At 36.4% G+C, this 57,671-nt stretch carries 37 protein-coding genes and 1 pseudogene (1 of these 38 running past the window's edge); 18 read left to right on the plus strand and 20 right to left on the minus strand.

Annotated elements, in window-relative coordinates; all coding sequences use genetic code 11:
- The first annotated feature begins 3 nt into the window (after window positions 1–3).
- Window positions 4–585: a DUF4382 domain-containing protein gene (locus tag A3EM_RS43245; protein ID WP_425402068.1), complete on the plus strand. Its 582-nt coding sequence runs from the start codon at window positions 4–6 to the stop codon at window positions 583–585.
- Window positions 586–857: 272 nt separating this feature from the next.
- Here A3EM_RS43245 and A3EM_RS0121460 read toward each other — a convergent pair whose 3' ends face one another.
- From A3EM_RS0121460 to A3EM_RS0121505, 8 genes are all read right to left on the minus strand, one after another.
- Window positions 858–1,700, minus strand: a complete 843-nt coding sequence (locus A3EM_RS0121460; protein WP_020530309.1) for a hypothetical protein — start codon at window positions 1,698–1,700, stop codon at window positions 858–860.
- A gap of 344 nt (window positions 1,701–2,044) precedes the next feature.
- Window positions 2,045–2,362: a hypothetical protein gene (locus A3EM_RS0121465; protein WP_020530310.1), complete on the minus strand. Its 318-nt coding sequence runs from the start codon at window positions 2,360–2,362 to the stop codon at window positions 2,045–2,047.
- 197 nt (window positions 2,363–2,559) lie between these two features.
- Complete coding sequence (locus tag A3EM_RS0121470; protein WP_020530311.1) at window positions 2,560–3,873, minus strand: TolC family protein; 1,314 nt, start codon at window positions 3,871–3,873, stop codon at window positions 2,560–2,562.
- Window positions 3,854–6,931: an efflux RND transporter permease subunit gene (locus tag A3EM_RS0121475; protein ID WP_020530312.1), complete on the minus strand. Its 3,078-nt coding sequence runs from the start codon at window positions 6,929–6,931 to the stop codon at window positions 3,854–3,856. Before A3EM_RS0121475 ends, A3EM_RS0121470 begins: the two co-directional genes overlap by 20 nt.
- Window positions 6,928–7,962, minus strand: a complete 1,035-nt coding sequence (locus A3EM_RS43250) for an efflux RND transporter periplasmic adaptor subunit (protein ID WP_020530313.1) — start codon at window positions 7,960–7,962, stop codon at window positions 6,928–6,930. Before A3EM_RS43250 ends, A3EM_RS0121475 begins: the two co-directional genes overlap by 4 nt.
- The gene (locus A3EM_RS46100) at window positions 7,963–8,427 is read right to left on the minus strand and encodes a MarR family winged helix-turn-helix transcriptional regulator (protein WP_020530314.1); all 465 of its coding nucleotides are present in this window, start codon (window positions 8,425–8,427) and stop codon (window positions 7,963–7,965) included.
- A gap of 913 nt (window positions 8,428–9,340) precedes the next feature.
- Window positions 9,341–11,929 (minus strand): ABC transporter permease, encoded by a 2,589-nt coding sequence (locus A3EM_RS0121500; RefSeq protein WP_245576530.1) that lies wholly within the window; start codon window positions 11,927–11,929, stop codon window positions 9,341–9,343.
- Between the two features lie 6 nt (window positions 11,930–11,935).
- Window positions 11,936–12,268 carry a PadR family transcriptional regulator gene (locus A3EM_RS0121505; protein ID WP_020530317.1) on the minus strand — a complete coding sequence of 111 codons (333 nt, stop codon included), beginning with the start codon at window positions 12,266–12,268 and terminating at the stop codon, window positions 11,936–11,938.
- A gap of 529 nt (window positions 12,269–12,797) precedes the next feature.
- On the opposite strand from A3EM_RS0121505, the gene A3EM_RS0121510 reads away from it, so the two are divergent.
- From A3EM_RS0121510 to A3EM_RS0121540, 6 genes are all read left to right on the plus strand, one after another.
- On the plus strand, window positions 12,798–13,499 hold the full coding sequence (locus A3EM_RS0121510) for an ATP-binding cassette domain-containing protein (protein ID WP_020530318.1): 702 nt from the start codon (window positions 12,798–12,800) through the stop codon (window positions 13,497–13,499).
- Window positions 13,500–13,501: 2 nt separating this feature from the next.
- Window positions 13,502–15,997 carry a TonB-dependent siderophore receptor gene (locus A3EM_RS0121515; RefSeq protein WP_026210492.1) on the plus strand — a complete coding sequence of 832 codons (2,496 nt, stop codon included), beginning with the start codon at window positions 13,502–13,504 and terminating at the stop codon, window positions 15,995–15,997.
- A 5-nt stretch (window positions 15,998–16,002) separates the two neighbouring features.
- Entirely contained in the window at window positions 16,003–17,442 is a 1,440-nt protein-coding gene (locus A3EM_RS0121520; protein ID WP_020530320.1) for an ABC transporter permease, read from the plus strand.
- 4 nt (window positions 17,443–17,446) lie between these two features.
- The gene (locus tag A3EM_RS0121525) at window positions 17,447–18,790 is read left to right on the plus strand and encodes a DUF3526 domain-containing protein (RefSeq protein ID WP_020530321.1); all 1,344 of its coding nucleotides are present in this window, start codon (window positions 17,447–17,449) and stop codon (window positions 18,788–18,790) included.
- A gap of 647 nt (window positions 18,791–19,437) precedes the next feature.
- Window positions 19,438–21,669 (plus strand): alpha-L-fucosidase, encoded by a 2,232-nt coding sequence (locus A3EM_RS0121535; protein ID WP_026210493.1) that lies wholly within the window; start codon window positions 19,438–19,440, stop codon window positions 21,667–21,669.
- A gap of 93 nt (window positions 21,670–21,762) precedes the next feature.
- Window positions 21,763–23,568: an arylsulfatase gene (locus tag A3EM_RS0121540; protein ID WP_020530324.1), complete on the plus strand. Its 1,806-nt coding sequence runs from the start codon at window positions 21,763–21,765 to the stop codon at window positions 23,566–23,568.
- Window positions 23,569–24,508: 940 nt separating this feature from the next.
- Here A3EM_RS0121540 and A3EM_RS0121550 read toward each other — a convergent pair.
- From A3EM_RS0121550 to A3EM_RS0121575, 5 genes are all read right to left on the minus strand, one after another.
- Window positions 24,509–25,594 carry an AI-2E family transporter gene (locus tag A3EM_RS0121550; protein ID WP_020530326.1) on the minus strand — a complete coding sequence of 362 codons (1,086 nt, stop codon included), beginning with the start codon at window positions 25,592–25,594 and terminating at the stop codon, window positions 24,509–24,511.
- 550 nt (window positions 25,595–26,144) lie between these two features.
- Window positions 26,145–26,726 (minus strand): DapH/DapD/GlmU-related protein, encoded by a 582-nt coding sequence (locus tag A3EM_RS0121560; RefSeq protein ID WP_020530328.1) that lies wholly within the window; start codon window positions 26,724–26,726, stop codon window positions 26,145–26,147.
- Window positions 26,727–26,737: 11 nt separating this feature from the next.
- On the minus strand, window positions 26,738–27,169 hold the full coding sequence (locus A3EM_RS43260) for a putative quinol monooxygenase (RefSeq protein ID WP_044239373.1): 432 nt from the start codon (window positions 27,167–27,169) through the stop codon (window positions 26,738–26,740).
- A gap of 53 nt (window positions 27,170–27,222) precedes the next feature.
- Complete coding sequence (locus A3EM_RS0121570) at window positions 27,223–29,457, minus strand: xanthine dehydrogenase family protein molybdopterin-binding subunit (RefSeq protein WP_020530330.1); 2,235 nt, start codon at window positions 29,455–29,457, stop codon at window positions 27,223–27,225.
- Window positions 29,458–29,514: 57 nt separating this feature from the next.
- Window positions 29,515–29,979: a (2Fe-2S)-binding protein gene (locus A3EM_RS0121575; protein ID WP_020530331.1), complete on the minus strand. Its 465-nt coding sequence runs from the start codon at window positions 29,977–29,979 to the stop codon at window positions 29,515–29,517.
- Window positions 29,980–30,305: 326 nt separating this feature from the next.
- Between A3EM_RS0121575 and A3EM_RS0121585 the strand changes: the two genes are divergently transcribed.
- The 3 genes from A3EM_RS0121585 (at window position 30,306) to A3EM_RS0121600 (ending at window position 37,461) form a co-directional block, all read left to right on the plus strand.
- Window positions 30,306–31,403 (plus strand): Fic family protein, encoded by a 1,098-nt coding sequence (locus tag A3EM_RS0121585; RefSeq protein WP_020530333.1) that lies wholly within the window; start codon window positions 30,306–30,308, stop codon window positions 31,401–31,403.
- Window positions 31,404–31,832: 429 nt separating this feature from the next.
- Window positions 31,833–35,900: a family 10 glycosylhydrolase gene (locus A3EM_RS46945; protein ID WP_020530335.1), complete on the plus strand. Its 4,068-nt coding sequence runs from the start codon at window positions 31,833–31,835 to the stop codon at window positions 35,898–35,900.
- Between the two features lie 493 nt (window positions 35,901–36,393).
- Entirely contained in the window at window positions 36,394–37,461 is a 1,068-nt protein-coding gene (locus A3EM_RS0121600; protein WP_020530336.1) for an ArsO family NAD(P)H-dependent flavin-containing monooxygenase, read from the plus strand.
- Between the two features lie 425 nt (window positions 37,462–37,886).
- On the opposite strand, the gene A3EM_RS0121615 is transcribed toward A3EM_RS0121600, so the two are convergent.
- The 3 genes from A3EM_RS0121615 to A3EM_RS0121625 all read right to left on the minus strand — a co-directional run bounded on the left by A3EM_RS0121615 (window position 37,887) and on the right by A3EM_RS0121625 (window position 39,979).
- Window positions 37,887–38,441, minus strand: coding sequence for a sugar O-acetyltransferase (locus A3EM_RS0121615; protein WP_245576531.1), 555 nt, complete (start codon window positions 38,439–38,441; stop codon window positions 37,887–37,889).
- A 76-nt stretch (window positions 38,442–38,517) separates the two neighbouring features.
- The gene (locus A3EM_RS0121620) at window positions 38,518–39,015 is read right to left on the minus strand and encodes a Crp/Fnr family transcriptional regulator (RefSeq protein ID WP_020530340.1); all 498 of its coding nucleotides are present in this window, start codon (window positions 39,013–39,015) and stop codon (window positions 38,518–38,520) included.
- A gap of 334 nt (window positions 39,016–39,349) precedes the next feature.
- Window positions 39,350–39,979: an NADPH-dependent F420 reductase gene (locus A3EM_RS0121625; protein ID WP_020530341.1), complete on the minus strand. Its 630-nt coding sequence runs from the start codon at window positions 39,977–39,979 to the stop codon at window positions 39,350–39,352.
- A gap of 670 nt (window positions 39,980–40,649) precedes the next feature.
- Between A3EM_RS0121625 and A3EM_RS0121635 the strand changes: the two genes are divergently transcribed.
- The 8 genes and pseudogenes from A3EM_RS0121635 (at window position 40,650) to A3EM_RS0121670 (ending at window position 48,336) form a co-directional block, all read left to right on the plus strand.
- Window positions 40,650–41,516, plus strand: a complete 867-nt coding sequence (locus tag A3EM_RS0121635) for a helix-turn-helix domain-containing protein (protein WP_020530343.1) — start codon at window positions 40,650–40,652, stop codon at window positions 41,514–41,516.
- 77 nt (window positions 41,517–41,593) lie between these two features.
- A complete protein-coding gene (locus A3EM_RS0121640) occupies window positions 41,594–42,157 on the plus strand; it encodes a sugar O-acetyltransferase (protein WP_020530344.1) in 564 nt (187 codons plus the stop codon).
- Window positions 42,158–42,293: 136 nt separating this feature from the next.
- Window positions 42,294–42,608, plus strand: a pseudogene (locus A3EM_RS43275) (cyclophilin-like fold protein); the annotation flags it as partial.
- Window positions 42,609–42,623: 15 nt separating this feature from the next.
- A complete protein-coding gene (locus A3EM_RS0121650) occupies window positions 42,624–43,124 on the plus strand; it encodes a cupin domain-containing protein (RefSeq protein WP_026210498.1) in 501 nt (166 codons plus the stop codon).
- Between the two features lie 3 nt (window positions 43,125–43,127).
- On the plus strand, window positions 43,128–44,306 hold the full coding sequence (locus tag A3EM_RS0121655) for an NAD(P)-dependent alcohol dehydrogenase (protein WP_020530348.1): 1,179 nt from the start codon (window positions 43,128–43,130) through the stop codon (window positions 44,304–44,306).
- A gap of 20 nt (window positions 44,307–44,326) precedes the next feature.
- Window positions 44,327–45,070: an SDR family oxidoreductase gene (locus A3EM_RS0121660; RefSeq protein WP_020530349.1), complete on the plus strand. Its 744-nt coding sequence runs from the start codon at window positions 44,327–44,329 to the stop codon at window positions 45,068–45,070.
- Window positions 45,071–45,285: 215 nt separating this feature from the next.
- The gene (locus A3EM_RS0121665) at window positions 45,286–45,636 is read left to right on the plus strand and encodes a PadR family transcriptional regulator (protein WP_020530350.1); all 351 of its coding nucleotides are present in this window, start codon (window positions 45,286–45,288) and stop codon (window positions 45,634–45,636) included.
- 84 nt (window positions 45,637–45,720) lie between these two features.
- Window positions 45,721–48,336, plus strand: a complete 2,616-nt coding sequence (locus A3EM_RS0121670) for an ABC transporter permease (protein WP_245576532.1) — start codon at window positions 45,721–45,723, stop codon at window positions 48,334–48,336.
- A gap of 319 nt (window positions 48,337–48,655) precedes the next feature.
- Here A3EM_RS0121670 and A3EM_RS0121680 read toward each other — a convergent pair whose 3' ends face one another.
- The 4 genes from A3EM_RS0121680 to A3EM_RS43280 all read right to left on the minus strand — a co-directional run.
- Window positions 48,656–52,129 (minus strand): two-component regulator propeller domain-containing protein, encoded by a 3,474-nt coding sequence (locus tag A3EM_RS0121680; RefSeq protein ID WP_020530353.1) that lies wholly within the window; start codon window positions 52,127–52,129, stop codon window positions 48,656–48,658.
- 571 nt (window positions 52,130–52,700) lie between these two features.
- On the minus strand, window positions 52,701–54,278 hold the full coding sequence (locus A3EM_RS0121685) for an FG-GAP repeat domain-containing protein (protein ID WP_020530354.1): 1,578 nt from the start codon (window positions 54,276–54,278) through the stop codon (window positions 52,701–52,703).
- A 225-nt stretch (window positions 54,279–54,503) separates the two neighbouring features.
- Window positions 54,504–56,144: a RagB/SusD family nutrient uptake outer membrane protein gene (locus A3EM_RS0121690; RefSeq protein WP_020530355.1), complete on the minus strand. Its 1,641-nt coding sequence runs from the start codon at window positions 56,142–56,144 to the stop codon at window positions 54,504–54,506.
- A gap of 34 nt (window positions 56,145–56,178) precedes the next feature.
- A protein-coding gene (locus A3EM_RS43280; RefSeq protein WP_020530356.1) for a TonB-dependent receptor crosses the window boundary here: on the minus strand, window positions 56,179–57,671 show its 3' portion. 2,002 nt of this gene lie beyond the right edge of the window; only the last 1,493 of its 3,495 coding nucleotides appear in the window; the start codon falls outside the window, past its right edge — the gene reads right to left on this strand; the stop codon is at window positions 56,179–56,181.

Here is a 57,671-nt window from a genome sequence, read left to right on the forward strand (position 1 = left end):
GATATTTTAAAATTAACCAATGGTGAAGAGGCTTTTTTAGGAGAAATAGAACTTCCTGCAGGAAATCTTTCCCAAATTAGATTAGTACTTGGAGATCAAAATTCATTAACCATTGATGGAGAATCAACTGATTTGAAAGTGCCATCCGGATCCCAAAGNGGACTAAAAGTTAANGTNAATACTTCAATTGAAGCTGGTGTAACTTATAAGTTAGTCTTGGATTTTGATGCCAGCAAATCAATTGTAAAAGCAGGAAATTCAGGTAAATATAATTTAAAACCTGTTATCAGAGCCAAAATGGAAGCTCAAACTGGAGCTATCAAAGGAATTGTGGCTTCAGAATTAGATGGTGTGATTTCAACAGATTCTATTAAAGCGGTTGTCTATGCGATATCTGGTTCGGATAGTATTTCCACCTATCCTGGAAATGATGGTCAATTTTTAATTCGAGCACTTGAGGCTGGAACCTACCAGGTTGTGGCTGTTCCAGATTCCGCTAGTAATCTTACTCCGGTAATTGAAAATAATGTGGAAGTAAAAACAGGTGAAATAACTTCATTGGACACGCTTAAATTTTTAAATTAAAAAGTCCTTTTTTATTCGAACATTCATTTTCAGCACAACAGAATTTTGGTAAAAACGGTTTTAGCTTAAAAAAAGCAGTTCTGGAATCTGCTTGATTATGAGCCTAATTTAAATGCTGTATTGATGTTAATAATAAGCATATGCTAAAATGTAGATAGTTACTACATTTAATGGGCTAAAATATTCTCTCTATCAAAATTTTGATAGAGAGAATATACTTTTTGGTTTAACTGTTAAAACAATTGGTTTTGAGAAAATCAATTTATCCACTTCTACCTTTTGTTATACACTAACATAGGGAGCCTGGAAGTAACCATGGTACCGTTGCTCAGGGTTTTTCCCAGCATAAATTTGAGCAGAAATTCCTGAAATACAACCATACCGGCTTTTCTGTCTTCTGCCACATCCTGTATGGTTTGAAAATGATGTTTGCTGACTATCGCCTCGTAAGTAAAATTAATGGCACTTTCTTCCATCAAATAACTTACTTTGTCTTTAAGTTGCCTCAATCTGCCCTGAACCAAATCATTTTTCTTTTCGGTCACATGAATGATGTGAATTCGTGCATTGATAGGTAAGGCAAGTTTGTTTATGAATTCCAGGGCTTCAATATCTTTGTTATTAAAGTTGGTCACAAATATTATGGACTGAAATAACTGAAAGTGAAAGTTATTTGGAACTATTAAGGTTGGAATGCGAACCTCTTCCAGAATATCAAAATTCTCAAACTTATTTAACTTTTTAAAGGCAACAGATTCATCTACTTCCGGCACAATTACAAAGGTTTCTTGTCTGTATGCTAAATTTTGAATAGTCTCAAAGAGTGGCCCTGTTTCTATTTCCAGGTTTTCCTTTAATTGGGTCTTTCCCCAACAACTGGATTCTTCAATAAATTTATTTACTTTTTGTTTAATCTGATTTCTATCATCAAGAACAATACTTTCAATTGGTTCTCCCGGGTACATTTCTGCCGTTTGGAAAGGCTGAATTGCATAATCATTAATATTGTACACTAGATGAACATCCAAAGGAATAAATCTTCTTAAATGCATTACAAATTCCAAAATTGTCTTAGACCTTTTTGAAAGGTCAATATATACAATGGCTGTTTTCATTTTGATTGAATTTTAAGGATTAGAAAGAAACTCCCCGGATCGTACTTTTAAAAAGTGAGTAGGGGAGTGGGTTAGTCCTAAGTTTGGGTATGTTGTAGAAGATAATTTCCAGCTCTATAGGGCAGGTTTGTTTATGGTAGAATAACCTGTAGAAAAGATGTTTATCAAAACCCTATTGCTGTCTGTTAAAGGCTGGCGTGATGTGGAAACTCAACCTGAAAAGGATAATAAGACTCCATTCAGGTTGAGTAAGAGCCTGTTCAAATTTTAACTATCTCGCTGAAAACTTAAATATTTGAACAAGCTCTAAGGATACTAGATCAAATCAATAAGATGTTTCGCTCCTATTGGTTTTCTTCCGGGTCAAGCATGATTCCCTCTTCATCATAAAAAATAATGGCTTCTTCTTCCCCATTTTTTAAATGAAGCTCATAATAAATGAAGTCTTCCTCAATTTTATACCCTTCTACAAACTCGTAATCTTTGTATTCACCTTCACTCAAAGCTGTTAAGACTTTTTCAGGTAAATCATTTTTTGCAATTTTTTCCTTAAGAAACTGAATGGTTACCTTTTCGGAAGCAGAATACTGAACGGCAAAAGCAGCGGTTCCCACCAATCCAATTGACAGGAAGAAGGCTAAAATTAATTTTAGTTTTTTCATTTTAATACATTTTTGGTTAGCTAATAATTAGATTCAATTGATTAACACTTATTAGAATTCTGTGCCAATTGAGGATAACCCCTTTTTTCAGAAGAAAAGATGGATTTTGATAAGCGAACTGTAGATTAATTTCTATGAAAATGATGAATTAATCCGCAGGTTGAGGATTTGGAAGTGGGAAAACTGAGTAGAAAGTCTTACAGGTAAACTTCAAGTATTTTACCTGACAATCTGTTTAGATTAATTTCAATGGTTTTAAGTGTAAATTGTAATTGGGTCAATTTAAGTTGATTTTCTAATAAAATTAATTGAGTTAATCTAAAGTCGTATCCGTTGATAGCCCCTCTTTTAAATTGTTCCTGGGCAGTTGCATTTATTTTATTCATTTGGGCTACGTTATTTTGCGCCAGACTAATTTGGTTTGTTACGGATTGGTATTGGTAATAGGAGCTCAGTACATTAGCATCTACATCATTAGTGATTTGATTTTTGGTAAGTGTGCTATTTTCAGCAAATAACATATTGTTTTTAATTTCTCTTTTGGTATTGCCTCCATTAAACAAATTAAAGCTCACATTAACCCCTATTGTTGGTCCGAAGGTTTGATTCGAGTTCGAAAAGCCTACTTCTGCGGTATTTTTATTATATTGAAAACCTGCAAATAGATTTACACTAGGATATCTATTGGCCTGGGTAATTCTTAATTCTGTTTCCGCAATAAGTTCTTGCAATCGTTGTTGGGCAAGTTGATTGTTGTTTTCAGAAATAAGGTATTTTAATGAATCTATGCTGGGAAGTATTTTAGCTTCAAAAGTTTTATTTTGGATTTTTATGGGTTGTTCCAAAGGGTTGTTTGCAATTCGATTTAACTCAATGATTAATGATTGAATGGTATTTTGTTGTGCCAGGATACGAATGCTGTCAGTTTGATAATCTACCATGGCTTGCCCATAATCTATAATCGTTGCACTACCGATTTCTTGTTTTTTCCGGGCAATTTTTAACCGAAAAGCAGAAATTTCCAGTGATTGTTCGAAGTTTTCCAATATCTTTTTTTCATAAACCAGTTGGTAGTAAGCCGTTGTGATATCCGCAACAGTTTGTTCAATGTAAAATTTTGAGTTGAGTTCACCTAAGGTTTGCAAATAACCTAATTGATCCTGCTTTGCAAAGACCCTAAAGCCATTAAAAACAGTCCAATTCATTAATGCTGACATATTTAAGTTGGTATTTTTGGCACCTGATCCTTCTCTTATTGTTCCATCGGCAAAAACCTGTTTGGTATTATTAAACGAATTAGAATAACCTCCAGCAATATCTAAACTGGGTAAAAAGCCAGCATTACCCAAAGTGTTATTGTTTTCCGCAATAATACTTTCGTTTTTTACAATCTTAATCTGGTAATTATTTTGAATAGCCGTATTGATAAACTCCTGGAGAGTTTGTGCCGATCCATTTGATACTATAAAAATAGCTGCTAATACAAATATTTTATTCAAAATCCGCTTCATCTATAATTTTATTCTCTTTACTGGCAATGTAGGTGTATAATGCCGGAATTACGTATAATGTTAAAACCAATGCTAATATTAGTCCGCCTATAATGGTTAATCCCATGGGTACTCTGCTTGAGGAAGAATCTCCCAGGGCCAGGGCAATTGGTAATGCCCCTAAAACAGTGGATAAACTGGTCATTAAAATTGGACGGAAACGCTGTGATGCAGCCTCATAAGCAGCTTCTTTTAAGTTTAATCCTCCGTCCCGTTTTTGGTTGGCAAATTCAACAATTAAAATACCGTTTTTAGTAACTATTCCTACTAAAACAACCATACCGATCTGACTAAATATATTCAAAGTTTGCCCAAAGGCCCACAGGGTAAGTAATGCCCCTGCCAATGCTAAGGGGACCGTTAACATGATGGTTAAAGGATCTCTAAAACTTTCGAATTGAGCTGCTAAAGTGAGGTAAACTAATATTAAAGCAAATAAAAATATAAGATTGGTACTGGTTGAACTTTCGGCAAAATCAGATGCACTTCCTCCCAATGCAGTACTAAATGATTCGTCCAAAACCTCCCCGGCAATTTTTTGCATTTCGGCAATTCCATCCCCCAGAGTATAGCCGGGAGCAATGTCAGCTTCAACAGTGGCAGAAGTATATCGATTGTATCGCAACAAAGATGGTGGACGACTTTTGAAATTAATGTCCACTAAATTATAGAGGGTAACCATCGAACCATTTTTATTTCTTACACTGAGGTTGTTTAAATCTAAAGGCTCATCGCGTTTCGTTTTTAAGGCCTCTGCCAATACATAGTATTGTTTGCCATCTTTAATAAAATACCCCAGGCGTTGTTCACTTAAAAAAGTCTGCAGGGTTTTGGCCACATCAGAAATGCTAACTCCCATTAAAAGGGCTTTACTCCGATTAATGTTTACATTAATTTCGGGCTTGTTAAATTTCAGGTCCACTTGGGAAACGCTAAAAACCGGACTTTCCTGAACTTTATCCATAAAACCAGGGAGGGCTTCTTTCAGTCTTCCCAAATCAGTAGCCTGTAAAATAAATTGTATTGGGAGTTTTCCTCCACTGCTTGCCGAAGTTTTAATAGTAGGCTCCTGCACTACATAAGATTTAGCAAAATTTAATTGCTGAAGTTGCTTGTTAATTTCATTTGCAATATCATTTTGAGATCGATTTCTTTCCCCAGGAGGAACTAAAGTAGTTCGGATAAAAGAACTGTTAACTGATGTGGATGCTCTAAAGGTCGGAGAGGTAACTCCTAATAAAAACGCTTTTTCAGGAAGCGTGTCCATAAGATGCATCAGGTCCAGCTGATAGGCATCCATAGCCTCATAAGAGGTTCCTTCCGGAGCTGTAGAAATAATTCTAATCTGACTTTTATCCTCTAACGGGGCTAATTCTGATTGCAATTGGGAGCCCACTATGAAAATGGTGGCCAACATCACCACAAAAAGTGGAAAGGCTAACCAGCGCTTATTCATAAATTTCTTTAGGGATATGGAATAATATTTTGTAGAAACAATTACTATTTTATTGAAAACCCGCATCAATGCAAATTCCCGACTGCTCTTTTTTAGCATTCTGGAACTCATCATGGGGGTTAAGGATAAAGTAATGAATGTGGATATGGCGATTGCACCAACTACCACCATGGCAAATTCCCTGAATAACTGGCCTGTTAAACCAGGCATAAAAAAGATAGGAATAAATACACAAACCAGGGTAATGGAAGTGGCTATCACCGCAAAGTAGACCTCTCTTGCTCCCTGAAAGGCAGCTTTTACAGGATGCATACCCTCTTCAATTTTACTGTAAATATTTTCCATTACCACAATGGCATCATCTACTACCAACCCTGTGGCTAATACTAATCCTAATAAAGAAAGGATATTTATGGAAAATCCGGCAGCATATAATACTGCAAAGCTTCCGATTAAAGCAATGGGAATTAACACTATAGGAATTAGTGTAGTTCGCCAATTTCTTAAGAAGAAAAAGATGACCATTAATACAAGAAAAAATGCCAATAAAATGGTGGATTTAACTTCACTAATAGCTTTGCGTATTGATTCTGTTTTGTCTAAGGCCACATCCAACTGAATGTCTTCAGGTAAGTCCTTTTTCATCATTTCTAAGCGATGAAAAGCCTCATCCACAATTTCAATATAATTAGAACCAGGCTGAGGTTGAAGTGCAATTCCTACCATGGGAATAACTCCATTTCCCCGTAATAATGTTCTTTCTGCTTCCGCACCTAACCTGGCCTTACCTATATCTTTTAACCGAATTAAAGTTTTATTCTCTTCTTTGATAATTAAATTATTGAATTCCTCCGGGGTATATAATCTACCAATTGTCCTTACAGTTAATTCTGTGGCAGTTCCTTCTACTCTTCCGGATGGCAATTCTACATTTTGTACACCCAGGGCATATTGTAAGTCGATAGGAGTGATGTTAAGCTCACGCATTTTGGTTGGGTCAAGCTCTAAACGCATGGCATATTTTTTCTCTCCCCAAATACGAATACTACTCACTCCTGGAATAGTTTGTAGCCGCTCTTTGAAAATGTTATTTCCTATTTGTGAAAGTTCCAATAACCCTCTTTTATCACTTTGCACCGTAATGGATAAAATAGTTTCAGCATTTGCATCAGCTTTACTTACCGTTGGCGGATCTGCATCAGGCGGTAAATTTTTAATGGCTTTAGCTACTTTATCTCTAACATCATTCGCAGCATTATTTAAATCTATCTGAGGTAAAAATTCCACCGTTATTGTACTTCTTCCATCCGTACTGTTAGAACTTAATATTTTTACCCCATCAATACTGTTTATTTGTTCTTCTAAAGGTTCGGTAATTTGTGACTCTATAATTTCGGCATTAGCTCCAACATAGTTTGTTTGCACCGTAACTATGGGTGGATCAACACTTGGGTATTCTCTAACCCCCAAAGAGATGTAACCAACTGCTCCGAGAAGAACAATGATAATAGCAAATACAGTGGCTAATACAGGTCTTTTTATACTAATGTCAGATAAACTCATTCTTGAATTGGATGTTTTAAGGAAATAGACATTCCGTCTTTAACTGTCAATAATCCGGTAGTTAACACAGAATCTCCCTCTTTAAGACCTGTTAAAATATGGACTTTATCCGCAGTTCTATTGCCAAGGGTTACTACTCTGCGTTCGGCTTTTCCATTGTTGTAAACATAAACCGTTTGTTCGGTAATAGAGGGCACAACTGCTTCAGTTGGAACTAGTAAAGCATCATCTATTGCATTGGTTGGTAAAATGATTTCTGCAAAGGTTCCCGGTAAAATATTGTTTTTAGGATTTTGCTTCAACATAGCCCTTACTGTAATCATCCTGGTTTGTTCATCTACAGCAGGACTAATCGCATAAATGGTGGCAGTAAGGCTATCTCCTTCCACCAGAACAGTTATTTTTTTATTTATTTTAATACTTTTTTTGTACGCCTGGGCAATGCTAAAATCAACTTTTAATTGTTGGTTGGCTGTTAATGATGTAATTAGATCTCCCTGTCTTAAGAAGGCTCCTTCACTAAAATTTCTCAATCCCAATTGCCCAAAAAATGGAGCTGTAACATTGGCTAAATTTATATTGACCTGTAATTGTTGTTGTTTGGATTGTAAACTCAAAACTTTAGCTAAGGCAAGATCAACTTCCTCCTGACTACTGCCCTCAAAGCTGAGCAATTCTTTTTTTCGGTCGTAATCCTTTTGTGCAGAGGTTAGTTCTGCATTAATGCCAACCAATTCTGCTTTCCAGGTTCTATCATCCAACCGAATTATGGTTTGGCCTTTATTGACTTTTTGCCCCTCTTTAAAATAAATGTCAAGGACCTGGCCAGCAATTGGAGCCATTAAATTTACCTGCTCTTGTGCCAATAAATTAGCAGTGGTAACAATCTCATTACTAAATGTTTGTTTCTTAACTTTATAGACCTCTACTGTCAGATCGCTTGTATTACTACTTGGTTTTTGTTCTGAGCTGCATGAAAAAATTGTGGAAGCAATTGTTGCGAACACCAGGTTTTTAAGTGCTTTATTCATTTATTTTCTTTTGAATGCCTTAACAATAAATTTTGGTTCCGGTAATAGCTTGATGGTTTCAAAAAGTTTATCCATACTCACCTTAAAATTATCTTTTTCCTCCTGTGAAAAGTTGTGAAATAACAACTCATCAGTTTGCGCTATTCCTTTCTTGATCAATGGAACAAGGGTTTTACCTTTATCGGTAATTTCAAGTATCTGACACCTTCTGTCATTAGCATTTTGTTTTCTTACAATAAGATCCCTGTCGCAAAAATAGTCCACTATTCTCATCGTGTGGACCTTATCCCTTCTTATGGCTTCAGCTAAATCTGTTTGGGTAATTTTACCACTATTTTCATTTAAATAGATTAAAGGAAAAAAGTAGCGTTCAATCCCCAGAGGAGTCATTATTGATGATAAAGTACTAAGATAAACCTCTGAAATCCTGGACATTTCAAAGCCATAAATTTTCACCTCTTCCATGGAATAAATTAGTTACATTTGAAATCGTTACAAATGTAACTAATTTATCCTTTAAAAATCAGCTTAAACTAAAAACTTCATTTTCAATGTTGGTGGATGGGGAATTGTGATGATGGAATTAGCTATTGCAGCAGCAATTCCAATGGCAAAGTCTAAGGGGAAAAATTTTCTTCAATCAATATTACTGTTTAATTGAAAACAAACAAAGGAAATTGGCAGATAGGTAAGCAATTTCCCTAAATTACTGTCTAATTTTCCTTTATCCAATCCCATTTTGGCCGATTGCTAGCTTTTATATTTTTATTGGAAATAAATGGTTAATCCCACAAGGACTAAATAGATCATTTCATCAGCAAAAAGGCCTTATTCAAGAAGATAATAGTTGTTTCTGTCCAAAAATAAAGGCATTTTTAAAGTGTTAATTGAAAATGGTACAATTTTAAGTAAATTAAAACATTAATAATAATGAAATAAAAAGGGTTTTGGTTTTACTTGAGACTTTTTGTAGTAAATATTTCATTTCATATTTTTGATTCTAAGGTCCCTGCTGTTTGGCTTGGACCTTTTTGATTTAAAAGGGGAGCAGATATTTTTTTTACAAGCTAAACAAAGATCCTTTGAAGGTAAATAAAAAGAAAGTTGGAAGGGTAATTCAGTAAGGATGCTTGAAATTAGATCAATTGATTTCTTTACATAAAATTTAGAATTTTAGGAGTAACAATAAACCAGGATTGTTACTCCTTTTTTTCTCCTCTATGGCTATTCCAAAATAGGCTTAAAAGCTAACCTGTTTGGGCTTCCGATTCACCTAAATAGTCTAAGCTATTAAAGGTTTTGAAATAATGTGAATGGTAAAAAAGTAAAAGTTCCGAATATGGACTGGATAGCCAAAGTCCACATAGAAGATGGCTTTTCATTCATCTTTAAGCAATAATATTGGGTCAAAAAGTGATGCTTTAAGTGCCTGGAAACCGACTGTCAATATGGCTATTAGAAAGGTCAAAAAGCCTGCAGCAAAGAAAAACCACCATTCCATATCTATTTTATATGCAAAATTTTCAAGCCAATTATTCAACATAAAATAACTTAACGGCAAGCCTATAATAATTGAAATTAAAACTGATTTCGTTAGGTCATTGGTGAGTTTTACGGTTAAGTCCATTGAGGAAGAACCAAAAATTTTCCGAATTCCAATTTCCTTCCCTTTCCGTTCTAAAGTAAATGCGGCAAGACCAAAAAGCCCAAGACAAGAAATGATGATGGCAATGGCAGCAAAATAACCTGCTAAGATGGATACCCTATTTTCAGCTTCATACATTTTTTGATATTCATCGTCTAAAAATTTATAGGTTAAATTCACTCCAGGATTAAAAGTCTCATGTAACTCACTTATGGTTTGAATACCCTCCTGCAATTTACCCGCTTCCAGTTTCACCATGATATTTCGGGTATGGTTATTTCGCAAAATAAAAAAGATAGGCTTCACCGCTTCATGAAAAGAGTCGAAATGAAAATCTTTTACTATACCAATGATTTCTACCTGATTACCCCATAATTCAACTTTTTTTCCTAAAGGATTTTCCAGGCCCATAAATGCGATGGCAGCTTCATTAAAAATGATTTTGTCCGACTCGGATTGACTGTCCGGCATAAAATTTCTGCCTTCTTTGAATTCAATATCCATGGTTTTAATGAAATTGGGCGTAACCTGCATATTTTCAAATTCCGTCCGATCATTGGGGTCTTTTCCCGGCCATTGTATACCATAAGTACCGCCATTATGCCCGGTCATATTATGGTTAGAGCCTGCGGCATTTTTTAAGTTAGGTTTGGTGGATAACTCACTTAAAAATGTTTGAAATCTGGAACTGTCCCTCAAAGCTCCTTCTACATTCATGATCAATACGTTATCATTATTATAACCCAGGTTTTTTGTCTGAGTATAAGAGATTTGCTCATAAACTACAATCACTGAAGCGATCAATACCACAGACAATGTAAACTGAAAAGTGACCAATCCTTTTCTAGCCCATGATTCACCTGTTGATTTATGATTACCCCCTTTTAAAACTTGTATGGGTTTAAACTTGGATAAATAGAAAGCAGGGTAAATTCCTGAAAGTAAAGCAGTAATACAAATGATTAATATAGTCCCTGTTATTAGTTGATAATCCGGATTTAATGATAAGTTTTTATCGACTATTAGATTGAAAGAAGGCAGGATTAACCAGACTAAAAGGTATGCCATGACCATTGCAATAATGACTAGCATGAATGAATCCACCAAATACTGAAATACAAGAATCCCTTTATTTACACCGATTGTCTTTTTTACTCCGACCTCTTTTAATCTACGCGAGGCTCTGGCGGTGGATAGGTTCATAAAATTAATGCAGGCAATAACCAGGATGAAAAGAGCTATGGTACTAAACATTTTTACATATTCGATCCTACCACCTGCAACTTTTCCATTCTCATATTTTCCATTTAAATACCTATCGGAGAATTTAGCGATAAATGGACTGCGGTGTTTCGCATTTCCTTCAGTTTTATCTCTCACTAAATCATATATTTTTTTATTGAAAGCATCAATATCTGCTCCTTCTTTCATGAGCAGGTAAGTTCGTGGGGCTGTGTTGTACCAGTTCTGGACCCATTCATTATTATCCCAAAAATGTTCAAAGGTCAGCATAAAATCATATTGTACTGAAGAAGTTGCAGGCAGTTTTTTAAAAATCCCGGCCACTTGAAAAAGTGTATTTCTATCCACCTCAATCATTTTTCCGGTTATATTTTGGGTATCACCAAAGAAGCGTAATGCCAGTTCGTCCGAGATGATGATGTTATTTTTGTCTTCTAATAATTTGTATTTATCCCCTTCTATAATATCTAAACTAAATAAATCAAAATAATTTTTACTCACATAAATACCATCAGCTTTAGTGTTATTGTCCTCCCAGGAAAGATTGTAATTAGTAACCCAGGTAGTGGTTACGGCTTTTTCTACTTCAGGATATTCTTCCTCCAAAGCTTTTGCGGTAGGACCCGCTGAGGTAATTCTGGTAATCATCCCATTGCCCTGATCAACATTTTCCATGTATTGGTATAACCTGTCTTTATTTGTATGGTATTGGTCTATGGAAATTTCATCATTTACCCACAGATAGATGAAAAGCACACAAGCCAATCCACTTGTTAACCCAAGCAGATTGATCAGGAAAAAACTTTTGTTTTTTAAATGATTACGGAATGATATTAAAAGATTATGTTTAAAGATTTCCATGCGATTAGGAGTTTTTAAAAGTACAAATGATCGAATAATGCCGGGTCGAAAAAGCAGTAATACATCTTTGCAAAAAAGAAGGTCGGCTTTCTTCTTTCCGCTCTCTTCCATTCTTCTGGTATAGAGTTGAAATAAATCACCTTCAATATCCGGCAGGTAATCCAGCTTACAAAACCACCTTAAAAAGGCAATGGCTAAGCGTGGGGGCATAGATTTCATAAAGCATTATTTTAAGTTTAATACAATTCTGGGAAGTGCGCTCCAAAGTTTCTCTCTTGATTCTTTTGTATCCGCCAATGTATTTCTGCCATAAGCTGTAATGGTAAAGAATAGCTTAGGCCGACCTCCTCTGGAAGCTTCAGTTTCCCCGTGATGACTGGTTAAAAGTCCTTTTTTTTCTAACCTCCTAAGGGTAGTCTGTAAAGCACCCACACTTACTTTCCTTTCTAGTCTGCTTTCAATTTCATCTTTAATGGTTATGCCATAAGCATTTCCATGAAGGATACCTACAGTTAATAAAACTATTTCTTCAAACTCACCTATCTTAGGATATTTCATAAGCAATACTATTTTGTAGTATTGCGAATAAAGCTATTGATTAATCATAAAGCAAATGAATATCATTAAAGGCGTCTTTCCATTACAGGAACGGTGGTAACAGGATGTTTTGTGGTAAAACCTTTACTCGTACCGTTAATACAGAATTTGCTACCGGGATTTAGAAGAAATGATTTTTGAAAGCGGGATCTAAGTAGATCGTACTAGTTTTTTCAAAGGTAAAAAAATAGGTTACTGAATTACAAAAATGCTATGGGTAGTCACAGAAAGTATAATTATTATGATTCCTGAGCGTGGCTGAAACTAATGTCAGGGATAAAGGAAAGGGGAAATCATATGCTAAATAAGGCTAAACTGAAAAGTAATCCACCACTATAAGCTTTACACATTTACTTCTGATTTAAAAGAAAAATTTCCTTTTTTTTCATGGCTGTCAGGGCAAAAAAGGTATTTTCTAAATTATTTTTGCAACAACATTGCAGTTACGCTATTTCCCATTATGTTTGCAACAATGTTGCATTAAAGTTTCATGGAAAATATGCTAGAAGCCATCAATCTATCCAAAAAATATGACGAACAGCTTGCACTTGCAGATTTGAGTCTAACAGTTGCCCCGGGTGAAGTTTATTGTCTCTTGGGACAAAATGGGGCAGGTAAGACCACTACAATCAACTTATTCCTTGGTCTCATCAAGCCGACAGGTGGGAAAGCCTTAATTAATGGGGTTGAGGTAAATTCCGCAGGCAATACCCGATCAATGATTGCTTATATCCCTGAAGTAGTACAGCTCTATGGTAATATGAACGGGATCGAAAATCTGGAGTTTTTCAGCAAGCTTGCAGGGTTTAACCATACTAAAAAGGAACTCGTTTCTCTACTTCATAAGGTTGGATTGAAAGCAGAAGCCCATACGAAAAGACTTTCATCCTATTCAAAAGGAATGCGCCAAAAGGTCGGAATTGCCATTGCACTTTCTAAAAATGCACAAGTCATTTTTATGGATGAGCCTACATCCGGGCTAGACCCAAAAGCGACAGATGAGTTTACTACTATTTGTAAGGAACTTGCCCAAGAGGAAAAATCTATTTTTATGGCAACACACGACATCTTCAATGCGGTGAATGTGGGGACTACCATAGGGATAATGAAGGAAGGGAGACTGGTTTATTCCACTGGAACTTCCAATGTAAGTGCAAACGAATTACAAGAATTATATCTAAAATCGATTTAGTAATGAAGACCAAATTATTACTTTCCATCGTATTTTTTAGTGTTGTTTTACAATCCTATTCTCAGATGAGAGTAACTGGTAATGTGACAGATCAACAAGGAGAAGCTTTGCCAGGGGTTTCTGTTTCGCTTACGAAAAATAATCAGGTAGAGGGAGGGATAACCGATGTGAATGGGGATTTTAATATTTCTCTTGAAAGTAAAGGAACTTATACCTTAGAATTAAGATATATAGGCTTTAAATCACACTCACAGACGCTTGTAGTTGAAGAAAACAAAATTTATAATTTAGGGGAAATCAAACTCGCTGAGGATGCGATTCAATTGCAGTCAGTGGAGATAATTGGTCGTGCAAGAGAGGATTATAATAGTGATTATTCATTTTCAGCTTCAAAAGTTGCGATTAAAAACCGGGAAATGCCACAGGCCATTTCAACGGTCACTAAAGAGTTTATCAACGATCGTCAGGCATTTCAATTGGCGGATGCAGTGAAGGCAGTAAGTAGTGTGACTTCTACCGGAAATTATAATCACTTTAACATTCGAGGGATAACTCAGGCAGAAGATGGGCAGGTTATCAATGGAATGCGAACGAGGCAGTATTATTTCCTTCAGCCCATTACTGCACACATCGAGCGGGTGGAGGTTATTAAAGGACCTTCCTCGGTTACATTTTCCAGTGTCGATCCAGGTGGTACGGTAAATATGGTGACCAAGAAGCCATTGACTGAGACCAGAAACGAGGTGTCTTTTTCAGCTGGGAGTTTTGGAACAATAAGAGGTGCTGCAGATTTTACAGGATCCCTTAACGAAAATGAAACGCTGCTTTATCGATTCAATACAGCTTTTCAGGAGGCTCGGTCCTTTCGGGACTTAGTTCAAAATAATGCTTTTTTAATTACTCCTTCGATTAGTTTCTTACCAAATAGCTCAACGGCTTTAAATGCAGAAGTAATTTACAGCAGTGGTGTGGGTAATTTGGACAGAGGTCAACCCATTTTTGGGAGAATCAATGGTGCGTATGATTTAAATAGTACTGATATTTCTGCGAATGTTGGAGCTTCAAACGATTACTATAAGTCTAAGGAATTGACCGTAATGGCAAACTTCACCAAGTCTTTTACTGAGAAATTTGGTTTTAATGCTTCTTACATGAAGCAGACATGGAAAGAAGATCTAACTGAACACAGAACAGAAAACACTGCTGCAGTGGATATTGATGGGAATGCTATACCAACTTTGGCAGCAATGCGATATGTAGAGCGCCAACAGTTTTGGGATACCGACAATTTCAATGCATTTTTTAATGTCGATTTGAAAAGTAATAACGTCACCAATAAATTACTGCTTGGATATGATGGCAGTAGATGGGAGCGTTCGATTGGTGGTGGGCAAAACTCGGCTCGAAGGTATTTAAAAAATGATGGAACAGCAGCTTCATACGATCCGTCTAACGCGGATGATTTCCAGATGATGGAAGTGGACGGAGTCACAATGCCAGTCCCAAATGTACCTCATTTTGATCTGATCAATCAGTCAAACGGCATCAGGGTGACAAAAGATTACGTGATTGGTGAATTTGAAATACCAGCTAATTTGACAACTACCCACGGGGTTTACATCCAAAATCAATTTAAAATAGGTAAATTTTCTGCCCTGTTAAATCTTAGATATGAATGGTTTACTGATATTTTTGATTATAAAGGAGATGAGGAAAAGTTTGACAATAAGGCCTTTATTCCAAGGATTGGGTTAACCTATGAAATAACAAATGGATTAAGTGCTTATGCCACTTATCTTGAAGGTTTTCAACCTCAGACAAATACTGTTACCTTATCTCCAGCCACAGAAGGTTTTTTCTGGGCCGCTTCTCCGGGAAATTTTGATCCATTATTAAGTGATTTGAAAGAGGTTGGGTTGAAAGGGGAGTTTTTTAAGGGTAAAGTTCAATCAAATTTAGCTGTGTTTCAGATAACTCAGAAAAATTTGTTGCTTGGAGATACATACGATTTGGAAAACTTAACTACCAGAGGTGAACAAAGAAGCCGAGGTTTTGAATGGGACTTTTCGGGATACATTTTGCAAAATTTTCAAGTAGTTGCTTCATATGCCTTTACCGATGCAGTAATCATTGAGGACAATGAAGAGGCCCTTATCGGAGAACGCGTTGGGGGGGCTCCTAAACACAGTGCTAATTTTTGGGGGAGATATGATCTTGTAAACGGGGCTTTAAAAGGGTTAGGTATTGGTTTCGGTGTAGAGTACAGGGGAGATAAATATTCCTGGTATTCCTATTCTACAAATGACCGATTGTTATTGCCTGAATACACAGTTTTAGATGGAGCATTGTATTACAGACCAGTAAATTCGGATATCCAGCTTATCCTGAAGGTGAACAATATCACCGATAAAACCTATTGGTCCGGGGCATTGAATCAATTTAGGCTGGCTCCCGGAACACCCCGAAACTTATTAATGACTGTTACCTATAAGTTCTGATTCACATGAGAGGAAAAGTACTTCTATTGATCGCCAGGCAGTTTTGGACTGGTGTATTTAAATCAAAAGCAATCTATATGTTGCTGGGATTGATGGTTTTGCTTCTATTCTATGCTGCTTTTGGTGGTATACGATATCACAATCAAAACCACTTTCGGGAGAGCAACCAGCAAATAGCCAGAGATAGTTGGGAGGCAAATCCGGATAAGCATCCGCATCGGATGGCGCATTTTGGAACCTTTGCTTTCCGTTTGAAACATCCGCTTAGCATCTTCGATTTTGGTATTGAAAGCTTTACTGGAAATGCCGTATTTCTTGAAGCTCATAAACAAAATATGGTCAATTTTTCAGAAGCGAGTTTTTCCACCAGCCTTATTCGCTTTGGAGAACTAAGTATGGCAATGATTCTACAAATCATTTTACCATTGATAATTTTCTTTATAGGTTATGCAGCCATTGTAGCAGATCGGGAAAATGGAACTTTAAAGATTTTATTGACTCAGGGGGCTACCTGGAAAGAAGTACTTTTTGGTAAAGCGATTGGATTGTTTAGTATTTCCTCCTTGTTCTACTTACCATTTGTTTTACTTATGGTTTTTATTCTAATTTCTGAGAATCATACCATTGCTGATGATTGGATTCGGCTATTCATTCTATTGAGTTCGTATTTGCTTTACATAGCAATACTTGCTATGTTCACAATGATTGTTTCTGTTAGCAGTCAGACCTCAAAAAATGCCTTAGTTAAGTTATTAGGGTTGTGGCTTTTGTTCGTAGTGGTGCTACCCAGGACTTCCCAGGCAATTGGAGCCTATTTGCATCCAACACCAACTAAGTTGGAATTTAAAGGTAATATTGAAGAAGAAGTCATCCAGTTTGGTGATAGCCACGACCCCGATGATCCCTATTTTACATCCATACGCGATTCAGTTCTAAGTGTTCACAATGTACAATCGACCAACGAGTTGCCATTCAATTATGCTGGCTTTCAGATGTTTGTAGGTGAAAAAATCAGCGCGGAAATTTATAAAAGGCACCACAGTAAACTTCTGGATCAGTACAGAAATCAAAATCAATTAACCAAATGGTTAGCAATGATCAACCCCTATTTAGGAGTGAAAAATTTATCAATGGCACTTTGCGGAACGGATTTGGAATCGTATGTGGGCTTTCAGAATGAAGCAGAGATGTATCGCTATAATTTGGCTCAAACGATGAATGAACTACAGATAAAACATATCAAGGCCAATGTGTCCAGTTCTGAGGGGGCGGTGAATGTGATAGATAGAAATGAATGGAAGGCAATTCCTGATTTTTCTTACGAATACCCTACTGTCGGACCAGCACTAAGGAATGAAATGATTGCTATCCTCTCAATATTGTTTTGGGCTCTGATTTCTGTGGGGTTGATGAATTATTGGTCTAAAAAAGCAAGTGCAATTTAATATTATGTATAGATTACTTTTTCGGCAATTTTTAAGAACAAAAACCTGTCAATTAGGCTTAGTAATAGTCCTTTTTTTAGGCAGTATTAGCATAATCACAGGAAAGAAATTTCTGATCGATCAGGACAAGGTTGCTGGGCAGGTGGCAGAAAAGCAGCTTACACATATCAAGCGTAACCTGGAATTGCATGGGGATAATCTACCTCTTTTGCTGTATTACCTGAAATTTACCCTGGTTCATGAGACCCATCCATTGGCAGGTTTTTCTATTGGGCAAAGGGATTTAAACCCAAGTGTTCAAATGGTTACCATTTTGACTTTAGAGGGACAGAAATATGATACTGATCTGGTGAACCCAACAAAGCTATTGTATGGTAATCTTGACTTAAGTTTTATAATCGTTTATGTATTTCCTCTTCTGATTATTGCATTTACATATAATCTGTTTTCCGAGGAGGAAGAATCCGGCACCTGGAAACTGGTAAATGTAATGGCGAAGTCAAAGCTTGCTTTTTTAATGGGGAAGCTTGTTGTGCGTTTAACCTTACTGGTTGGAGTGTTGTTGCTTTTGCTTGGGGTAGGGGCTGTTGTTTTGGGAATTTCATTCGATAGTACTTTTCTGATTTTTGTCCTGACTGGGCTATTGTATCTTATTTTTTGGTTTGCCCTTTGCTTTTGGATTGTTTGCCTAAAACGCAATTCAAACTTCAATGCGTTGGCTCTTCTTTCCATCTGGTTAATTTTGGTGGTGCTGCTACCGGCCTTTATTAACAACTACATTACTACCAAACATCCTGTTCCAGAAGCTTTGAGTACTATAATAAAGCAGCGTGATGGTTACCATAAAAAGTGGGATACCAACAAAAAGGAAACAATGGAAACATTTTATAAAGATTATCCTCAGTTTGCGAGTTATGGTTTTCCTCCAGAGGAAGGTTTTAATTGGAGTTGGTACTATGCCATGCAGCACCTGGGGGATGTAGAATCAAGGGAAGAAAGCCAAGCCATGCAACAAAAGGTGCGTTTGCGTGAGGAATTAAGTAGAAGATGGGCAGTGGCAATTCCCTCTATGCATACACAGTTGGCACTGAATGATATTGCCGGTACAGGGCTGCTCAATCACATGAATTTTCTGAAACACACAAATGGATTTCATGAAAAGACCCGCTTATATTTTTATCCTAAAATCTTTTCAAACCATAATTCAGAAGGCATCGATTGGGATAGGTTTCAGCCAGAATACTTTCAGTTAAATGGGGAATTTGAAGGGATTGCCGTACTTTCACCTTTATTGCTTTCGATTTTATTTTTGATGGGCATATCCATTATTCCCATGCGAAAACTTTAAAATTCAGGTAAATGGCCTGGTAAATTTTGGTCTCTCAATTATATGATCCCTGGCTGAAAAACAGTCGATTTCTTGTAAAAAATTACCCATCCAAAAACCATGAGGTAGCACGCCTGATAAGGATTCTTATCCCATGGTCTGGATTAGTTGGGTAGTTTCCCGCCCTTTAAGTAGCAATTCAACATTAATCGTGTATTATTTTGCCATAAAAGACTGATAGAGAGATGAGATTTCTCTGAAATAATATTACCCGGTGTGGAGCACTAGGGCTTAATTTCCGTCTGGATTTTAGCACTTAATTCTTCAATTGACAGGAGACATCTTGATTTGGTTTTAGTACTTTTTCAGGATAATCCTATTTTTGCGATTTTCCAGCCTATTTTTATCGCTGGGAATTTTGACTTATACCCCAAAAAAGCCTTCCCATGTAGAATGGAGATGTTATCATCCCAGATAGAATGGAACGTCCCTTTGTTTATGTGGAAAATGGATTGGTAAAAACACTCTGCATGGCTGTGAAAAAAGGAAATGAATACTATACCGTATTTGTTCCGGTCAAAACGGAATAGCAATGAACCAGGGTTTTTGGTCAGGAAAATGGAAAATAATGATTTACATATAAAAGATTAATAATAACACAAACGCGAATGAGATCAATTTTAATTAATACTTTGCTAATGATGGCTATGTCATTTGTTAGAACCAATGCACAAACAATCGATACAAAAAACACAATCAGGATATTATCCACTGATTCAAAAGAATCAATAATTTCAAAAGCGGCACATGTTGTCCCAACTACTAATCAATACAATGCCCTAAAAAATGAATTCATTGCCTTCATTCATTTTGGCCCCAATACATTTACCCGGATGGAGTGGGGGAATGGAATGGAAGATCCGTCAGTTTTTGCCTTACAAAATTTAGATACCGACCAGTGGTGTGAAGCCATGGTAGCTGCCGGAATGAAAATGGTAATTTTTACCGCAAAGCACCACGATGGTTTTTGCTTGTGGCAAAGCCGCTACACTAAACATGGGATTATGTCCTCTCCCTTCGAAAATGGGCAGGGTGATATTTTGAAAAGCCTCTCCGCATCATGTGAAAAATACGGGTTGAAGCTGGGTGTATATCTTTCACCTGCCGATTTATATCAGATTGAAAATGAAGAGGGGCTCTATGGAAACCTGAGCAAGTACACGGAGCGTACAATCCCACGTCCGGTAGATAGTCGTCCGTTTGAAAACAAAACCACCTTCTCCTTTGTGGTTGACGATTACAACGAATATATGCTAAACCAGCTATTTGAATTATTGACAGAATATGGGACAATTCATGAGGTCTGGTTTGATGGTGCTCACCCCAAGCGCAAAGGTGGACAAACGTATAATTATGCCGCCTGGAAAGAATTGATTCAGACTTTGGCACCAGAAGCTGTCATTTTCGGGCGTCAGGATGTACGTTGGTGTGGCAATGAATCCGGAGGAACGCGTAAAAGTGAATGGAATATTATTCCTTATAAGGAGGATCCCAATAAGATGAACAGGTTTGATGACATTACTGGAGATCCCATTGCCGAAAGAGCGCAACTGTATAAAGCCAATTTTTTACATTATCAACCAGCGGAAACAAATACCTCTATTCGTGAGGGATGGTTTTATAGGGATGACCACGACCAAAAAGTAAGAAATGCGGATGATGTTTTTGATATCTACGAACGTGCAGTAGGCGGAAATTCTATTTTTCTATTAAATATCCCTCCCAATCGAAACGGACGTTTTTCGGATGAAGATGTGGCAGTTTTAACAGAAACCGGGAAACGAATTAAAGAAACCTATGGACAAAACTTGTTTGCCAAGGCAACGGGTGTCCAGGAAGTACTTGATGATGACAATTCAACCTTCAAATTAATTGACGAGAAAGGTCAATCATTAGAAATTAATTGTCCGCAGGCTGTTACTATAAATCGTCTTGTGTTACAGGAGGCTATCAGGACCCATAGCGAACGAATTGAAAAATTTTCCATTGAAGCCTGGATCAATAATGGTTGGACTGAGGTGGCACAAAGTACAAATGTGGGCTACAAACGAATTGTTAGATTTCCTGAAACCACCAGTAGCAAGTTTCGCATTAATATACTTGAGTTTCGAGACTTTCCAGCCATTTCAAATATTTCAGCTCATTATTATTCAAGCAGGCCACCACAGTTGACCATTAAAAGAGATATTGGAGGAATGGTGACGATCGATATCAGGGAACACGCCTTTAATTGGAAATCACATGGAGAGAATACAGCTAAAAATTTAAACATGGATATGAAAATTCGGTATACTACAGATGGAAGTGCGCCAACAGAAAATTCTGAAATATATGGGGATGCTTTTTTCTTTCCGGGAGGAGAAGTTAAAGCCTGTGTATTTTTAAGTAATGAAAAAGGTAGTGTGGCATCAGCTCAGTTTGGGATAGTAAAAGAAAACTGGGATGTACTCGGGAGTTCTGGAGATCAGGAAAAACATGCTGCTCAAATGGCTGTGGATGGGGATAAAGATAGTTACTGGCATTCTAAGGCCAACAGTCATGGAAATCACTTTATCGAGATTGATCTGGGTAAAAAGTATCAGCTTAACGGACTTATTTATACTCCACAAACCGAACATTCAAATGGAATGATTCAAAAAGGACAGGTGATGGTAAGTAAAAACGGCAAAACCTGGAAATTGCATGAGGATTTCATATTTGGTAACCTGATAAATGACCCGACTAGTCGCAAACACCACTTCAATAAATCCGTGAGTACAAGATTTATCAAAATTGTCTCTTTAGAGATTGCCAACAATGAGAAAACAGCGACCATTGCGGAATTAGATTTTATCCAATAGGTAAGTTTCAACCTGGTATGTATCTTTAGTGGTTCCTATTCAACTGAACAACTAACATAAATACTATTTACTTATATCCAGACTCAAAAAGTAATGAATTTGAAAAAATTGACCGGGCAGGCCATTGCATTTGAAACGGCATTTATTTTGGTTTTGATCATACTATCACCATTAATATGTGCTTCGCAAGCTCCTAATATTGTATTGATTATCACTGATGATCAGGGTTATGGTGATTTGAGTTGTCATGGAAATCCTGTGATAAAAACACCGAATATTGATGAATTATACACCCAGTCAGTTCGGTTTACCAACTTTCATGTTGATCCTACTTGCGCCCCTTCTCGTGCTGCATTAATGACTGGTAAATATGCACATCGTGTTGGGGTTTGGCATACGGTGTTAGGAGGTAACCACTTAAGAGTTAGCGAACCTACAATGGCTGAAATTTTTAAAGAAAATGGTTATCGAACTGGCCTATTTGGGAAGTGGCATTTAGGTGCTAATTACCCTTATAGACCTATGGATCGTGGTTTTGATGAATGGCTTGGACAAGGTGATGGAGGCACAGGTACTACCGATGATTGGTTTGATAATGACAGGGTCAATGATTATTATTGGCACAATGGCGAGAGAGTTTACAGGGAAGGTTTTGCCCCCGATGTCTTTTTTGATGCTGCCATAGACTTTATTGAAAAAGATGATGATGAGCCATTTTTTGTTTACTTATCTACTTACCTGCCACATCACCCACATACAGTTCCCGATACAACACTTATTGAACAATACCCAAAATCTATAACCGATTATGTGTCTTATTTTTTTGCAGGACTCAATCGGATTGATCAGAACATTGGCAAATTAAGAAATGCTCTTGAAAAATCGGGGAAAGCCTCAAATACCATTTTCATATTTATGAGCGATAATGGCGGTACTGCTGGTGTAAAATTATTTAATGCAGGTATGCGTGGACATAAAGGTCAGGTTTATGAAGGTGGGCATAGAGTGCCTTTTTTCATTCACTGGCCATCAGGAGAGCTAGCGCAAGGCATGGATGTAGAGGCCTTAACTGCTCATTTTGATGTTTTGCCCACACTAATTGATTTATGTGGGGTATCAAATAAAACTGATTTTGATGGACGTAGTTTTAAGCCGCAACTGTTTAATCCAGACAAAGAACTCAATGAACGAATATTATTTGTAGAGAATCAAAGGACACTTCAATCTATTGCGTGGCATCAAACGGCTGGGATGTTCAAAAGCTGGCGACTGATAGACAATAAGGAGCTTTACGACTTGTCTAATGATCCAGGGCAAAACAATAATATTATTGATCATCATCCTGATATAGTTAATAAGCTACGCTTAGCCCATCAAAAGTACTGGACACATGTTACACCAAATGACAGAGAGCGGCCTCAACCCACAGTAGGGAATCCTGCTGATCCTGAAACATTTCTTACTACATCTGAATGGTACTTACCTAAGGGGCTTTGGAATCATGCACAGGTGGCAAAAGGCAGCCCATTTGTAGGCTCCTGGGATATTAGTATTTACGAGAGTGGGATATATCGTTTTGAATTAAGAAGGTGGCCACGTGAAGCTAATGCCCCCATACAGGGAATTCCAGTTTTTAACAAAAAAATTGATTCCTGGACAATGGATGGTGGAGTTGATCAACTGATTTATGGAAATGAAATGAAGGCATTGCCTGTTGAATCGATCAAGCTGGAAGTAGGAAAATATGCACAGGTAAAAAAGGTAAGTGGGAATGATACCCATATCACTTTTGATGTAGAGCTGGAAAAAGGAGAGGGGAGTGTGAGTGGTACTATGTTAAATAAAAAAGAGGAAGTGCTATCGGGAGCATATTATATTTATGTAACCCGGCAAAATTGAGTTTGCTAAGCAAGATGGAGAATGGCTTATCAAGCATAGAAAGTCAAATTTTATGTGGAGGGAAGTGGAAGAAGTAAAATAAAAAATATAATGGAAAAAATAGGTAAAGGCCTGACTGATGGACGTAGGGGACAACAATAGCTTTACATTGAAAAAAAACAAAAAAAAGAATTTTATTCGGTTAGTTTTATACTTTTCAAGCGGGAAATTCCACTATAGTTTTTCCAGGAAATGATATTGCATCATTAGGTTTGAAGATCTCGTTTGTATAAATAAAAATCGACATTTGTGACACAAAAGTCCTTCTTGCTTCTCCGTAAAATCGTCAAAAAATGGGGTAAAAATAGCAACTCACTTTTCTTATTATAATCAGTCGTATAAGGAAACTAAATTAGACAAAAATCCCGGTCACCTTTACGTTTATATTATTTCGGAAAAAAACGAAATAAAAGAATAATATTCTATACATTTTAGCTGATAACATATGCAAAAAGGAACTAGTCTATTTCAGTAGGAAGTTCTTCACAACCATATTATTTAATTCTTTCTGAAAATCCTCCATGTATTGATCTTTGATACCCTGAACCACTCTTTTCCTGTATTCTCATAGATAATCTTTATACGGTACAGACTTTAACCTATAGCGGTGAAAAGGTAAATTCAATGAATTTCTTGGGGCGGATATTGAAGTCAGTTTTGCCAGAGGTAAGTTGGTTACAATTAGGAAGAGAAAGTGGGGAGGAAGTTGTAAGTGAAATAAAATCTTTGTAAATCCAAAACATCTAAATAACTGGATAACCCACCACCATACCAAATTCAGGACAACCATACTGCTTCCTCAGCAGCGTTCACCTTGGCTCTTCGAAATAATCAGGCTATTTTAAGATCTCTGTTATTATCCAATGCTTGCCAAACAAATAAAAATAAACCAATTTACCGATCAGGATTCAGCAGTTACTTCTGTTGTGGTTTCATCACTATTAAGCCATGCGAGGAGTAATTTATATCCCAATGATAAAACAATCGCACCAGTAAAAAGCCCGATAAATCCTGATAGCATAAATCCTCCTAATACGCCTAGAAATATAACCAGCATCGGCACTGGAGCACCTTTCCCCAATAACATGGGTTTTAGAATATTATCAGAAGCTCCAGCCAAAAATAAATAAACTGTCCAGAGTGAAGCAGAAATGGTAGAGTTAACCGAGAACAGATATATTATGGCAGGAAATATTATTATTATTGGTGGCAACTGTAATATTGCCAGAATCATCACCACCAGGGTCCAGATTCCTGAATAGGGAACCCCAGCCAGCAAAAACCCAATTCCAACTAAGGCTGCCTGAATTATTGCCACTCCTAATACCCCTTTAGTCACATTTCCTACTGTTTTTGCTGCGATATCAGTAAACTCATTTCCCTTCGATCCCACTATTTTGCTGAAAAGTTTTCTGGTAAAGTCATCAGTACCTTTTGTTGCCAGAAGAATGCCTGCAATTATCGTAGCCAAGATAAACTGTAGTATACTACTTCCAATTCCCAAAAAACCATCAAGAAATAGCTTTCCTATTTCCTTAATTTGTTCCTGGTATTTTGAAATAAATACTTCAAGATTTAAAGATGCCTGATTCCATATATCATATATTTTTTCACCAATTACCGGCCATTCGGCCACTTTTTCAGTTGGTGCTGGAATGGTAAGTGTACCGTTATCCAGCCTAAATCTAAATTCTTTAATCCCATGAATGGTAGAATCGAGGAATAACCCACTGGGAATAATGATCATCAATAAACCACATATTATTATAATGGTAGAAGCCATTTTAGGTTTGTTCCCCAACTTTGTGTTCAAGGAATTATAAACTGGATCTAAGGCGGTTGCCAGTATTATTCCCCACATTATTACTCCTGAAAATGGCAACACCAATTGGAGACACCATGCCACTAGCAATATTAAAAATCCTATTTTGATAAAAATATCTACGGCAGTTTCAATTGGAGTTTTAATTTTCGGATCAGTTTTCATGTTTTATTTCCTTGTTGAAAAATTTAATTAGCAATATTCCAATTTGTGGTTAATATTTTATTTGGGTGAATATAAAAAATATGTGTTAAATAGAATCAGATTGATTAAATTGATGATAAGGTAATTTATTGTAATACCAATTCAGTGTCTCACAACTTAACTGCGCTCCCTGATTCCCATTACCATCAAATTAATTTTCAAAAACCTTCCATATTAACTTTTACCCTGTTTTTCAATTCTTCAATTTCTCCCTCGCCCAGAGGTAATGAAATATTGGAAAAGTTATCGATTAAAGCTCCTATATTCATCGTTATCTAATTGACCATTACTGCTTAAAAATAGGGAATTATCTTTATAATTGATGGAGCTGATTTAAACAATATTCTAGGGGAATATTGGAATAAGCTTATTTGTGATATTAATTTTAATGGATGTATGAAGGTTGAATTTAAAAAAGTAGTTCAGGCAGTTTTCAAACTGTAAAATTACTTTTTATACCTAAGCCTCTACAGGAGATCACAACCTATTTATCCATTCAACAGATCTTTCTTTAACTTTTTGGAGTGGTAATATTTTTTATAAATTTTGCTGGGATTCCCCCAAAAATTGTATTGGGGGGAACATCTTTATTTACAACAGCCCCTGCCGCAATAATTGAGTTTTCCCCAACAGTTACTCCAGGTAAAATAGTGACTCCAGCACCAATCCAGGCATTTTTCTTTATGGTAATAGCATTCAGTTGAAGATATTTTCGCTTGGTAGGTTCAATAGGATGATTTTCTGTAATTAAGTTGGTTTTAGGACCAATCTGTACCTCGTCCTCTATAGTAATTCCCCCTAAATCCAGAAATGAACAGGCATGATTTATAAACACATTTTTTCCAAGCTTAATATGATGACCAAAATTTGTATAGAAGGGGACAAATATAGTGGTAGAATCATCTATTTTATTATTTATAATTTCACTTAGTCTTTCACGCATTTCCCGGATGTGAGTAGAATTATTCAAAGCTGGCAAAAGTTTTTGTGTCCTAAATACAATTTCCCAGGCTTTTGACATGACTGGCGCATCATTTTTTATGGTTCCCCCTTTGAGCATTTGAGAAAATATGTCAGTATCTTCCTGATTCATAAACTTCTTATTTAAAAGTGATCAATTTTGCTGAAAATTTCTGGCATTGTTTCTTTATCAATGGCGTCCATTTCAACAAGATTTAGGGATTTAACCATTTTGAGGGTTTCGTTTTTGTACTTTAAAAAATGTGGGGTTTGTAAATGTGCCTCGTAAGCAGCTTTATTGGCATAAATCTCCAGAAGTTTTATGGAAGTGGGACGATCTTTTTGAAACATGGGATAAATACAGATAACTCCAGGTTCTAATTGAACAGAAGCTTTGGATTCCTCTTTAAGAATAGAAATATATTCATCAAAGTAAGCAGCATCTATTTCAATTTCTGCTATTCTGATCATCATTTCTTCACTAATAATTTTCTCCCCTTTTTGGCTTATGTTTCCACATGAACTACTCACAAGGATTAATAAAAGAAGTAAAAGCTCTACTTTTAATTTTTTCATTTTATGCATATCTGTTTTCCTCCAACCTCCCTTTGTTTGAGCCAAAATGACTTTTAACTTTTAAGGAAAGGCTGATGATAATGGCGTTTTCCGGTTGCCTGATAAAGAGCATTGGCCACTGCGGCAAAAGTAGGAGGGAAGGTAGGTTCTCCCAAGCCGGTAGGATCAATGTTACTTTCTACAAAATAGACATCAATTTCCTTGGGAGCTTCCTTCATCCTGATCATCCTGTATTTATCAAAGTTATTTTTTTCAGGTACACCATCTTTAAAAGTTAGCTCCCCAAAAAATGCATTTCCAATACCATCCACGATACCTCCTTCTGCCATATTTTTAGCCCCATCCGGGTTCACCACAATCCCGCAATCAATGGCACATGTTACTTTTTGCACTTTAGGTGTACCGTTTTCCATTTTCATATCAAGTACCTGAGCCGCATAGGAGTTGTGGCAAAAATATGCCGATACTCCACGATAAATATCAGTACTTTCTTTTCCCCAACCGGATTTTTCCCTTACCATTTTAAGTACTCCTGCATATCTGTTGGCATCATAATCATTATTTTCCCCCACTGGATTTTTACTGGCTTTTTCCAATAGTTCTAACCTGAAATCTATAGGATCTTTTCCGGCAGCCTCGGCCACTTCATCTAAAAATGATTGTTCGGCACTGGCCATAAAGTTAGACCTTGGTGCCCTGAAAGATCCCACTGTTAGATTGGTATCGATCGTCCATTCTTCAGCCAGGTAATGATCCACTGCACCAGCTGGAAAACGGTCTTTAGCTAAAGGACTTTCCGGAATTCCTCCTGCCTTTACATGAAAAGCATTTAGGTTGTTACTGCCATCTAATCCTGCCCTAAATTTAATGTGATAAGCCGGTCGGTAAATGCCATCAGTCATGTCATCCTCACGGGTATAAATCAGTTTAACAGGTGCATTCATCTTTTGAGAAATGAGCGCAGCTTCTATTAACCAGTGGGCGTATGATCTGCGGCCATATCCCCCGCCCAAACGGGTCATTTGAATATCGATTTTTTCCAGAGGCATACCTAATCTAGCTGAAAGTGCCTTTTCGGTAAATTCAGGTTTTTGAAGTGGCCCGATTAGAGTAGCTTTTTCAGAGGTTACATCGGCAAAAAAATTCATGGGTTCCATACAATTGTGAGCCAAATAAGGGGCTGTAAATGTACGTTCTATAATTTTTGCAGCTTTTTTAAAGGCCATATCCGGATTTCCATCTTTTCTCACGATTTCGGCTGGTTTTGCGGCCATCGCTTCCATTTGGGCCTTATGATCGGTAGTGCTTTCCAGACCGGCCGGGGTATGTTGGGTGTATTTGCTCCCAAATCGGCTTCTATTTTCGGTAGAACTCGTAATGGGTTCACAGGAAATTTTTAAAGCTTTTTTGGCATTCATCACTTCCCATGTAGAATTTCCAACAATTACAGCTATTTCTGTAAAAGTACATGTATCGAAAAATTCCTTTTCATAGTCTTCATTAAATACTTTTATGGTGAAGATATCTTTTATACCAGGCATATTTCTGGCGGCAGAGTCATCCACCGATTTCAATTTTAATCCGAAAGCAGGAGGATGAACAATCATGGCTGTCAGCATGCCTTCCCGATAAGTATCGATGCCAAATAATGGCTGACCGGTTACAATTTTTTGTCCATCAACATTCTTACGGGAAGTTCCTATAATTTTAAAATCCTTTATTTCTTTTAATTCTACCGTTTCAGGAACAGGAAGTGTGGCGGCAGCCGAAGCCATTTCCCCATATCCTGCTGAATGGCCTGTTTTCTCATGCTGAATTACCCCTGAAGCAGTAGTGAGCTCTTCCAAAGGAACTTGCCAGGCCTGAGCAGCAGCCTGTTTGAGCATATGTCTTGCACAAGCTCCTGTCATTCGCAAACTTTCCCATCCTCTCCTGATGGCTTGACTGCCACCAATAAATTGTCGGGTAAAATTAGCTGTATCCAAAGGAGCCTGTTCTACTATTACATCATTCCAGTTTACATCCAGCTCTTCTGCCACAATCATTGGCATTGATGTTTTTACATTTTGCCCTCCTTCCGGGTTTGGTGACATGATCGTTACCAGGCCATTGTCACTAATTTTTAAAAAACCATTGATTTTGAACCATTCTTTTGGCACGCTACTCAGTTCCTTTTTTGGCATCTGGCATGAAGCCAACCAATTAAACCCAAGCATAATTCCTCCTCCTGCCAAAGTGGAACTTTTTATAAAGAAGCGTCTGCCTATTTTTGTGCTTACAGTACTCATTTTATATATTTTTTCTGATTTTATGAATCGGTAATCAATTACAGGATTTTAAAATAATTATCCCTGCTGGTTACTGGCTGCTGTTTGTATGGCTTTTCTTATCCGGATGTAAGTGCCACACCTGCATATATTGCCATTCATGGTAGCTTCAATGGTTTCTTCAGTAGGATTGGGATTAGCTTTCAATAAAGCTGCTGCTGTCATAATTTGCCCTGCCTGACAATAGCCACATTGCGGCACATCATGTGCTACCCAGGCTTTTTGTAAAGGATGATCTCCATTTTCAGATAATCCCTCTATGGTGGTAATGGCCTGATTGCCTACCGCTGAAACAGGTAACTGGCAGGACCGAATTGCAGTGTCATCTAAATGAATGGTACAGGCACCACATTGAGCAATTCCACAGCCATATTTTGTACCGACCAGTTTCAGATGGTCCCGCAAAACCCAAAGTACCGGAGTGGAAGGGTCAACATCTACCTCTTTCTGGTTTCCATTGATGATAAGGTTAAATTTTGCCATTGTTCTATGTTGGATTAGTCTGTTACTAAAGTTAAGGAAAAATTGGATGGATAAATAGTACAAATCTTTTAATTTAAAGGGTTTCTGTACTTCTGAGGAGGACATGCCCACATGTTGCTAAAGTATGCTGGTAAAATCTTGGAGATATTGGGATCCCAAGCCACAAGGCAATTCAGATTAGGATTTATTTGATCAAAAATTTTTTCCCTGGTTATGTTCATTAATCTAAGGTGAAAAATGGTTTGAACTAAAATTAAGTGGAAGGTTGTAATTATCATTTGCGGTGAAAAAAGTATATATTTACCGCAAAATTTGCGGATATTACAATGTATATTTATCTACATCAAAAGTGGCCACAATTCCACTGGGATCATAAAACTTTGTTACCCTTACTGGGACGGGTAAGCCATTTACAAGGTAAAATTCTTGGTAAAATGGAATTATTGGGATTTGACCTCAGAAATGAGGCAAGTCTGGAAACGCTGACCCAGGACGTTGTAAAATCCTCAGAAATAGAAGGGGAAATACTAGATCCCAGTCAGGTAAGGTCCTCCATAGCTAAAAGATTAGGGCTGGATCAATATGGTTTGGTACCTTCTGATAGAAATGTAGATGGGGTAGTGGATATGATGTTGGATGCTACCCAACATTATCAAAAACCTTTGACAAAGGAGCGATTATATTCCTGGCACTTTGCCTTGTTTCCCACCGGAAGAAGTGGATTAAACAAAATTATTGTTGGTCAATGGCGGGATGATTCCACAGGTCCGATGCAGGTCGTTTCCGGAACAATAGGGAGGGAACGAGTGCACTTTCAAGCACCAGCAGCAAGCACATTGGAGGAAGAAATGAAAGAATTTTTAGATTGGTTTGAGAAAAATGAGGAGGAGGATGCTATTATCAAAGCAGGTATAGTACACTTATGGTTTGTTACACTACACCCATTTGAGGATGGAAACGGACGAATAGCCAGAGCGTTAACCGATTTGCAATTGGCCAGAGCAGATGGAATTTCTCAAAGATTTTACAGTATGTCCTCTCAAATAAGAAATCAGCGTAAAGCGTATTATGAGCAGTTGGAAAAAACGCAAAAAGGAGGCCTTGATATTACCCATTGGTTAAAATGGTTCCTCACTTGTTTGGAAAATGCACTGTTAGCCTCAGAAACGGTTTTGGAAAAGGTGGTATTCAAGCATCGTTTTTGGGCCAGGCATTCCGGTCTGGTTTTAAATGACCGGCAGGTAAAAATACTGATGATGCTTATGGAAGAATTTAAAGGTAACTTAACCAGTGGTAAGTGGGCAAAAATAGCCAAATGTTCTTCTGATACAGCCTTACGCGATATTCAGGATTTGATTAGAAAAGGCATCCTTCAAAAAAGACAGGAAGGTGGAAGAAGCACCAATTATGAGTTGATCAAATAAGATTTGCCTACAGTTCCCCATTTTCCCTTTCTTCTTTAATTTTAACTCTAGCCACTATTGGTGAAATAAATGGAAAGGGAAGGCTAAAAATGATAAGCCTAATTTTTAGGGATTGTATTCCCGTAAACTCGGGGAACAGACTGAACTTTTCCTGGTTTTGAACCAACCTGATGGAGTCAGCTTGGTTATGCCGATTTATCAAGTTATGGTTCATTGTGGAACCAAACTTTGAAAAAGACTTAATGGCTTTTATCGACAGTCCCCTTTCCGCCTGGAGTTAAATATGGCGATGTCTGGTTTTTTATTATACCTTTGAAAAAAATGCTCAATTTGGAAGCTAAACTTAGGATTGTATGACTTTCCTAAGTTTCTCATCTTGAGCATTTTTTACTTTAAACAACTTACATAAAATAACCTGATTAATTTACAATGACAAACCAACTTTCTATTTTTTTAGCGCTATTATTCATTCTCTTTTTTGGCACACAATGTTCTACTTCAAAAAAAGTAACAAAATCTAATGAAACAGTAAGCATAGAACAGCCTGTTGCTGAACGAGAATTCAGAGGGGCCTGGATTGCCTCCGTTGCCAATATTAATTGGCCAAGTAAACCTGGGCTTTCTGTTGAAAAACAAAAAGAAGAGGCTATTGAATTGCTCGATTTTTTAGCTGAAAATAATTTTAATGCTGCAATTCTACAAGTAAGACCACAATGCGATGCTTTGTATCAGTCGGAACTGGAACCATGGTCGTATTACCTTACCGGCACCCAAGGAAAAGCACCAGAACCATTTTACGATCCTTTGCAGTTTTGGATTGATGAGGCGCATAAACGGGCAATAGAATTACATGCCTGGCTGAATCCTTACCGGGCTCACCATGTGGCTGGCGGACCTGTTAGCGATCAATCAATTGTAAAAACCAAACCAGAACTGGTGGTAAAGCTCGAAAGTGGTTATTATTGGATGGAGCCTACAGCCAAGGCAACACAAGATCATTCTTACAATGTAGTGATGGATATTGTAAAGAGGTATGATGTAGATGGTATCCATTTTGACGACTATTTTTATCCCTATCCAGATTACAATAACAATAAAGATTTTCCGGACGAGAAAAGTTGGGTCAGCTACCAAAAACAAGGAGGAAAACTTAGCAGGGGGGACTGGCGAAGGGATGCTGTAAATGTTTTTATGAAAAGAGTGTACGAGGGTATTAAGGCGGAAAAGAAACATGTGAAATTCGGATTGAGCCCGTTTGGTATTTGGAGACCTAATAACCCACCATCGATAAAAGGGTTCGACCAGTACGAAAAGTTATATGCCGATGCAAAATTATGGTTAAATGAGGGCTGGATAGATTACTGGACTCCGCAATTATATTGGTCCATCAACAAAATACCACAGAGCTTTCCGGTATTGCTCGGATGGTGGAATCAACAGAATTATAAACGCAGGCACTTTTGGCCAGGCATTAGTTTAGGCCGTAAAGCCGGCATGGAAAAGGTTGATGAAGTGATTAACCAAATCATGATTAGCAGAGGGGTTTTATACGATAGTCCTGGAATAATGCATTGGAATATTGGAGGTTTTACCAATTCCGAACTACTTACCAAGGCAGTGACTGAAGGTCCTTACCTTAAAAAAGCTTTGGTGCCAGCTTCTCCCTGGCTGGGGGACAAGGCTCCCAATGCACCAGTGGTGAAAGTTGCAATTGAAAATGATTCGCTGAAGTTAAACTGGAGTCAAAACAACGCAGAGGAATTGTTTGCTTTTGTAGTTTATAAAAAATACGGAGAAGATTGGATTTATGATATTGTAAGCCGACAATTGCAGTCTGAGATGGTCTCAGGATATATTTATAATAATGCTTTTTTTAAGACTAAAAAGGCGGGAGAAATAAAAAATATTGATGAGGTAGTTGTGCCTCTAAAGGCAATAGCTGTAACGGCTGTAGATAAATTTGGCAACGAAAGTGTATTATCACAAATCAATGTTTCCAATGAAACCCAAAAGCTAATTCCTGAATTGGGTGTGTTTCTGGAAAATTATCGAAAAGAAGAAAAAGTTGTATCCGAAGGTGTTGTTCAGGCTATCCAAATAGATTCTGATACATGGGTTGACGGAAACAAAACTGACTTAAGTGAACAGATGAATCAAATTAGTGTTGCAGGTTATAATACGGTTTTGCTCGGGTTATCGGGAAAAACAGAAGGGCTTACGGAGTTGATTGATGCTGCTCATGCTGAGAAATTAAAACTATTTGCCCTAATTGATAATGAAAACACAAATGTGAATCAATTGGTTAATAGCTACAACCTGGACGGCTTAGTGTTTGATTTTGATGATTATTCATCGGTCGAAAACAAAGTAGTGGACATGATGCTTGTAAAACCTTACCTGATTACCGGAATCTATGCTTCCAATGATAAGGACATGCAAATTGCGGAACAACTCCTGGCCAAAGGAATTGTTGACCTTCAGCTTTCTGATATTACTGAATATAAACACGGTGAAACGCCAGAAAAAATAAATGAACCCACTCTATTTCCGAAAAAGCTGAAAAAACTAAAACCTACACAGGTAATTGCCCTGGACCTATCCTCATTTTTCACCGAGCATACCACGGAGTCAGAAATAAGCATTAATGGACTCGATCATAAAATAAAAAGAGATGAGGATGGCTGGCATAAGTTTATAGCTTCAGAAGTTGATACATTGCAGCTCGGCCTTGATGGAAAAACACTGGTATTGCCAACCAATCAGTGGGCCATACCCTTTAAATATATTGTACAGCCTGATGGCAAAGTGAAACGCCCTGAGCCTTGGGTTGAACTTAGGAAGTTACCACCAAATTATACAAACCGCAAAAATTATAATCTTCTCTATAAAACGGAAGCTTCGAATAAGGGCTTTGTCAATGGAGAGGAAGCCAAGGTGTATAAAACTGGTGTGTTCTTTAATACTGTAGAATTAAATGAAGGGGAGAACAGGGTAAGAGGTGCCGTATTAACCGAAGCACAGGAAGAAGTTTTTTATGAACAAGAAATTTTTTATGAAAAGACAGATGAAAAACGCTCTCCATTTCCACTTTGGGTTGAAGAAAAAACGGTTATTCCAGGAGTGGACATGGAGTTAACTGAAGAGGATAAGGTACATGTAAGATTCAACGGTTCGAAAGGTCAGGATGCTATTGTTGAAGTATTACCAGGAGGTTACCAGTTTTCCTGCTCACGAACCGACCATGATGATTACAGTACTTACCAAACAGAACTTCCTTTAAATAGTTTTGCAAAAAACAGGACACTGAAACAGATTGTCCGATTGAATGATTCTTTTATCTTCCCGTTGGAAAATTCAATTATTGTTAAAAAAACAGATGATTTTCCATATGTGAAGACAACTGAGGATAACGTACGCTTAACTTACAATCAGGGACCTATTCGTCTGGGAGGGCCTGTAAGGTCAGAATATCCGAAAGGTATTATTCTCAAAACAAATGGTAAAATTGGAGCGTATTACAGAATAAAATTGAACGAAATCGAAACAGGAATAATAGCTGCCAAACAGCTTGAAGAGTTACCGGCAGCATTCTCACAGGAACCTTATTTTATCACTAATATGTTTTGTGCCCCTGAAGGCGATTCCGATGTGTTGAGCATTCCTTATTTAAACCCGATACCATACGAAGTAATTCCAGAGCCCGACCAGAAAAGAATTGTGGTAAGGTTGTTTGGTGCTCAAACGAGCAGCACATGGATTACCCACAGAACTGGTCGCAAGGTAATAGAAAAGGTAACCTGGCAACAAACCTCTCCTGAAACTTATGAGGTTTATATTAATTTAAAATCATCGAAAATTTGGGGTTATGAGGTTCAACCAAATGGAACAAAGTTAAGCGTAAAGTTGAAGCACCCTCCATTAACCAAAATTGAGAGGAAAAAGCCACTTACGGGCTTAAAAATTGCCATTGAAGCTGGTCATGGAGGAAGCAATACAGGAGCAAGAGGGTTGTCAGGCGTACTGGAAAAAGATATCAATCTGGATTTAGCACTTAAGTTGGGAGAGATTTGTGAGTCCGGAGGAGCAGAAGTGATCCAGGTAAGACCAGCTGATATTGATATGTCTTTAATAGAAAAAAGAGATACTGCGCTTCAATCGAATGCCGACCTTTTGATTAGTATTCATGCCAATTCAGCTGGTGGAGGATTCTTAAGAGTGTCGGGTACCAGTACTTTTTACCACAATGCTTTTTGGGCACCATTGGCTGAAAAGATATACGAGCGTTTACTGGAAACAAACCTGAAGGAATACGGACTTATTGGTTCGTTTAACTATACGGTAATTCGTACTACGAACATGCCGGCTATTTTGGTTGAGCAGGCATTTTTGTCACATGCTGAGGATGAAGAGAAATTGGCAGATCCTGAATTTCGAAGGCAAATGGCAAATAAAATTTATGAAGGCATTAAAGATTACCTGAAGTACATGTTAGAGTAATTTTCACGTCCGTGTTGTGATGTGTTGGAGACAGTTCCACTGGTTGAAAACCATTACTATTCCTTTTGAAGAACTAACATAGGAAGAGAAATGCTGCCTTGATTTAATGGCGCTGATGGTCTGAAAAGTTTCGTGATATTTGTGATGAAATTTTTAGGCCATCAGGCTCTTCTCTACACTGTAACCCCAATACGAAATGATTAAAAATGCTATTACCCACCAGGCAGACAATCAATTAACAGCAGTTAAGTAGTTAGGGAACAGGAGTATAGTGACAGTTGATGAGCAGGAGGAATATTTTGAAAAAACAAAATTTATCTGGCAAAATTAGGTGCCAAAACCTGGTCATTTTGAACTTATCCCAGGGGAACTGTAATGAGCAAATATTCCAGGTTTGACTGAGCATGATGACGACTTTTGAACTTTGTCAGTATAAAAGGCCTTTAAGAGGATTGTAAAGTAAAAAATAAATTAAACTATAGTTAGTGCAGTAATGGTAAAGAAAGTATACGATTGTATAATAATTGGTGGGGGACAAGCAGGTTTATCAGTGGCCTATTTTTTAAAGCGAAGCAAATTAAATTATCTCATTTTGGATGCGGAAAACTCTCCTGGTGGCTCTTGGGTACACACTTGGGATAGTTTAAAATTATTTTCTCCTTCGCAATTTAGTTCACTTTCGGGTTGGCAAATGCCTTCAACAAATAATGAATACCCTACAAAGGAAGAATTTTTGGATTACCTTTCTCAATATGAAAAACGTTATGGTTTTCCTGTAAAAAGGAACACATTGGTTAATGAAGTATTAAAGGAAAATAATCTTTTTAAATTAATCACTAATAATGGTGATTATTTAAGTAAAACCGTTGTGAGTGCCACCGGAACTGCCCGAGCCCCATTTATTCCGTCATATAATGACATGGGAATATTTTCTGGTAGTCAGTTCCATTCTAATGCGTATCAAAACACCGAAAATTTAAAAAATAAAAAAGTCCTGATTGTGGGAGGTGGTAATTCAGGGGCACAAATTTTAGCCGAAGTATCCAAAGTTGCAACTACAAAATGGGTAACACTATATCCACCAAAATTTTTACCTGAAGATATAGATGGTCGCTATTTATTCCATAAAGCCAATGAAACTTATTTCAATAAAACAAACAAGGCTGTCCAGCAAAATATATCATTAGGTGATATTGTTCAGGTAGAAAGTGTTCGTGATGGTTTAGCAAGAAATATTTACAAAGACCATCGACCTTTCACTTCATTTTATAATGAAGGTGTTATTTGGCAGGATGGTACAAAAGAACCTTTTGATGTTGTAATTTGGTGTACCGGTTTCAAACCTAATCTAAAGCATTTGGAGCCCTTAGGAATAGTTGAAAATAATAAAGTTGAAACTGCTCATACACGTGTGGTAAAAGAGCCAAATCTATGGTTGGTGGGTTATGGCAATTGGACAGGTTTTGCTTCAGCAACTATTTATGGTGTGGGTAAAACTGCAAAAGCTACAGCAGAAGAAATAAAAATGCTATTCATCCAGAATAGAAAAGTTATGGTGTAAAAGATCTGTACTCTATAATAAGGGATCAAATTTCTGTGGGAAAGGGGGGGAATCCCACAGAAATTATTCCCGAATTTGAATCAGGTTGTATTATTGAAAATTCACTTTTTTCCTGCTGTGTTTAGGAGTTGTTATTTGCGTATTGCTTGTTCTTGTAAAGCACAATGACACATAAAGAAATTTGTATAATTAATGCAATTCCGTTGGTTAACCACAATGCAATGTTATTAAACCTTAGGCCATAAATACCCCAGAAAAAATATATAAACACCCAGCCAAATACAAAAAACAATGATAAACTAGATGGGGCTTTAAGGCTAAGTTCTTTTTTAACCTGTAGTAATACTACAAAAAATGCACTTAGGCCCGCAAAAATCCCAATCATTTCAAATAGGTCAGCAGGAATGGAATTTAAAAAGTTCATCTTATAATTTTTTTACAATTTTACATGGGTTACCAAAGGCAACAACATTATCAGGGATATCTTTAGTAACCACAGATCCTGCGCCTATTGTTACGTTATTTCCAATTTTAACACCCGGTACAATAACACTGTTCCCTCCAATCCAAACATTATCTCCAATTGCCACAGGTTTGGTAAAAGTATTATATGGAGCCCCTGAAGAATTGGTGTTAATTCTTTCAGCCGCATTTACTGGATGGGAAGCGGTATAAATTTGAACATGAGGTGCTATCAGGCAATTTTTTCCAATTGTGATCTTATTATTATCAATAAAAATACAATTCATATTGATAAAGGTATTTTCTCCAATTGAAATGTTGTTGCCATAATCACAAAAGAATGGAGCTTCAATCCATACTTTATCTTCTATTTTTTCAAATAATTGTTTTAATAATTGTGCTTTTTTTGAAGTTTCTCTTGAGCTCAAATTATTAAACTTTAAGAGCAGTTGTTTTGCATTATGATAAATCTCAATTAATTCAGGGTCGCGAGAATCATAAAATTCTCCACTTAACATTTTTTGTCTTTCAGTCATGGTAAATCTGATTATTAATGAGCCAAAATTAACCAGTAATCATTTCAATTTTTTTTACCTATGTTAAAAAATAATTAGCCCGAATTCTACTGAGGGTAACCTGGGATACGCCAATGAATGATGCAATGTGACTGAGTTTAACTCGATTAACCAAACCTGATCTCTCCTTTAAAAAGTTATGGTACCTTTCTGTTGCGGATTGTGTGGCCAGGGCTATATGCCTTAATTCTAAATCTAAAAATGCTTTTTGATGAATTAACCTTGACCAGTTTGCAATTTCAATATTATCAAAGTACAACTTATTTAGTTCTTGAATCGAAATGGAATAAATAATAGAATCTTCTAATAAATCTACATATTCATAACCGGGTTTATTTTCATAGCAGCTCAACATTGAAAATGTAATATCTCCTTCTTGGCTAAACCATGATGTGGCTTCTTCCCCATTGATAATACAATATGATCTTGTTAATCCTTTTTCAATAAAATAAAAGTTTTTGTCAATAATTCCACTTTTAATTAGAATGTGTTTTTTGGGAAACTCATGCCTAGTCATTTTGGAGGTGAGTAAATCTATAGTTGACTGTTTACATGGACTAATTTTTTGTATACATGAAATTATTGTTTGCATAAAATTGTACTTTTTTCAAAAGTATGTATTTACAATTTATTAATAATTGTTCGCCAAAGTTTTAATTTTATCCATAAGCATAGAAACAAAGGGTTAAAGGACTTGAACCATAAGAACCCTATTAATGGGAGATCATTACCTGGGGTTTTGTGAGAGACTTTGGGTCAATCTACTCTAACTTCAGATTCATCAGTCACTAGGCACCGAAAAGAGATTCGAACCGCCAAAAACTGGTGGACCAAATCCATTTCAAGAAATGCTATCTTTCCAGATAAGCCCAGGTGAAATTCGGATGGTGACCGTTTGCACGTACCATTTTTACCCAAAGCAAAGTCATATGCTCTAAATGAAGAGATTGAGATAAATCCCCAACATCCAAAGTTTCAAAACCTAAATCCGTATTGATTAAACTAACCTGTTCTTTGGGATCCTGGTCATTGCCGGCAATCATCATTACAGGCTTTACATTATAATTTGGAAATTTGGAGTTTTCTAAATTTTCAAAACCATAAATGGTGTTTGATTTTACAACCCTTGCATTTTTTGCCCACTCCTGAACTTTTTCTGCACCAGAAATCTTGCTTTCCAAACCGTGAGAAATTCCGGGACCAACGGGATTAGTACAATCTACCAAAATTTTGTTCCCGAAATCTAATGGTTTTAAAATTTTTTCATTGAAATTGAAAGGAGTAGCCAAAAAAACAATATCCGATTGATCAATAGCTTCCTGAATTGGCATAGCCAGAAGTGCTTGATTTTTAGTTTGTGCCTGCAGGACACTTTCACTTTTTAGTTCATTTTGAGCGATAATGATTTCATGACCTTTTTTTTGTAGGTTATTGGCTAATGCAAAGCCTACATTTCCAATACCAATAAATGCTAATTTCATCTTTAGTGAATTTTAATATGGTGTTCTAAAACCTGATCTTATTTTAATAAAATATTTAATTTTATGTAAATCAATATTTTATGCCTGATTTTATTTAAAACAATAAAGTTTTTAGAGAGAAAGTTGTATGATTTTTTTAATTTTAATTATCATTATTCTGATATTATTAAGAAGAGATAATGATATATATGTTTATTTCAGGGATGAAGATGGAAAATGGTCAAAACCAATAAATCTTGGAGCTATAGTAAATACCAGTTTTTATGAAAAAACACCGAGCATAAGTCCTGATGGTAAGTATTTGTTTTTTGGAANGGACGAAAGAGATATAGAGCCAGGANTGTCAAATATTCATTGGGTAAGCACGGATGTCATAGAAAAACTAAGACCCAAATAATAAAACTATACTACCGCCAACATACACTATCATTCATAAGTAAACTTATAGCCGTCCTTATTCAAGGGCAAATTATAACTCTTGTTTACAAAGCTCAGATTTAATATTTATAAGATGTCAAGTTTAAGGAGAAGGGTCAAATTATGAATTTATTCGCCTTAAAACCCTGTTCCGGAACTAGTAATTTCCAGGAAATAAAAGTTTGAGTCCTGCCAGTATAGCCAATCCCATCTATCGACAGAATTATTGATTTGAATTTCTTAACTTTGTATCATGTCGAGAGATTTGTCAACATACAATAGTGAATTAAAACTCAAAGGATTCAACGTCTTCCAGATCGAGGATGACAGGACAGCAACTCGTATATATAGCAGAAAAGACTTCTATAAAATCTGCTTAACGACAGGAAAAAGTAAAATTCATTATTCTGATAGGAGTTTTGGGGCAGACGGAACAATTTTGTTTTTCGGAAATCCGAATGTACCCTACTCTTGGGAAACGCTTTCCACCAAATATGTCGGTTACACAGTTCTTTTTTCAGAGGATTTTTTACTGCCAGCTAAACGTTCAGAAAAACTGCAAAAATCTTTACTGTTCAAAATGGGTGGAACCCCAATTTTAGAAATTTCTGAAAACCAAAGGCAATTTTTAAATGGGATCTTCCAAAGAATGATTGAGGAACAACAATCTGAATATGAATATAAGGATGAATTGATACGTAATTACATCGAACTGATATTACATGAGTCATTAAAGCTGAAACCTTCCGAAAATTACAACCAAGAAAAAAGTGGTGCAGAACGGTTGACAACTGTTTTTATGGAATTGTTAGAACGTCAGTTTCCGGTGGAAAGTCCGGATAGCCCACTTCAACTGCGAACAGCAAAAGACTACGCAAAGAATCTTTCGGTGCATGTAAACTATTTAAACCGTTCAATAAAAAACGTAACTGGAAAAACGACAACAGCTCTCATTTCGGAACGAATCGTAAATGAAGCTAAAGCCATTCTACAACACACCAATTGGAATATTTCTGAAATAGCCTATGCTTTAGGATTTGAATACCCAACCTATTTCAACAACTTTTTCAAAAAACAAACAGGAACAAGTCCTTCTGCGATTCGACTTAAAAAGGTTTGAATTTCTTAAATATAGGTTTGAATCTCATTAACGAATAGAGTTGAAAAGTAGCCAACTTTGTATCAAATAATATAAAGATGGAACGAACAACAATTTTTAATCGGTTAAAGCGTGGAGAAACCATTTCATCCAATGACCCACAACGCAAAGAATTGAGGGATGCTTCTTTTGCTACAATTAAGATGGTTAGGAAAATGAATAACTCAACCAATCCTAATGATGCAAAAAAATTGTTGGGGCAAATCATCGGTTCGGAGATTGACCAAAGCACGGCTATATTCCCTCCATTGTATATCAATTTTGGTAAACATACCAAAATTGGAAAGAATGTATTTATCAATTTCAATTGTACGCTTTTGGATCTGGGAGGTATAACCATTGAAGATGATGTACTCATTGCACCAAATGTTAGCCTGCTTTCAGAAGGACATCCATTGCATCCAGAAGAAAGACATTCACTTGTACCAAAACCCATTCACATTAAAAGAAATGCTTGGATTGGCGCAAACGCTACTGTCTTACAAGGCGTAACCATTGGCGAGAACTCAGTTGTAGCAGCAGGTGCGGTGGTTTCTAAAGATGTTCCCGATAATTCGGTTGTAGGAGGAATTCCCGCGAAATTCATAAAAAAAATAGAATAGTTGAGTACGCTATTTTACATTTTAATTTTCATCTTGGGTTGCATACAGCTAAATACCTGTAAAAAGGAAAAAGAAATGAATACTTCAATACAGGATACAATGAAGGTAAAAATAACAATAGGAAAAAAAAACGGCAACAGCTATTTTACATGACAGCCCAACAAGTAGAGATTTTGTTTCCCTGCTACCCTTAACTGTTCAATTGGATGACTATTCCAACACTGAGAAGGTGTTTACACCATCTAAAAAATTGATAACCAAAGATGCACCAAATGGATTTGACCCATCTGTTGGAGATTTGACTTATTATGCACCTTGGGGAAATATTGCCTTATTTTATAAAGACTTTGGCTATGCCAGCGGGCTGATTTTATTGGGAAAAATAACAGATGGTATCAAGAATTTTAATGTAGAAGGTAGCGTAACCGTAACATTTGAATTAGAAAAGTAACTCAAAATATTTGATATGAAAAAACACATCTCAATGATTGCAATACTAGCAGGAATTTTTTTTCTGATAACTGCTTGCAATTCAAATACCAAAAAAAGACAAGAAATTATGAAAGCAGACAAAAATGAATTGAACGCCATTTTTCCGAAAGGGGAAAAAGGTTCAGCAGATCTTTTTACAGGCAATGCCTATAACATTGGTTTAGTAGATGTTGATTCTGTTTTTACCACAGCAGTTGGTAATGTATTTTTTGAACCAGGAGCAAGAAGCAACTGGCATTCGCATCCAGCAGGTCAAATATTAATTATTACTGATGGTGTTGGCTATCATCAAATTGAAGGACAAGCCATAGAAACTATCAAAAAAGGAGATGTGGTAAAATGTCCACCCAATGTTCGTCATTGGCACGGAGCAAGTCCTCAGGTAGGTCTACAGCAAATATACATCGTTCCAAATACAGAAAAGGGCATTGTAGACTGGCAAGAGGCAGTAACAGATGAACAATATAAAAAGTAGTCAATGAAAACAAAAAATATTGCTAGCCAAATCCAATCTCGAAGGGCATTTGTTAAAACATCGGCAACTGCAGGAGTAGGCTTAACCCTCCTTCCACCTTTTTCACTTTCTTCTCAAAATCAGGAAAATAATAGAATGAGCAATAATATTCATTCCATGGGTTATGCCGGCACCGATAAAGAAAAGCCATTAACCACTTGGGAATTTGAACGCAGACCTGTGGGCGATAATGACATTTTGATCGATATCAAATACTCAGGCATTTGTCATTCAGATATTCACCAAATTCAAGGGCATTGGGGACCTCAAAAATACCCACAAATACCAGGACACGAAATTGCTGGAATTGTTAGTGCAGTAGGGAAAAATGTAACCAAATTTAAGGTTGGTGACAAAGCTGGTGTAGGCTGTATGGTAGATGGTTGTACAACTTGCCAAAATGAAGAGCAATATCAACCGAATACATTATTTACTTACGGTTACAAAGACGAAAGAGAACCAACTGGAATTACACAAGGTGGATACGCAAACAATATAGTAGTCCGAGATCATTTTGCCATAAAAATCCCAGAAAGCATTGAGTTAAAATATGCAGCTCCATTACTCTGCGCAGGTATTACAACCTATTCACCATTGATGAAGTTCAATGCAATGAAAGAAAATGAGAAAGTTGGTGTAATAGGTATTGGAGGTCTAGGACATATGGCTATTCAATTAGCTGTTTCTAAAGGAGCGGAAGTTTATGCTTTTACCACTTCACCTGAGAAAATTGAGGATATCAAACGATTTGGAGCAACAGAAACCATAGTAGTTAAAGGTTCGGAAGATTTGAAACCTTGGAAGGGTAAATTGGATTATATGATTTCAACCGTTCCTTCCGCTTATGAAATGTCACCATATATTGACTGTGTAAGACCTTATGGCTATTTCACACAAGTTGGACAACCAGTTGGCGGAGCATTGGAAATCAATAATTTCAATATGATTTTCAATCGTGTAAATTTTAACGGCTCATTAATTGGTGGAATACTGGAAACCCAGGAATTGGTTAATTACTGTTCAGAAAATAAAATTTATCCACAGATAGAAGTCATAAAAGCTGACCAAATAAATGAGGCTTGGAAAAAAGTAGTAAACAAAGAAGCTCGTTATCGCTACGTCATTGATGCCTCGACTTTTTAGATAAAAAATCAATTATAATTATGGAAAATATTAAAGAAAAAGTAATCATCATAACAGGTGCAAGTAGCGGTTTGGGAGAGTCTACCGCTTTACATTTATCAAAACATGGAGCAAAAGTCGTCTTAGCAGCTCGAAGAATAGAAAAAATTCAACTTTTATCTAAAAAAATTCAAGAGCACGGAGGGCAGGCTTTGGCTGTAGCAACTGATGTTTCTAATAAGCAAGATATGATAGACATGGCAGAAGCAACCATTAAAAAGTTTGGTCGCATTGATGTCCTCATTAATAATGCAGGTATAATGCCATTATCGGCTTTACCAAGTTTACAGGTTGATGAGTGGGACAAAATGATAGATGTTAATGTTAAAGGAGTTCTTTACGGTATTGCAGCAGTGCTTCCTTATATGAAGGAACAAAAATCAGGTTTGATAATTAACACGTCATCTGTGGCTGGGCATAAAATTTTCCCCGGTTCTACAGTTTACTCTGCAACAAAAACAGCAGTGCGGATCATTTCTGAGGGCTTGCGCCAAGAAGTGAAAGATTTTAATATACGGACAAGTATTATTTCACCAGGTGCTGTAAAAACAGAGCTGCTTGACCATATAACGGACGAAAAAATTCAAAGTGCTAATAAAGAATATGTGGGTAATGTGGGATTAAAACCAGAAACATTTGCTCGATTAGTAGCTTTCATCATTAATGAACCAGAAGAGGTTGATATTAATGAAATATTATTTAGGCCAACAGCTCAGGAATTATAGGTAAAAATTTTGACAGGATATAGTCCATAATTAGGGATTATCAGTTAGCTGAGGGAAATCTTCAATTATTTGTTTTACTAGGTCTTCATTTAAAGACGAATTGGGACTAGTCTTGACCTATTGTAATTCAAAAAATCCACTTATGTAATTTGTTTCTAAATTGTAGAATAAATGCATTTTACTTCATACTTTTGTTCTTCAATTTAGAAACTAATATGAAAGAAACTAAATTAGGGGAATTTGAAGAAGTAATTTTATTACTTGTAGGAATTCTGGGGGAGGAAGACGCTTACTCTTTTAAAATCACGAAAGAATTTAAGGATCAGACAGGCAGGTCAGTATCTATTGGGGCTGTCCATTCTACACTTTCCAGGATGGAAGATAAAGGTTTTTTAACTTCAGAGATGGGAAAAGCCACATCTGAGAGAGGGGGAAGAAGAAAGCGTATTTATTCTATTACTGCATATGGTAGGAGGACTCTTGAAATGTCCAGAGATTTTAAAATATCTCTATGGAAGCAGTTTCCACAATTCGGATTTGAATTTGATGGCCTTAAGTTTAGTTGATGACTGAGTTATTGAGTATTTATTTGCCTTAAAACCTGATAGAAAAAATTCTTGAAATAAATAGCACAGGTGCTAAAAGAGCTTTTGAAAAAAGAAAAAAAAATACCACCCAAATTAGCAAACAGATTCCTTCACTGGTTTCTCAGGGATGATCTTGCCGAAGAAGTTGAAGGTGATTTGGAAGAACAGTTTCTGGCTTGTTTGGAAGACGGTTCACTATTCAAAGCAAAACTTAATTATTGTTATCAGGTTTTAAATTATCTACGTCCTTTTGCAATTAGGAATTCAAATCTGGTGTATTTAAATCAATTTTCCATGTTCAAAAATTATTTCAAAATAGGTTGGCGTAATCTGTTTAAAAATAAAGGTTACTCTTTTATAAACATCGGTGGATTGGCAATGGGGATGGCGGTAGCCATGCTGATTGGATTGTGGGTTTATGATGAATTAACCTTTAATAAATACCATGAAAATTATGATCAAATAGCAAAGGTTATGCAACATACAACTGCTAATGATCAGATTTATACAGGTAATCAACATCCTTTTCCTTTGAGTGATGGCCTCAAAAATAGCTATTCAGAAGATTTTAAATATGTAGTGAGTGCAACTGAAATTCAGGAACACATTATTACTAATGGAGAAAAAAATTTCAATGAATTGGGCAATTATATGCAAGTTGATGGTCCGGAAATGCTTTCTCTGCAAATGATCAAAGGGCATCGTTATGGATTAGAAAACCCTAATTCTATCTTAATTTCCAGGTCTTTGGCGGAAAGACTTTTTAGTAATGAAGACCCGTTGAATAAAATTATAAAACTGGATAATCGGGATGAACTGAAAATAACTGGTGTTTATCAGGATGTCCCCAAAAATTCAACTTTTCATGAATTAGCTTTTATTGCCCCATGGGATTTATTTCTATCCTCTAACCCATGGACAAAACCCTATTTAGATAAATGGGGGTATGATATGTCACCTGTTTATGTTCAGTTACATCCAAATGCTGAAATTAATGAAGTAAACCATAAAATAAAGGATATAATAAATAACAACGTAGGAGATGAATTTTATAATAATGACCAAAAGATATCCTTACATCCAATGGATAAATGGCATTTGTACGAAGAATTTTCCAATGGGGAAAACATTGGGGGAAATATCCGGTTTGTTTGGCTTTTTAGTTTGATTGGGATTTTTGTTTTATTACTGGCATGTATCAATTTCATGAATCTTAGTACTGCCCGATCTGAAAGTCGTACCAGAGAGGTAGGCATAAGAAAAGCCATTGGGTCTCTGCGCAGCCAATTGATATATCAGTTTTTTAGTGAATCTATATTAGTAGTGATATTTTCATTTGTCATTGCCTTAGCCCTGGTGACCTATTCCCTTCCCTGGTTCAATGAAGTTGCTAACAAAGGCATGGAAATTCCCTGGACCATTCCACTTTTTTGGATGACCTGCATAGGATTTATTTTACTTACAGGAATACTCGCTGGTTGCTATCCTGCTATATACCTGTCTTCTTTTCAAGCTATAAAAGCCTTGAAAGGAGCTATTCGATCCGGACACCTGGCCATAAAATCCCGTCAATTATTAGTGGTATTTCAATTTACCATTTCTGTAATCCTCATCATTGGGACTATTATCGTCTACCGACAAATTCAATATACCAAAGATCGGCCTGTTGGTTATAATAGAGAGCGATTGATTTCAGTAAATATGAGAACCAATGATATACATGATCATTTTGAAGTAATTCGAAATCAATTATTAGCCTCAGGAACGATTGTAGAAATGTCGGAATCATCCTGCCCTCTTAATTCCTACTGTACAGGTCTAGGCAACTTTGATTGGGCGGGAAAAGACCCGGAATTTTTAGCCGGTTTTTCGGTATTCTGGACCTCACCGGAATATGGGAAAACGATAGGTTGGAAATTATTAGACGGGCGTGATTTTTCCAGAGAAATTGCCAGTGACCAGCGGGGAATGGTTATTAATCAGACTGCTGTAAAATATATGGGGCTTGAGAACCCAGTAGGTCAAACTATTAGGCACGATGAAAAAGATTGGACGATTTTAGGTGTTGTGGATGATTTGATTGTGGGTTCACCCTACGAGTCTGTAAGACCATCCATTTATATGCTTGCGCCAGGGGTAAGTCAAGTGGCTTCGTTTAGGTTCAGTCCGGAAATCAGCACCCAAGTTGCTTTAGAGCGTATTGAATCTATTTTTAAAGAGTATGCGCAAGGGGTACCTTTTGAATATCAATTTGCTGATAAGCAATATGCCAAAAAATTTAATAATGAGGTTCGGATTGGAAAACTGTCGTCTGTTTTTTCCATTCTTGCTATCCTTATTAGTTGTCTGGGGTTATTAGGTTTATCATCTTTCACAGCCGAAAAAAGGACTAAAGAAATTGGAATAAGAAAAGTATTAGGAGCTTCTACAATTACGCTATGGAAATTACTCTCTAAAGAATTCATAATTCTGGTCATTCTTTCTTGTATCATAGCCATTCCATTTGTTTTATATTTTTCTGGGAAATGGTTAGAAAATTATGAATATCGAACTAATATTCCATGGTGGATATTTGCTTATGCAAGCTTGGGTGCTGTGTTGATCACCTTATTAACAATTAGCTACCAGGCTGTAAAGGCTGCTTTAATGAATCCCGTGAAAAGTTTGAGGTCAGAATAAAATTAGAAGGATTGGCTTTCATTATTGCAGGATTTTACTTCTGAATTGATCAGAGGAAACTAAAGTTCAATGGGAAAGTTGGAAATCGGGTATGAGCCTGTAAGATACAATTACTCCGGTACATCCATTATTAGCAGTAGTTTCAAGTCAGGAAAAGGCGGCAGGAAGGATTAATGAACAATTGATGAAACCAATGGGATTATGAGATGATATTAAAAAAAGCGATCCATTTTATTCCTAAATTTAATTACTATGATAGAAGAAGGGGTTATAAAAATTTTAAAAAGCATAAGATACCTTGGAGAATCAGACACTAAGACTATACACTTTGTATTGGCAGAGTTACCTTTACCAAGGTACCTGTACCTATTTCACTTTCTACCTCAATTTTACCACTGTGTTCTTCTACAATACCCAACACGATTGACAAGCCCAAACCTGTACCTTGTCCCACTTCCTTGGTTGTAAAAAATGGATCAAAAATTTTCCCCAAATTTTCTGGAGGAATACCTTCACCAGAATCTTTGATTTTTAATAATACATTTTCTCCTACTTTTTGAGAAGTTATCAAAATTTCACCTTCATTTTGGATAGCCTGAATAGCATTAACCAATAAATTCATTATTACTTGATTAATTTGGCTTGCTGAACATTCAATATTTTCATTAAATTTTAAATTTATTTTAATTTTTATTCTCTCAGAAATAAGATGATTTAATAATAAAAGGCAATTGTTAATACCCTCTTGCAAGTTGTAAGATGTATGATTTTTTAAATCAGATCGGGAGAAAGCTTGAAGACCTTTTATTATATTTACTGTTCTGTTTACTCCAGTTTCAATATTATGAGTTATCCTTTCTGCCATCTCTATCATTTGATCAAATTTTTTTATTTTTTTTACATTTTCAATTTCATAAAGCTTTTCTTTCACATTAGATGAATTTATCTTTCCATATAAAGTCATCACTTCTGTAATTTGGGACATCATTTTTTTTAATCCGGTTATTCCCGACTTTATGAAGTTAACAGGGTTATTTATTTCATGAGCTATTCCAGCTGTTAGTAATCCTAATGAAGCCATTTTTTCAGCTTGAACCAACCGAGATTGTGTTTTTTTTAATTTATCCAGCATAGTCAATAATTCTTCATTTTGCATAGATAACTCTTCCTGCTGAGTTTTAAGCTCTTCATTTTGAGTTTGAATTTCGTCATGAGCTATCTGTAATTCTGCTGTTCGTTTCGTGACCAAATCAGTTAAAATTTTTTTCTGTTGATTAAGTTTAAAAATTCTGTATTTATATAACCCACTAATACCCGCAATAAGAATTAAAATTACAGCTCCACGAAACCACCAAGTATTCCACCAGGGAGGTAGAATAATTATCTTAATTTTAACACCTTCCTCATTCCACACACCATCATTATTAGAGGCTTTTACATGGAAAAAATATTTCCCTGCCTCGAGACTTGTGTAGGTTGCAGATCTTTGACTGCCAACATAATTCCAGTTTTCCTCAAATCCTTCCATCCTAAAAGCATAATTATTTTTAGATGGCTGAGAAAAATTTAAAGCAACAAAGTCGAAAGTAATTACATTTTGGGTATGATTTAATACAATTGTTTCCGTAGCCAAAATGGATTTTTTCAGTGGTGAATCTTTTAAGCCGAAATCTGCATTTTGATTGAAAAGCTTAAACCCAACTATTTTTACTGGAGGAGCCACTGGATTATCTTTTATTTCAGAAGGATAAAACGAATTAAATCCATTTTTACCACCAAAATACATTTTCCCATCCAAGCCTTTAAAAGATGCTCTAACATTAAACTCCATACCTTGGATTCCATCTTCTAAAGTGTAATTAATAAACTCAGGATTTTCAGGAATGGAAATTCCATTTTTAAATTTAGTCAATCCTTTCATGGTTCCAATCCAAAAATTACCTTCATCATCTTCCTGAAGGGACATAATTTTTTTAGAAGGTAAACCATCTAATTCGTTATAGCTTTTAAATGTTTGGCTTTCTTTATTAAAATAGTTTAACCCATTTTCAGTACCAATCCAAATTTGGTTTTTACTATCTTCAAAAATGAAATTCACGTTATTATCACTGATGTTGTTGGGGGCTTCAGGGCTATGAACAAAATAAGTCCAATTCATACTTCCCGTTGGAGGTAACCATCCTAAACCTTTACTCCCATTTGCCATCCAATAATTGTTTTCATTATCCTGAAAAATAAATCCTCTTGCAGAAAGATTATCTTCCTGTATAACAAATCCAAGGGCTGTAGAATCAGGAATAAATTTTTCAGTCTTTCGGTCGAATAATACCCATCTTTTAGAACATTTTAGCAAAATATTACCAAAATTATCTTGGGTAATTTCCCTGACTCTATCACTTGGTAAACTATAATTTTCCTCCTTTTTATGATTATACCGATAAAATCTGCGAGTGGAAGAATCAAAAATATTGAGGCCTCCTCTATAGGTACCAGCCAAAATATCTCCATTATTATCTTCAAAAATGGAGGTTACAGCATTGTTACTAAGGGAAAATTTATTTTTGGGATCATTCTGATAATTAATGAATGCATTATTATATTCATCCAACACATTCAATCCTCCACCATCAGTGGCAATCCAAACTTTTTTGTCCTGTGCCTGTAAAATATCCAATACTTGTCCATTATTTAGACCATTAGGTCTAGGTTTATAATGCATAAAATTTTTGTCGTATTTCCCAAAGAAAGCTACACCTGCATTAAAAGAACCGGTCCAAATTGTTTTGGTGACATTATCATAGAAAATTTCATGAATGGATCGACTATCGAGACTAAATTCATTCTCCAATTCAGGCATATGAGCAAAAATTTCCCCGCTTTCAATATTCATTATGTTCAGGCCACCATCTTCTGTTCCTAAGTATAAATTCCCCTCTTTATCACCAGTCATAGCTGTGATATAATTGTCATTCAGATTGGTATTTGATTGTTGATAAGTAATAAAATTATCCTCTTCCTGATTATACCTGCAAAAACCACCTCCAAAAGTTGATAACCAAATTTCACCATTTTCATCTTCATATATCCCACCTATATAAGGAAATGGGATAGAATTTGGATCATTATCACTGGCGGAATAATTTTTAAAATTACCATTACTCAATTCTAGAACACTTAATCCATGGTAGGTACCTATCCAAAGTTTATTTCTGGAAGATAAAAAAACACAGGAGGTTTGGTTATTTATCAAAGAATTTTCTCCCTGTTTGTTTTTAAATCTTTTGAAAGTACCTGATTCAGGATCGAGTAAATCAACCCCATTATTAGTAGCAATCCAAATTTTTCCATCCTTGTTTTCACATAACGATTTAATCTCACTACCAGAAGGACCATTTTCACCTGTATTAAACAGGTATTTTTTAAAAGAATCGGTTTCTTTCATATATAAATTCAAGCCCCCTTCATATCGGTTTGCTACCCATAACCTCCCTTTACTATCAGAAAGTATTCCTCCAATCCTATTACTGGCTATAGAATGTTTATTGGTTTTATCGTGAGCATAAACTTTTGTGGAATAACCATTAAATTTATTTACTCCTCCGTTAAAAGTACCTATCCAAATAAAACCTTCACTATCCTTGCAAATTTCAGTAATCCAGCTATCAGATAATCCATCATCTACTTTCAATTTATTGAATTTTATGGGATTATGCTGTGCCAAAACTGCATTGTTATTAATTATTACTCCAAGAAAAATCAGGAATTGGATAGAAAAATTCTGGAAATCATACATTTTTAATCTATAAAAGATCATATTGATAAAGGGGAATAATTATTTGGCAACGCTATATTGCCAATCCAAATAGTTGAACAAAGAATTAAGATCAATTATCCATAAATAGCCAATCATGAGTTTATCTGTTGGAATGATTTGTATGAATAGCCAGATTTGGAAATAATAGTTTCAAATTAGCTTTCGATCTTAAGATATCAAAAATTAAAAACCATAAATTGGTGTGTTTGGTTAGATTTTGGTCCTATTCCAACAAATTGAAATGAGGATTTTTGTAGAAAAATTAAAATAGAAGAGGCTGTTCAAAAAGTACAGGCAGTCTCTTTCTTCGTAATAAAAAAGCATTGAGATTTTTAATTTTTTCATGAAAAATCTCCCCATACAGAATTTAATTCTTCTTTATTAATAATTTTTGTGTTTTAACCACATTGGGGCGTGATTAGGAAAACATGAAGCTTCTTCCCTCGAATAAGCTTGTTTTGAAAACGAAAAAACCATTTTCAAGCCTATCAGTAGTGTACCCTATTAAATTTAATTAGGTTAAAAAAAAAATGAATTTGTTTTTAGGCTACTATTTAGTTGTATTTTCCAATACAATAATAGAAGGGCTACGCTTTATCCATTTTTGATGAAGGCCTGTAGTATCTCCTTCTGGAATAAAACCAACAAAAGAGCCTAATGCCAGATCGGTATCTCCATCATTATCCATATCTTCAGCATCCATCACCATCCAACGGCCATTTGTTACTTCCGGGAAGGAATAGGGTTGGAAATTAAGATTGCCTTTGTTTTCCAAATAGATAAAGGCTTCTTCAGGAGTTCTTCGATAATCAGGGAAAAAGGAAATTGAAGCGATATCAAGATCACCATCCAGGTCAAAATCTCTGGCAATGGCTTTGTAAGCCCCATTTTGATGAAAGAAATAGGCTTGTTGGAAGGTATTATTTCCTTTATTCTCGAAAAGGTATATTCCATGATATGACTTTAGTATGGGAGAATAATCGGCATTATCCCCGCAAGTGTATAAAATGTCGTCTTTGCCATCACCATTGAAATCAACCAGTTCAAAATACTGAGAGCCATTGAGTGGAGAAAATGTAAGGGTTTTGGTTTCCTTAAACTTCCCATCACCCAAATTTCTAAAAAGATAAATTCCTTCAGCCCCCTGAGCCATTAAAACCATAATATCAGGTTTCCCATCTTCATCCACATCTTTTACGATGGTTTTTATCGCTCCAGCCTCGTTTTTTAAAGGTCTAATCTGGAACTTGTTATCCCCTTGGTTTTCGTACCATACAAACCTTCCCGTAAGGTTTCCATATTCACAAGCCACAATATCTTCCAGTCCGTCACCATTCAAATCTTCATAAACAGCATCTACAGGTCTTTGCATATTTTGAACAATAAGATTGGCTCCATTAAATAGTCCATCTTTTTGATTGGGAAAAACCTGCTGAATCGCTCCTTTTGGTGCATCATGTGGATACATTTTTTCACCAATTGTCGTCAGTAAAATTGTATCTGAAACCTGACTGAAATGAACAGGAGAAGTTTTCATTAAAATATCATAATCTTTCTTTAATTTTTTATTCAGAAAAACGAGGCTACTTACATTTTTTTTTCCATCGGCAAAAACCACTCCCTTACTATTAGGAAGGATTTTTACCATGGTGGTAAGCACAGGTTTAATGGAAAACTGGCTTTCTTTATAATTGAATAAGGATAAATTGGTGGCAATCGGTTTTTCTTTTTGTGGAATTGGCAGGGAATGGGGTGCATTGGTAAGGTAATAATCTATAATTTTTTGCCAATCCTCCCGAGCAATTATAGGTATAGATGGGAAAATATTAGCCTTTTTCACAATTCTCCCTCCAAGCCCTGGTTCAAATAAGCTATCCGGCTGGTGTTTGCCTTTAAAAATACCCATCCTGAAACCCATCGAAGGCAAAACTTCTTTCTCCCATAAATATTTAGGTAATTGCTCTGGTCCGGGAAAAACATGACACTTTCCACAATACTGCATTGCCAACTGGCTTCCGGATAGACTGGTGGGTGTTAAATTATTTACACTATTTTCAATTCCGTCCTTCTTTTCTCCACAACCTGAAATTAGGAAAACTAGAATCCAATACAGTATAAAATGCTTCATATTTTTCGATAAAATTATCTAATTTTACATGAGGTGAAATAATCATTAACCACCATTTGAAAAGGTTAATAAACTAAAAAAGGAGACCTATAATATAGGCTCCCTTTCGTCTTATGATATGAATCACTATTAATTATTTTTTTAATTGTTTGAACTGAATGGCTTTCAAAAATGTGTATAAAATGCCTTCTTTGTCTTTATCAGTTTTCAGGCATTTACTATTTATTAATCCCACCCCGGAGTTTGGATAAGTGAAGGGTTTCTGTCCATAGCTTGTGCCGGAATCGGGAACACTTTAAATTTATCTGAAAAATCCGTCACTTCCCACTTAGGTCCATCATTGAGAATCTCCACCATGGTACCATCTTCATCAGGTTGCATTTCTACATGTTTAGAGTGTGCTTCTACAATTGGAGTAGCCACATCCCACATCCTTCTCATGTCAATGGTTCCCCAATTTTCCAATACCAGTTCTTTTAGTCTTTCTTTATAAAGCTCTAATCTGAAATTTGCTAAAGAACCAGGCACCCAGTCCACATCAACATCAGGTGAATTTGGATCCTTACCAAAGGCTCTTCTCCTTACCATATTCACATATTCATAGGCATTATTGGTTTGGCCTAATAAATCAAGGGCTTCTGCCTTCATTAATAAAACATCAGCATATCTTAAAAACTTCATATTGGGTTCTTCTCTTCCTTCTACAGCTGGGTCAGGATCAAGCCTTTTAGTGAAAGACATGGCTTCATCTCTGTATCCATCCCAAATTACACTATCCAGATTGTATACTACCAAATCACCTCCATTCTGGTTGTTGTATTCCAACACAAAATTTGCATCTCCCCTGGTATCGCTTTCTTCAAATGACCTCACATATTCAAATTCGGCTGCAAAAGTAGTCCATTTGTTTTTACCAATATCACTATTTCTTGGCGACATGAAGTTATTTCCAGTAGCCCCAAACCCGGCACTGGTAAACTGTAAATCAAACATCACTTCATAATTATGTGCAGCATAATCTTCACTTCCGCCAGGATTGTGGAAATAAATCAAATCAGCATAATTAGCGGCTAATCCATGTCTTCCTGAACTAATAATCTCATCCAGTTTTGCATTGGCATCATTCAAATCAGATCCCTGGGCTTCAGGTCTTTGTGCTCTGGTAAGCAATACTTTCGCTAACAAAGCCTGAGCAGCTCCCTTATTTGGTCTCCCAATATCATTGGTGGAACCACTGTACTCATCAGCATAAGGAAGTTTGCCTTCTGCATCTTTTAAATCCTGAATAATTACGTTATAAATTTCCGATCTTGGAGATTTTTCCAATTCCAAGCCATCCAAACTTACAGTCTCTTCGGTTCTCAATGGAACTTCTCCCCATAATTCGGTTAAGAAGAAATAGATGAGTGCTCTGTAGAATTTGGCTTCAGCCACTACCCGGTCTCTTTTGTTGTATCCGACAGGTTCTTCCTTATCATCTTCAATGTTGGGTCCATTGTCAATAACAGCATTTGCCCTGTTAACTCCTCTGTATAAAGCCAGCCAAACACTATTAATATAGCTATGTCCGGAATTATATGTCCAGGAATCCATTTGGGTTCTCAGGTGAGTCAGATTATATCGGTTGGTTACTGCCGGAGCAGGCGTTTCTACCAATAAATACCAGTTTCTTCCCATCATTCCAGATCCTGTTTCTCTAAATATTCTGGGCACACCACTTACCAAATCCTCCAATTCATCGGCATTGTTGTAAAAGTTATCCGGCCCGATAAAATCGTAGGGCTGCTCTGTCAAAAAATCTTCATGGCAGGCTGAAAATGAAAACATCATCAGCAAGCTTAATATTATTTTTATATATTTTTTCATCTTTATTTATATCTTTTTCAGTTCAACCACTTAATTAGAAAGTTACATTAAACCCGGCTTTATAAACTCTGGCTGCAGGGTATGAACCATTGTCAATACCCAGGGTATAGTTTCGGTTTCCACCACCACCACCTTGCATGGAATTTACATCAGGATCGTATCCTGAATATTTGGTAATCAGTAACAAATTGTCTCCACTGATGTAAACCCTGGCCTTTTGCAACCAGCTAATTTTAGCAGTAGGAATATTATAGCTGATCGTTAAATTTCTTAACCTTACATAATCTCCATCTTCAAGCACCCAATCCTGAATATTTTCGCTTATTGGCGTTGGGTTGCCATATCTTGGCCATTCAGCATCAGGATTCTCAGGCGTCCATCTTCCGGTATGCCTTTCTACCGCAATATTATCGGAACCTCCATTGCTAAATAATTGCCATCTGTTTACATTCAATACTTTGTTTCCAGTAGCTCCCTGGATAAACATGTTAAGGCTAAAGTTGCCATAAGAAAAGTTGTTAGTGAAACCAAAGATGTATTTTGGATGAGGAGTACCTAAAATCTCCCTGTCATCCACTGTCAATTTACCATCACCATCTGTGTCATAATACTTTCTATCACCAGGTTGCGCTCCTCTGGCCTCATCTTCAGCATTATACATAAAGCCTTTTTCCCATGTTTTTACATCATCCCAGTCTCTGAATACTCCTCCTGTTTTTAGGCCATAGAAAACACCCATTGGTTCTCCTTCTGTAACCATAGTAGCATTATTCCATTTAAAATCACCACTTACGTTAGCTCCGAAAATAGTTCCCAATTCACCAAGGTTTGTTACTTCATTCACATTGTGGGAAACATTAAAATCAGTTCTCCACTTGAATTTATTTACAAAAATATCAGCGCCTAAAGCCAGTTCAATACCTTTATTGGTCACATTACCAAAGTTCATGGTAGCTGTATTATGTCCTGTATTGTAAGGAAGAGTAACACCTAATAATAAGTCCTCAGTTAACTTATCATATAAATCTACAGAAAGGCTAATTCTATCATTGATAAAGCCCATATCCACACCAAGGTTGGTTTGTACTGTAGTTTCCCATTTCAAATCAGGGTTTCCAATTTGGTTAGGATAAAAAGCTGAAACAATTGTTCCTCCATAAGAATATGAACTTGTGGCAAACCTGGCAAGCGATCTGTATGAACCAATTTCCGAGTTACCGGTTTTACCCCAGCTCGCTCTGATTTTCATATTAGAAAGCCAGTCCATATTCGACATAAAGTTTTCCTGACCAATTCTCCATGCAACCGCAGCTGAAGGGAAAGTAGCCCATTTATTCTCCTTACCGAATTTAGAAGAACCATCAGCCCTTATAGTTGCTGTGAATAAATACTTGTCATTAAACACATAGTTGAATCTACCAAGATAAGAAGCCATTCTCCAGTCATTTTTGCTCGACCAGATTTGTGGTCCACCATCTCTGGTTCCTGCCCCAATATTGTCGTATCTGGTGATATCATTTGGGAAAT

It is taken from the genome of Flexithrix dorotheae DSM 6795, from assembly GCF_000379765.1.
Classification (GTDB): Bacteria; Bacteroidota; Bacteroidia; order Cytophagales; family Flammeovirgaceae; genus Flexithrix; species Flexithrix dorotheae.

What these genes read in the sequence shown, in the direction of transcription:
- A3EM_RS0121660 (WP_020530349.1), top strand. Translation starts at nt 44,327, where the DNA reads ATGGAAAATATTAAAGAAAAAGTAATCATCATAACAGGTGCAAGTAGC.
- A3EM_RS0121600 (WP_020530336.1), top strand. Translation starts at nt 36,394, where the DNA reads ATGGTAAAGAAAGTATACGATTGTATAATAATTGGTGGGGGACAAGCA.
- A3EM_RS0121505 (WP_020530317.1), bottom strand. Translation starts at nt 12,268, where the DNA reads ATGAAATATCCTAAGATAGGTGAGTTTGAAGAAATAGTTTTATTAACT.
- A3EM_RS0121515 (WP_026210492.1), top strand. Translation starts at nt 13,502, where the DNA reads ATGAAGACCAAATTATTACTTTCCATCGTATTTTTTAGTGTTGTTTTA.
- A3EM_RS0121620 (WP_020530340.1), bottom strand. Translation starts at nt 39,015, where the DNA reads ATGACTAGGCATGAGTTTCCCAAAAAACACATTCTAATTAAAAGTGGA.
- A3EM_RS0121570 (WP_020530330.1), bottom strand. Translation starts at nt 29,457, where the DNA reads ATGAGTACTGTAAGCACAAAAATAGGCAGACGCTTCTTTATAAAAAGT.
- A3EM_RS0121685 (WP_020530354.1), bottom strand. Translation starts at nt 54,278, where the DNA reads ATGAAGCATTTTATACTGTATTGGATTCTAGTTTTCCTAATTTCAGGT.
- A3EM_RS0121625 (WP_020530341.1), bottom strand. Translation starts at nt 39,979, where the DNA reads ATGAAATTAGCATTTATTGGTATTGGAAATGTAGGCTTTGCATTAGCC.
- A3EM_RS0121640 (WP_020530344.1), top strand. Translation starts at nt 41,594, where the DNA reads ATGGAACGAACAACAATTTTTAATCGGTTAAAGCGTGGAGAAACCATT.
- A3EM_RS0121635 (WP_020530343.1), top strand. Translation starts at nt 40,650, where the DNA reads ATGTCGAGAGATTTGTCAACATACAATAGTGAATTAAAACTCAAAGGA.
- A3EM_RS0121655 (WP_020530348.1), top strand. Translation starts at nt 43,128, where the DNA reads ATGAAAACAAAAAATATTGCTAGCCAAATCCAATCTCGAAGGGCATTT.
- A3EM_RS0121615 (WP_245576531.1), bottom strand. Translation starts at nt 38,441, where the DNA reads ATGTTAAGTGGAGAATTTTATGATTCTCGCGACCCTGAATTAATTGAG.
- A3EM_RS46100 (WP_020530314.1), bottom strand. Translation starts at nt 8,427, where the DNA reads ATGGAAGAGGTGAAAATTTATGGCTTTGAAATGTCCAGGATTTCAGAG.
- A3EM_RS46945 (WP_020530335.1), top strand. Translation starts at nt 31,833, where the DNA reads ATGACAAACCAACTTTCTATTTTTTTAGCGCTATTATTCATTCTCTTT.
- A3EM_RS0121585 (WP_020530333.1), top strand. Translation starts at nt 30,306, where the DNA reads ATGTATATTTATCTACATCAAAAGTGGCCACAATTCCACTGGGATCAT.
- A3EM_RS0121510 (WP_020530318.1), top strand. Translation starts at nt 12,798, where the DNA reads ATGGAAAATATGCTAGAAGCCATCAATCTATCCAAAAAATATGACGAA.
- A3EM_RS0121475 (WP_020530312.1), bottom strand. Translation starts at nt 6,931, where the DNA reads ATGAGTTTATCTGACATTAGTATAAAAAGACCTGTATTAGCCACTGTA.
- A3EM_RS0121465 (WP_020530310.1), bottom strand. Translation starts at nt 2,362, where the DNA reads ATGAAAAAACTAAAATTAATTTTAGCCTTCTTCCTGTCAATTGGATTG.
- A3EM_RS0121470 (WP_020530311.1), bottom strand. Translation starts at nt 3,873, where the DNA reads ATGAAGCGGATTTTGAATAAAATATTTGTATTAGCAGCTATTTTTATA.
- A3EM_RS0121460 (WP_020530309.1), bottom strand. Translation starts at nt 1,700, where the DNA reads ATGAAAACAGCCATTGTATATATTGACCTTTCAAAAAGGTCTAAGACA.
- A3EM_RS0121540 (WP_020530324.1), top strand. Translation starts at nt 21,763, where the DNA reads ATGAATTTGAAAAAATTGACCGGGCAGGCCATTGCATTTGAAACGGCA.
- A3EM_RS0121665 (WP_020530350.1), top strand. Translation starts at nt 45,286, where the DNA reads ATGAAAGAAACTAAATTAGGGGAATTTGAAGAAGTAATTTTATTACTT.
- A3EM_RS43250 (WP_020530313.1), bottom strand. Translation starts at nt 7,962, where the DNA reads ATGAATAAAGCACTTAAAAACCTGGTGTTCGCAACAATTGCTTCCACA.
- A3EM_RS0121575 (WP_020530331.1), bottom strand. Translation starts at nt 29,979, where the DNA reads ATGGCAAAATTTAACCTTATCATCAATGGAAACCAGAAAGAGGTAGAT.
- A3EM_RS0121650 (WP_026210498.1), top strand. Translation starts at nt 42,624, where the DNA reads ATGAAAAAACACATCTCAATGATTGCAATACTAGCAGGAATTTTTTTT.
- A3EM_RS0121535 (WP_026210493.1), top strand. Translation starts at nt 19,438, where the DNA reads ATGAGATCAATTTTAATTAATACTTTGCTAATGATGGCTATGTCATTT.
- A3EM_RS0121680 (WP_020530353.1), bottom strand. Translation starts at nt 52,129, where the DNA reads ATGTATGATTTCCAGAATTTTTCTATCCAATTCCTGATTTTTCTTGGA.
- A3EM_RS0121525 (WP_020530321.1), top strand. Translation starts at nt 17,447, where the DNA reads ATGTATAGATTACTTTTTCGGCAATTTTTAAGAACAAAAACCTGTCAA.
- A3EM_RS43260 (WP_044239373.1), bottom strand. Translation starts at nt 27,169, where the DNA reads ATGAAAAAATTAAAAGTAGAGCTTTTACTTCTTTTATTAATCCTTGTG.
- A3EM_RS0121550 (WP_020530326.1), bottom strand. Translation starts at nt 25,594, where the DNA reads ATGAAAACTGATCCGAAAATTAAAACTCCAATTGAAACTGCCGTAGAT.
- A3EM_RS0121560 (WP_020530328.1), bottom strand. Translation starts at nt 26,726, where the DNA reads ATGAATCAGGAAGATACTGACATATTTTCTCAAATGCTCAAAGGGGGA.
- A3EM_RS0121520 (WP_020530320.1), top strand. Translation starts at nt 16,003, where the DNA reads ATGAGAGGAAAAGTACTTCTATTGATCGCCAGGCAGTTTTGGACTGGT.
- A3EM_RS0121690 (WP_020530355.1), bottom strand. Translation starts at nt 56,144, where the DNA reads ATGAAAAAATATATAAAAATAATATTAAGCTTGCTGATGATGTTTTCA.
- A3EM_RS0121500 (WP_245576530.1), bottom strand. Translation starts at nt 11,929, where the DNA reads ATGAAATCTATGCCCCCACGCTTAGCCATTGCCTTTTTAAGGTGGTTT.